The sequence below is a fragment of the Parageobacillus thermantarcticus genome, assembly GCF_900111865.1.
GTDB classification, from domain to species: Bacteria; Bacillota; Bacilli; order Bacillales; family Anoxybacillaceae; genus Parageobacillus; species Parageobacillus thermantarcticus.
This window is the reverse complement of the sequence record NZ_FOJS01000004.1, coordinates 14,679-72,349: the sequence shown is the minus strand read 5'-3', so window position 1 is coordinate 72,349 and position 57,671 is coordinate 14,679. Positions and strand designations below refer to the sequence as shown.

Genomic DNA, 57,671 nt, shown 5'->3' with positions numbered 1-57,671 from the left:
AAATGTGCGGCGTTGTATAATTTTCCGTTTTTGCGGATGACATGGGTGCCGCCAATTAAGTACATGCCTGTTTGTTTCGCCAATGAAGTGAATAGCTCATAATACGGTTCTGTATAATTCGGCAAGTCATCGATGGTTGCGCCTTTCCCTGAATCGGTCGGAATCGATAATAGCTGGGTTGTCATAAATTCAGGAAATAAGACGAATTCCGCTTCGAACTCTTGCGCGGTTTTGACGTAATGGGTTACTTGGTCAGCAAACTGCTGGAATGAATCAATGGTATGGAGATGGTATTGAACGGCAGATACTCTCAATCGCTTCACACATCCTTCTTTCATAATCGTTTTGCCCTTATATTATCATGTTTATTGCATGATGCAAAGAAAATAGGCAGGACATGTCTCCTGCCTTATTGTTGATGATAGCGGCGGTATGCGGCATGGTTTGTCGGTCCGACGTATTCGTTAAGCGGGAAGGAATGGCGGATTGCTTCCGTAATGAACGCTTTCGCTGTTGCGATCGCTTCTTTTACTGGTTTTCCTTTCGCAAGTTCCGCGGTGATCGCAGCCGAGAACGTGCAACCTGCACCATGCGTATACGTTGTGTCAATGCGGTCGGATTCCAACAGTTCGAACGTTTTCCCGTCGTATAAGACGTCAACCGCTTTTTCATGCGGAATTTTGCGGCCGCCTTTTACGATCACATATTTTGCGCCAAGCTCATAGATTCTTCCCGCCGCTTCTTTCATGTCTTCTACCGTTTCGATCCGGCTCAGCCCGCTTAATTGCGCAGCTTCGAATAAGTTTGGCGTCACCACTGTCGCTTTCGGCACGAGCACTTCGCGGTAGCATACGGTATTTTCTGGATGAAGCGGTTCGTCGGCCCCTTTGCATACCATCACTGGGTCGATGACGACGTTAGTCAATTGATGTTTTTCAATCGTTTTTGCGGCAAGTTCGATGATATCTGTCGTTGGAAGCATGCCTGTTTTCATGGCATGCACCCCGACGCCGACGATAATCGTTTCAAGCTGCGCTTCGATCGTGGCGAGATCGACCGGAAATACTTGATGGAACCAGCTGTTATGCGGATCCATCGCCACGATGGTGGTAATGGCTGTCATACCATATACGCCAAGTTCTTGAAATGTTTTTAAGTCTGCTTGAAGGCCGGCGCCGCCGCTGCTGTCGGAACCGGCGATCGTTAATGCTTTATAAACCGTCATAAACAATTCCTCCTTAAAGTAAGATAAAATTATGTATGTATTATTTCATCATAGCACAAATGAACTGGATAAGGTAGCAAGTAAATATTTGCTAAGTTGATCATCGATGTGACACGCAAAAACGCAATACCGGTACTGCGCATCGTACGCAGTACCGGTATTCGCTCAGTTCGATGTCAATTGTTTTCCTAACGCTTCTTCGACAGGGACATAGTTGTATCCAAGGTCGCGCGCGACCGCTTCGTAAGTGATTTCGCCGTTTGCGATATTGACGCCGAGCTTTAGCGCTGGGTTGTCCAAAATCGCTTGCTGAACGCCTTTGTTGGCGATTTGCAGGGCATATGGAATCGTTACGTTCGTTAACGCGAGCGTCGACGTTCTTGGCACTGCCCCAGGCATGTTGGCGACCGCGTAGTGGACGACGCCGTGTTTGACATATGTCGGGTTGTCGTGCGTCGTGACGCGGTCGCTTGTTTCGACGATGCCGCCTTGGTCAATCGCGACATCGACGATGACGGAACCTGGTTTCATCGCTTTAACCATTTCTTCTGTCACAAGTTTTGGCGCTTTGGCGCCAGGAATTAACACGGCGCCGATCACAAGATCCGACTCTGCGACCGCTTGAGCGATGTTCATTGGATTTGACATCAACGTCGTAATTTGATGGCCGAAAATGTCGTCTAGTTCGCGCAGACGATCTGCATTTAAATCGATGATCGTTACGTCTGCGCCTAACCCGACTGCGACTTTTGCCGCGTTCGTTCCAACGGTGCCGCCGCCGATGATCGTCACTTTGCCGCGGCTCACTCCTGGAACGCCGCCGAGAAGAATTCCTTTTCCGCCTTTTGGCTTTTCTAAAAATTGCGCGCCGATTTGCGCCGCCATGCGTCCTGCTACTTCGCTCATCGGCGTAAGAAGCGGAAGCGTGCGGCCGACTTGCACGGTTTCATATGCGATCGCAGTCACGCCTTTTTCTTTAAGCGCGCGTGTCAATTCTGGTTCTGCGGCAAGGTGCAAGTAAGTGAATAAAATAAGTCCGGGCCGGAAATAACCGTATTCGCTTGGCAACGGTTCTTTTACTTTCATGATCATATCTGCTTTTTCCCATATGTCTTGTGCTTGCTCGATGATTTGCGCGCCAGCGTTCGCGTAATCTTCGTTTGTGAAACCGCTTCCAATCCCTGCGTCCTTTTCCACTAATACGGTATGACCTGCTTGAACGAACGACATCACGCCCGCTGGAGTGATGGCGACGCGGTTTTCGTTATTTTTTATTTCTTTTGGTACACCAATAATCATCGGTGCAATCCTCCCTTATATTGTAGCCTTAATTATAGTATAAACAGTTGTAACGCTTTTTTCTTTGTTAGGAAGAAAAAAAGAAACGCTATCATTTTGTGGATTTCCACAAATTAATGTAGCGCTTCGTATTTGGCAAGTTTAATATCGATATATAGTTTTACCTTTTGATTGATATCATGCAGGTCAATTTCGCCAATTTCGGCGATGCGTTTCAGCCGGTAAGCGAGCGTGTTTGGATGAATGTTTAGCGCTTTCGCTGTTTCATTGACGTTGCAGTCGCGGTCGAAAAAAATTTCAAACGTTTCGACTAGATCGGTATGGTGTTTTTCGTCATATAATTGCAATTTGCGCAAAGCCGAGTTGGCAAACTCCCCTTGTTGTTTTTTCTGCAATAATAGATCAAAAAATTGATAAATGCCCAACTGTTCATATCCATGAACAGAGTGGATTTGCGCGGGAAATTTTTCTTTCATTTTCAGCACCGTTAAAGCTTGTTTGTAGCTTTTTTCGATGCATGTATACGTTTCGTATATGCCACCGAAGCCGCTTTGGATGCTGCTGATGTGGAATCGCTCTTTCATTTTCGTCGCAAACGATTCGATAAAGCAGTTAAACTCTTGCAACGGCTGATTTGCTGTTTTCGGTGCTGCCAATAAAATGACGTCGCTCTGGTCTGTCGTATACAGAAGCAGTTGGATTTGCTGAGTTGTTTGCAGCAAATAAGAAATTTGCTTTTCAATTTCTCTCGTCATTTCGTTGGCGAAACGAAAAACGATGATGGAAAATAACGGAGCGGTCGGGATTTGCATCGCTTTGAAGCTTTCTTTAATTTCTTCCTCTGTCGCTATATGCCCCGTCAGCAGCTTCCAAAAAAATTCTTGTACTCGTTCTTCTTTTTTGTTTTTGCGCATATGCAGCTGCAATACTTTATTTTTCGCCGCTTTTGCCGCTTTTTTTAGCAATTCCATATCCTCTTTCGATAGCGCTCGGTCCGTTTCTAGCGCCCAAATGAATCCGATCACTTCGTCGTTTTTCCAAATTGAGACGGCGACGCGACTGCCGAGGCCGACTTCGGAGATGGAAGCGACGCGGACAGGGTCGCGGCTACTTAATAGAGCGGGGATTGCCCCTTGCTTCCATAAGCTGTTAATCACTTTTTCCGGCACGCGACGGCTGATAATTGTCGCGGTCCGCGCCGGGTCGGTATAGTCGTCGTGAGCGCTATAGGCGATAAGACGATGATTGGCGTCTTCAATCGTAATCGGGCATTGCAAAAGGTCGCTGATGCGGTCGGCGAATTCTTCGAGGCTGTCGAAATTGCCGCGGAAAGGGTCATCGTAATGCATCATATTTGTCCCTCATTTCGTCACATGAAATGGATGGGAAGGCGTAAGTAGTCGTTTGTTTTTATTGTAGCGGTTAACGAAAAATTTGTGAATGAAACGGTTTTTCGCGAAGGCAGCCGACAAAAGGCAGGAAATTCGTCAAAATTTATCGAATTATATGTGCAGACTAGTCGCTAAGATGGCGGCGGACGTTCGGTTCTAATTACTCTAAAGCTTTTTTGAGAGACGTGAAAATAGAAGGAGGATCGATATGAAGCAATTGGAAATAGCAGTTATTCCCGGGGACGGAATCGGCAAGGAAGTCGTGCCCGCCGCTTTAGACGTGCTGCGTACGATCGCCGAAGTGCACGGCGGCCTGCAATTTACGTTCGTCGAGTTTCCTTGGAGCTGCGATTACTATATGGAACATGGAAAAATGATGCCAGATGACGGCTTGCAAATTTTGCAAGGATTTGCTGCGATTTTTTTAGGGGCTGTCGGGAATCCAAAATTAGTGCCTGACCATATTTCGCTTTGGGGATTGCTGTTAAAAATTCGCCGCGAGTTTGAGCAGGTGATCAATATCCGCCCAGCGAAATTTTTCCGTGGGCTGCAATCGCCGCTGGCGAATCCGAACGATTTTGACTTCATTGTCGTCCGTGAAAACAGCGAAGGGGAATATAGCGAAATCGGCGGGCGGATTCATCGGGGCGACGACGAAATTGCCATCCAAAACGCCGTGTTTACCCGCAAAGGAACGGAGCGGGCGATGCGCTATGCGTTCGAATTGGCGAAAAAACGGAAACGGCATGTGACGAGCGCTACGAAATCAAACGGTATTTTTCATACGATGCCGTTTTGGGACGAGGTGTTTGCGCAAGTCAAGCAAGATTATCCAGAAGTTCAGACGGACTCGTATCACATCGATGCGCTCGCTGCGTTTTTTGTAACGAAACCGCATTTATTTGATGTCGTCGTCGCTAGTAATTTATTCGGCGACATTCTTACCGATTTGGGCGGAGCCATCATGGGCAGCATCGGCATTGCCCCGGCGGCGAACATCAATTTGAACGGAAAGTATCCGTCGATGTTTGAGCCTGTCCACGGTTCCGCTCCGGATATTTACGGGAAAGGCATCGCCAACCCGATCGGGCAAATTTGGACGGCAAAACTGATGCTTGATCATTTTGGCGAAGACGAATTAGGCAGCGTATTATTAAAAACGATCGAAGATGTGACGGCAGACGGCATAAAAACCCCTGACATCGGCGGAAAAGCGACGACCCGCGAAGTGACGGACGAGATTTGCCGCCGCTTAAGACAATTGGCGTAGCTGAGAATGTGAAATGATCATGAACTTTATGCGTTGTTCTTTGACAAATTCCTCATTTCCATTTACCCTAAATATGAAAAAGCGATAATGCGGGATTGTGACTGCGGATGCAGGCAAGACCTAAAACGTATGAAGGGAATGGCAGATGTGTTTCTGCCATACATGCCCTTTGTATGTTTTAGGTCTTTTTGCTTTTCGTCAAAAAACATAAAAGGAGAGGTGGTTATCAATGAATTACGAATATGTCGCAAAACAACTCATTACGTTGTTAGGCGGAAAAGAGAACCTCATCAGCGCCGCCCATTGTGCGACAAGGCTGCGCTTAGTATTAAAAGATGACAAGAAAGCGGATACAAAAGCGATCGAGAACATTGATGGGGTGAAAGGAGCGTTTTCCAGTTCGGGGCAATATCAAATTATTTTCGGTACTGGCGTTGTCAATAAAGTGTACGACGCATTTGTAAAAGAAGCGGGATTGCAACATGTAAGCACAGATATGCATCAAGAAGCAATCAAGCAAAAAATGAATCCGTTAGCGCGATTGGCGAAAACGTTATCAAACATTTTTGTTCCCATTATCCCTGCGATTGTCGCCAGCGGTCTGTTGATGGGGCTATTAGGAATGATGAAAGCGTTCAAATGGGTTGCACCTGACAGCCCATGGTATGTGTTGCTCGATATGTTTTCAAGCGCAGCGTTTATCATTTTACCGATCTTAATTGGTTTTAGCGCGGCAAAAGAGTTTGGCGGCACCCCGTTTTTAGGGGCGGTCATCGGCGGGATTATGACACATCCCGCGCTGTTGAATCCTTGGGGATTGGCAGAAGCTAAACCGGAGTATATGCATTTTCTCGGTTTTGATATTGCTATGGTTGGCTATCAAGGGACGGTCGTTCCGATTTTACTCGCTACTTATGCCATGTGTAAAATCGAGCGCGGGTTGCGGAAAGTCGTGCCTCACGCGGTCAGTTTGCTTGTTGTCCCATTTGTGACGGTCATTTCCACTGGATTTATTACGATTTTAGCCATCGGCCCATTAGGCAATTTGCTTGGTGATGGAATTACGACGGTGCTTAACTTTATTTACCATTACGGCGGGGCGCTTGCCGGACTTGTTTTTGGCGGCTTGTATTCGATGATTGTTATTACCGGTGTACATCATAGTTTTCATGCGATCGAAGCGAATTTATTGGCGAAACTTGGCGTCAACTATTTATTGCCGATTTGGTCGATGGCCAACGTCGCGCAAGGTGGGGCAGGGCTAGCTGTATTTGTGAAAGCGAAGCGCGCAAAAACAAAAGAGGTGGCTCTTCCATCCGCATTGTCAGCCTTCCTTGGAATCACTGAACCGGTAATTTTCGGGGTGAACTTAAAGTATCGTAAGCCGTTTATTGCCGCGGCCATCGGCGGCGCGTTAGGCGGGGCGTATGTTGTATTTACAAACGTTGTTGCGAACGCCTACGGATTAACGGGCATTCCGATGATTGCCATCGTCGCCCCGGAAGGCATGCAAAATTTAGTAAACTATTTAATCGGGTTTGCCATCGCGGTAGGCTCTGCGTTTATCGCAACATTATTGCTCGGATTTCGCGAAGAAGAATGAATCAGGCAAGATGCCTCTTGCCTGATTTGCTGCGATAGAGGTGAACAACAATGAAATCGGAAAAAGAACAACAACTGATCGAACAAGCATATGCCGAGATAGAAAAATATCGAGACATGGTAGAAAAAGACTACTATCGCCTTCATTATCATTTAATGCCGCCGGTCGGGCTGATGAACGACCCGAACGGATTGATTCATTGGAATGGGGTTTACCATGTGTTTTATCAATGGATGCCGTTTCACACTGGGCATGGCGCTAAATTTTGGGGACACTATACATCTTGTGACCTCGTTCATTGGAAACAAGAAAAAATCGCGCTTGCCCCAAGTGAATGGTTTGACAAAAACGGATGCTATTCCGGAAGCGCCATTGACAATGATGGTATATTGACATTATTTTATACAGGAAATGTGAAAGATGAATATGGCAACCGTCAGACGTACCAATGTATAGCTATATCGAAAAACGGCATTGATTTTGAGAAAAAAGGAGTTGTCGTAACGCTTCCTGACGGCTATACGGCACATTTCCGCGATCCGAAAGTTTGGAAAAAAGGCGAAAACTGGTATATGGTTGTCGGGGCTCAAAGCAAAAATTTGGATGGGCGTGCGGTGTTATTTCGCTCAAAAAATCTCTTTGATTGGGAATACCTCGGCGCGATTGCCGGAGGAAACTTGAATCAACTAGGTGATTTTGGCTATATGTGGGAATGTCCTGATTTATTTGAATTGGATGGACAAGAAGTGCTCCTTGTTTGTCCGCAAGGGTTGAAAGCAGAAGGAATGAAGTATCATAACGTGCATCAGTCTGGTTATTTTGTCGGGCGTCTTGATTACGAAACGGCCCAATTTTTTCACGGATCGTTTACCGAATTAGACCGCGGTTTTGAATTTTACGCTCCGCAAACGATGCTTGATGAAAAAGGAAGACGGATTTTAATCGCTTGGATGGGAGTTCCTGACCAAGATGAGGATAAGCATCCAACCGTTGCCCATCGCTGGATTCATGCGCTTACATTGCCGCGTCAGCTGAAGCTGAAAGATGGCAAACTATATCAGACGCCGGTGAAAGAATTGCAAATGCTGCGAAAGGATAAAATCGCATATTCCGGTGTCACAATCGCGAACGAAGAAATAATGTTAGAAGGAATTAGCGGGGATGTCATCGAACTTCATTTGGAGAATATTCGTCTATTAGGGGACATGGAGATTGCTATTCGTAACGCGGCACGCCTGATTTACAATAGCGGTGAACGTGTGTTGACATTAGAGCGCAAAAGTTTCGCCAACGGGCTGACCGAAAAAAGACAATGCCATTTGGAATATTTGCATTCGTTGCACATGTTTTTAGACACGTCCTCAATCGAAGTATTCGCGAATGATGGGGAAGAAGTGTTTACAGCACGGTTCTTCCCATATAAAAACAATCAAACGATTTCATTTGCCGCCAATGGGCAGCTTGTTTTTGACATCGAAAAATGGAGTTTGTAACGCCGCGTACGCCATAGGGCGCGGCGTTATTTTCTGCTAAAATAAGGGAGGACGATATGAAAAATGGGGGATCGAAATGAAATGGCAGACGCCGCAACAATTGAAACAATTGCTTTGTCGTTTAGTCGAATATCCAAGCATCAGCGGAACGAAAGCGGAAATATCGCTTGCGAAATTTATCGCAGAACAGCTGCGTTCCATTGATTATTTCCGGGAAAATAACGAGTTTGTGCGATTGCATCCGACAGGAGATGGGCGTTATTTTGTTACCGCGCTTGTGAAAAAAGCGGAACAAGTGCGCGATACCGTCATTCTTATCAGCCACTTTGATGTGGTCGATGTGCAAGATTACGGAGCGTGGAAGGACATTGCATTTTCGCCAGAGGAACTGACGAAACGGTTTTATGAGCAAAAACAGCAGCTTCCTTCTGACGTGCAAACTGATCTCGAAAGTGGAGAATGGCTGTTTGGCCGCGGCGTGATGGATATGAAATGCGGGATTGCTCTTCATATGGCGCTGATCGAGCAAGCGTGCCACGGAACGTTTGCGGGAAATTTACTTCTCCTTACCGTGCCGGATGAGGAAGCGAATTCGGCCGGGATGCGCGCGGCTGCGCCAGTGCTCGCAGAAATGGCAGAGAAATATGAGTTAACTTATCGGCTCGTCATCAATTCTGAACCGATGTTTGCGCGCTACCCGGGGGATAAAACGAATTACATTTACGCCGGCTCGATCGGGAAAGCGCTGCCGGGCTTTTATTGTTACGGAAAAGAAACGCACGTCGGCGAGCCGTTCGCGGGGTTAAATGCTAATTTCATGGTGGCGCAAATTGCAAATGAACTAGAGCTAAATACCGATTTTTGCGAAGAGTTTGCCGGGGAAGTCAGCCCACCGCCGACCAATTTATTGCAGATGGATTTAAAAGAAGAATATTCCGTGCAAATACCACATCGCGCTGTGGCGTTATTTAATTTATTTTTGCAGAAAAAACCGCTCGATGACGTGACGAACTCGTTAATTGCGGCCGCAAAACGGGCGGCGAAGTGCATCGAAGAACATTATGACGGCGAGGCGTCCCGTTTTGCGAAATTTGAAAAATCGGCGCCGAAACCAATGTCGATAAACGTATTTACTTTTGCGGAATTAAGAAAGAAAGCGGTCGACATGTTTGGACCGAAAAAAGTCGAACAGCTTGAGGCGAGCGTCTTATCGATGGAAGCGGCGAAAGATGACCGGGGGAAAACGATTGCGCTAGTCGATCGGCTCGCCATGCTTTGTAAAGATTTCGCACCGATGATTGTTCTGTTTTATGCGCCTCCGTATTACCCGGCTGTCAGCGCCGGCAGCGATCCGCTTGTTCAGCGCCTTGTTGCGAAGCTGCAAAAATACGCGCAAGAAAAACATGGCATTTCGCTTGTGCAGCAACATTATTTCCCTGGAATTTCCGACTTAAGCTACGTCGGCTTGCAACAATCTTTCGCTTCTTTACAAACGTTTATTGAAAATATGCCGATATGGAATCGCGGCTATCAGTTGCCGCTTAGCGCGCTGGAAAAATTAAATGTACCGATGCTCAACATCGGTCCGATCGGACGTGACGCCCATCAATGGACGGAGCGCCTTAACGTTCGCTTTGCGTTTGAGGAGCTAAAAGAGTGGCTGGAATATACAATTCATGAAGTATTTACGGAGTAAGGGAAGAACATAGTGGTGAGAGGATAGGCAGGTAAAGTGCCTATCTTTTTTATGGGTAAAATAGACATTTAATGAGAAAGAAATAGTTTATTTGTCATCAATAACGAGCAGATTGATGCGATAACGGAGAAGTTTTTATATCTTTGCATAAGATTATATCTTATATTAAGATATATTGTTAGATAGGAGGGGGAACGGATGCAAATTGATGACATTATCGAATTGATTAACGAACAATGGACTGATATTTATTACTTATTACACTATGTCCATGAAGATAATATTACACACCAAGCGGTACGTTTGTTACAGTACATTGAAAAAAACAAAGAAGCAACGATTGGAGATTTAGCAAAACATTTAGCTGTCTCTCATAATACTGCTTCAGAACATATAAAAAGACTAATAAAAAAAGGGTTGGTTACGAAAAGAAGAAGCAGTGTAGATGAGAGAAGAGTGCTAGTTGTATTAACCGAGGAGGGGAGACGAGTATTATATCGGCATACCCGATTAGACAAAGACAAACTAAAAGAAATTTTTAAACAAATGGATCAATCTGATATAGAACTCATACAAAAGGCATTTACCATTCTTAGTGAGGGAGCGAGAAAATGTTTGCGCTAGTCAAGGTCGTTGTTTCCGCTATTGTGATTGGTGGCGTAACAGAAGTGGCTCGGAGATACCCAGCCTTTGGAGGCATCATCGCGGCATTACCGTTAGTCAGCTTATTGAGTTTATTCTGGTTATATTTTCAAGGAGAAGAGATGGAAATTTTGAGTAAGTTTATTTATGGAGTGTTATGGGGATTCCCGGCAACTGCTTTTTTATTGCTCGTTATAGGTTTATGTTTAACCGCTTCTTTGCCATTCATTGGATCCACCGCGCTAGATCGTCGGTTGGGGAATGTTTCTTGTGATGCAAACCATTCTATTCAAAAATATATAAAATTCATATGGCAATACACAATCTTTGATTGCATCATTTCGCAAATCCTCCTATAATGATGGAAGAAGGTGTCTTTACACTTGTAAAATAGGAGGATTGACATGAGTCAACAAACGATTTCGCAGCGGAAGTTGTTGGGAGTCGCCGGGCTTGGCTGGATGTTTGACGCGATGGATGTTGGCATGTTGTCGTTTATTATCGCGGCATTGCAAAAAGATTGGAACTTAAGCGCCGAGCAAATGGGATGGATCGGCAGCGTCAACTCGATCGGTATGGCAGTCGGTGCGCTGCTATTCGGATTGTTGGCCGATCGCATCGGCAGAAAAAACGTGTTTATTATTACACTATTATTATTCTCGGTAGGAAGCGGCCTATCTGCCTTAACAACGACATTGGCAGCGTTTTTAGTTTTGCGCTTTCTCATAGGCATGGGATTGGGCGGCGAACTGCCGGTCGCTTCAACGCTTGTGTCGGAAAGCGTGCCGGCGCGAGAACGCGGGAAAGTCGTGGTGCTGCTGGAAAGTTTTTGGGCTTTCGGATGGTTGTTATCCGCATTCATCTCGTATTTCATTATTCCGACGTACGGCTGGCAGATGGCGCTATTGCTCGCGACGATTCCGGCGTTATACGCCCTGTATTTGCGGTGGGGGCTGCCTGATTCGCCAAGGTTTACAAGTGCGCATAAAGAAAAAACGGTGTGGGACAACATCGTCAAAGTTTGGTCATCTTCTTACCGGAAAGAAACGTTTATGCTTTGGGTGCTTTGGTTTTGCGTCGTATTTTCCTACTACGGCATGTTTTTATGGCTGCCAAGCGTGATGGTCATGAAAGGATTTAGCTTAATTAAAAGCTTTGAATATGTCCTTATAATGACGCTGGCGCAGTTGCCCGGCTATTTTAGCGCCGCGTGGCTCGTTGAACGGGCGGGGCGAAAATTTGTGCTCATCACGTATTTAATCGGTACGGCTGCGAGCGCCTATTTCTTTGGCAATGCCGATTCGCTCGCGCTGTTGATGGCTTCTGGAATTTTGCTGTCGTTTTTTAACCTTGGCGCATGGGGAGCGTTATACGCTTATACGCCGGAGCTTTACCCGACTTCGATCCGCGGCACGGGAGCCGGAATGGCGGCGGCGTTTGGGCGCATCGGCGGCGTTTTAGGCCCGCTTTTCGTCGGTTATTTTGTCGGCAATGGTCTCACCGTTACAACGATTTTTGCGATTTTTTGCGTTTCCATTTTCGTCGGCGTTATCGCGGTATGGGCGCTCGGAAAAGAGACGAAACAGCGGGAATTGGCATAAATATTTGACAAAAACGAAAAGGAGCTATACCTTTAGGATAATTGCTCCTTCTTTTTTTATGTATGCAAGAGAGGCGGTGAGTGAACCACTTGAATGCTTTTGTATCTGTTGTCATTCCGACATACAATCGGCCGTACCCGCTTGCCGAATTATTGGAATCGCTGAACAGGCAGACATACCGCCATTTTGAAGTCGTCGTTGTCAATGATGGAGGCGAACGCGTTGACGATGTTGTCGCGTTATATCCGGAACTCGATGTTCACCTTATTCACTGCCGCGACAATGTCGGACATGTCGAGGCGAGAAATATCGGCGTCAAAGCGGCAAAAGGGGAGCTTGTCATGCTTTGCGACGATGACGATTTGCTGCTTCCTTGCCATATGGAGCAAATGGTTGCGGAAATGAACAATGCCGATTTCGTTTATTCGGACGTCGAAATTTTTCATTATCGGACTGAAAACGGGCAGCGTATCCCGACAGACCGCTTTTTATTCGCTTATGAATATGACCGGGAAGCGATGCGGAAATTTTCGACATATGTTCCGTCGGGAAGTTTATATCGCAAATCGATTCATGACCATCTCGGCTATTTTGACCGAAATGTTCACCATTATTGGGATTGGGACTTTTTTTTGCGCGTATCCGGGTCGTTTCGCGTCAAGCGCGTCGCGACAGCGAGCGTGTTATACGCTTTTGCCGACGACGGGGACAATTTGTCGCGGCAGATGGACGACAAGCGGCGAATGTATTTAAACAGGCTAAGCGAGAAGCACGGGCTCGGAATTTTGCCGATGAAAAACTTTTGGCTGCTGCTTGACGAACCGGAAGTGAAAAAGCGAAGAGCAAAAAGCAAGATTGTTTGGGACGGGAAGCCGATCATATCGAGACTGTGGCGTTTGAAACACCATGTGTAAAAAATGTTTTCAAGCATTGACGAGCGTTTTTCAATTTTGCTATTATAGTTAGCAAAATAGGATATTGGCGTAACGATGATGGATCGATAGTAGTTAACCCTCTCTTCCGTAGCGAGCCGGGGACGGTGGAAGCCCGGTGAAGATGGTTAATGAAACGGCAGTCCGGAGTTGCTTTCCTGAAAAGTGGATGCGCTAGTCGCATCAACTAGGGTGGAACCGCGGGAGCCACGCTCTCGTCCCTAGGCGCAAGGCCTAGTGGCGAGAGCGTTTTTGTTTGTCTTAAAAACGGTAAAGGAGGAAGCAGTCATGTCAGTGACAATGGAGCAAATCGTTGCTCACGCCAAACATCGCGGCTTTGTGTTTCCAGGCTCGGAAATTTACGGCGGCTTGGCAAACACATGGGATTACGGCCCGCTCGGAACGGAATTAAAAAACAATATTAAGCGGGCATGGTGGAAAAAGTTCGTTCAAGAATCGCCTTATAACGTCGGCTTGGATGCGGCGATTTTAATGAATCCAAAAACGTGGGAAGCGTCCGGCCATTTAGGCAATTTTAATGATCCGATGATTGACTGTAAGCAATGTAAAGCGCGCCATCGCGCTGACAAGCTGATCGAAAGTGCGCTAGAAGAAAAGGGAATCGAAATGGTCGTCGATGGCCTTCCGTTTGAAAAAATGGAAGAACTGATTAAAGAGCATAACATCGCTTGCCCGGAATGCGGCAGCCATGATTTTACGAACGTTCGGCAATTTAACTTAATGTTTAAAACGTATCAAGGAGTAACGGAATCAAGCGCGAACGAAATTTATCTCCGTCCGGAAACGGCGCAAGGCATTTTCGTGAACTTTAAAAACGTCCAGCGTACGATGCGGAAAAAGCTGCCATTTGGCATCGCGCAGATCGGAAAAAGCTTCCGCAACGAAATTACGCCGGGAAACTTCACGTTCCGCACCCGCGAATTCGAACAAATGGAGCTGGAGTTTTTCTGCAAGCCCGGCGAGGAATTGAAATGGTTTGATTACTGGAAGCAGTTTTGCAAGCAATGGCTGTTGTCGTTGGGCATGAAGGAGGAAAACATCCGCCTCCGCGACCATACGAAAGAAGAATTGTCGCACTACAGCAACGCCACAACCGATATCGAATACAAATTCCCGTTTGGCTGGGGCGAGCTATGGGGCATTGCCTCACGCACAGATTACGATTTAAAACGACATATGGAATATTCTGGCGAAGATTTCCGATATATCGATCAAGAAACGAACGAACGTTACATCCCTTATTGCATTGAGCCATCCCTTGGCGCAGACCGCGTGACGCTGGCGTTCATGATTGACGCCTACGACGAAGAAGAGTTGGACGATGGCACGACGCGGACGGTGATGCGCCTGCATCCGGCGCTTGCTCCTTATAAAGCCGCCGTATTTCCGTTATCGAAAAAATTGGCGGAAAAAGCGCGCAACATTTTTGCCGATTTGTCGAAACATTTTATGGTCGATTACGACGAGTCCGGTTCGATCGGCAAACGTTATCGCCGCCAAGATGAAATCGGCACGCCGTTCTGTATTACGTACGATTTTGATTCCGAGCAAGACGGCATGGTGACGGTGCGTGACCGCGACACAATGGAACAAGTGCGAATTCCGATTTCTCAGTTAAAAAGCTTTTTAGAGGAAAAAATTCAATTTTAGCCATTGAAAAGAAGAGCGCCTTTGCTTGGATAAGGCGCTCTTTAATTTTGGTATGATGAAAAATCGGAAAACGACAGCAACATTTTCGGCGGCAGATGTTTTCTCTTTGTTTCCAACATGTTGTGCTTTTTCGCGATTTTCCGTAATAATAGAAATAGGTTGTATAGTTTATCGTTGTCTCGATTACCGTCACTGTTCCACCTCTTTAGGCAAGTTTACAAATAACATGTCCGTGTCTTACAATATTACGGAAAAAGGAGAAGCGAAATGCAGACATGGAAACGGCGAGCGAAGGAGCTAAAACGAGAATTGTTTGTTTTGTATTTAGCGTATAAAGACCCTCGGGTTTCTCGGTGGTTGCGGTTGTTTACGCTATGTGTCGTCGCTTATGCCTTCAGTCCGATTGATCTTGTTCCCGATTTTATCCCGATTTTAGGGTATCTCGATGATTTGATTCTTGTTCCTCTCGGCATTTATCTCGCTTTGAAATGGATGCCGAATGAGGTCATCGCTGAATATCGCGCCCAAGCGGCGGAATTGGCGAAGAAAGAAAAGCCAAAAAACTGGCTTGTCGGCGGGTTGATCATTTTTTTGTATGTGGCGCTGTTCGTTTGGCTGCTCCAGTTTCTCGCTGAACGGTTTATATGAAATTGGTTATGATACATTAATGATGAACAAACGAAAGGGAGTTTTGGCTATGGCGATTTTAAAAAACGACTGGGCTCCACTGCTCGAAGAAGAGTTTCGCAAGCCGTATTACATAAAGCTGCGTGAATTTTTGAAAGAAGAATACCGCACGAGAACGATTTACCCGGATATGTATGATATTTTTAACGCGCTTCATTATACGCCATATGCGCAAGTGAAAGTCGTTATTTTAGGGCAAGATCCGTATCACGGGCCGGGACAGGCGCACGGATTGAGCTTTTCCGTCAAACCGGGAGTTCCGTTGCCGCCGTCACTAGTCAATATTTTTAAAGAGCTTCATGACGATTTAGGCTGCTACATTCCAAACAACGGCTATTTAGTAAAGTGGGCAAAGCAGGGAGTGCTATTGTTAAACACGGTATTAACCGTAAGACGCGGGCAAGCAAATTCACATAAAGGAAAAGGATGGGAAATTTTTACTAACCGCGTGATTGAGCTTGTGAATGAAAAACAAGATCCCGTTGTCTTTCTTTTATGGGGGCGGAACGCGCAAGAAAAAAAAGAGCTCATTACCAATCCGCACCATTATGTTATTGAAGCGCCGCATCCAAGCCCGTTTTCCGCTGCGCGCGGCTTTTTTGGCCACCGCCCTTTTTCGCGCACAAATGCCTTTTTGCAAAAAGTGGGGCGCGAGCCGATTGATTGGCAGATCGAAAATATTTAATGGTGGAAGCTTTTCTGTCGGAGCCAGAAAACGCTGCGCGCGGCAAGCCTCATCTTGTTCCCTTCCCTTTTTTCTAAAGTGTGAATATGAAATAGAAGAAAGCGAACGGGAAAATGACGGAGCCAAACGTTCATCGCAATTTTATGTAGAATAGGAGTGAAAGTGTTGAATATACCGATTGCTGCCATTTTAACGAAAATGGAAGAACAGCTACGGCAAGCAAAAGTCGCTGCCAGCCCGCAACGTTTGCGCGAGCACGTCGCCGCCGTTCGCGCTTTGTGTGATTTAGTGCTGGAAAAAGAAGAAGAAAAGGAAACGACGGTCACTTCTGTCGCGGCCACGGCGCCGCTTTCCATTCCACAAGGGAAAAGCGAGCGAATCGACATCGGAGATGATGCGAACGGACCATCGTTATTCGATTTTTAAGTGTGATTTTTTCTTTCATCATCGATAGGCAAAATCCAGAGACATCAGCATGCTGGATTGATCGTCGACGGCCCTTCTAAAACAGAGGGGGTTTTTCTTTTATGCGGAAATACGTTATCATAGTGATGGAAAATTGTTCATGAGGGGACGGAGGTAAATGAAAACGTTTGTGCTTCTTGGAGCGATTAACGCGTTTTTATCTGTTGCGCTTGGGGCGTTTGGAGCGCATGGGCTGGAAGGAAAAATTCCGGATCGTTATTTTGAAATATGGAAAACGGGCGTACAATATCAAATGTTCCACGCGCTCGGTTTGTTTGTCGTCGGATTGATGCTCGGCAAGTTTCCGAATATAAACTTGTTGACGGCAGCCGGCTGGATTATGTTTATTGGCATTGTATTGTTTTCTGGGAGCTTATATGTTTTAAGCTTGACGCAAATCAAACCGCTCGGGGCGATCACGCCGTTTGGCGGCGTTGCGTTTTTGATTGCGTGGATACTGATCGGATACGCGGCGGCGAAAGCGTTGTAATGGGGCAGGCAAGCGTCTGCCCCGTGCTGTTTTCCAGTAAAAGGGGTGCCACGTGGTGCAACATTGTTTGCGTGCGAGGGATTTTTTGGAAGCTTTATCGCGGAGAATAGGTGCTTAATCCCGCGGTCGCGCCGGCGAACGGATATTCGTAGGCAATTTCCCCCTCAAACACGATATAATCAAGGTAGATCATTGGCAGTAAATAGCGCATTCCCGTTTGCGGGTCGCTTAAAATCAAATGGTCGCGTCCCGCCGCTTCGATGACGCCGCGGAATACTTTCGCGTTCCATTCTCGATTGTTTTCAAACGTCATATATACGGTAACCATTCTTCCTTTGTTGAGGCGCAAAATGTTTTCAATGTACGATTGTTCAATCGGAAGCATGCCGGGGATGGACGGCTGGCTTGCCGTTGTCGGCGTTTGCGTTGCGAAAGAAGGAACTTGAGAACTAAATGCAGGAGCTGGCGCCATCATTGGTTGCTGGTAGTATGGATAAGCGGTCGGATAGTATGCTTGTGGATACATGTATCCATATAGATACGGATAATAAGGTTGTTGACGTTCGTCCTCCAAAGAGTTAAACGTATTTTCGTACGAGTTAGCGGACATAAGGAAGAACCTCCTTCATCAAATTTAATATACTCTTGGGCAATCGCTTGGTGTCGGCGCATAAAAACAATGCGATTTATAACGGCCGGCGTTCCATTGGCCAAACCATTGTGGCGGACAATCCGCCCCCTCTGGAGGTTTAAAAAACCAGAGCGCGTAGGTGGCGGGATGGTATCGCCAGCCGCGAATCACTTGACGGGCTAATTGAATGTCGATGTCTCTTGCTCTTTGGTAGAAATAGCCTTTTTGCACCGCCTCAAACCCGCCCGGGCTTTGAAACACCATTTGGCGGATCGTGCGCAGCCCCCGAAAGTCAAGGCAATTGGCGATGACGCGGTTTACGCCGACGTTTCCGACCATTAACATGCCAAGTCTTCCGTCGCCTTCTGCTTCTGCCCGCATCAGCCTCGCCAACAATTTTACGTCTTCATCTGTGCATGCCACAACAGCCATATTGTCACCTCAACTGTCTTTGTTCTCAACAATATTAGGCTATTGATACAAGTGAAAAATGGTGACAATGGACAATAAATTTTTGAATGCGAATTTCTGATTTTATATTTATGGGAGAAAAAAGCGGGATATGACAAAAAAACGAGGTTTGTCCAAAAAACAGGAGCGCAAAGACAAAAAATTCCCGCTTCTTTTGGAAAAGAAGCGGGAGAATAGATTAAACGTGGAAAAATAACGGCACTTTTTCCACCGTTAAACGGTTTCCGACAAAGAATGATCCAAATTCCCCATAGCGGGCGCTCACTTCGTCAAAACGCATTTCGTAAACGAGCTTTTTAAATTGCAATGCATCGTCGGAGAACAATGTTACGCCCCATTCAAAATCATCCAAGCCGACGGAGCCGGTGATAATTTGCGTCACTTTGCCGGCGTATTTCCGACCTGTCATGCCGTGGGCGCGCATTAAATTGCGGCGTTCTTCCATTGAAAGCATGTACCAGTTGTCATTGCCTTGGCGGCGCTTGTCCATCGGATAGAAGCAAATGTGCTTCGTTTTCGGCAAAATTGGGTAGAGACGGCGGCGCACTTCCGGAATTTGATAAGGGTCCTCATTTCCGGAGGCTAAGTAGTTGCTTAACTCGACGACGGAAACGTAAGAATAGGCTGGTACTAAACATTCGGCCAGTTTTGTTTTGTTTAGCGCCGTTTCGATTTCATTCAATTCTTCGATCGTCGGCCGCAAAATCATAAACATAATGTCGGCTTTTTGCCCGACGATCGTATAAACCGCGTGGCTGCCTTCTTGTTTGTCTTCCGTTTCCTGCCATTTTTCGATTAATGATAAAAACTCGCGAATGGCTGCTTCACGCTCATCGCTCGTTAACGTTTTCCAAGCGCTCCAATCGACCGAGCGGAAATCGTGAAGGCAATACCAGCCATCGAGTGTTTGTGCCGCTTCACTCATTTTCCTCACTCCTTATATGTAATTTACAGTTTTACTATACCATAGTTTAACCGAGAAACGCTCGAATGTCGCATATAAAAGGCAGTAAACTGAATTGTTTTAATAAAGCGACTTTTTATTGTAAGTGCTTAACTTGGTTGCGTTTCTACATAATAAGAGTATCCTAGTATATAGGGCATTTCATACATTGAGGAGGATTCGTTCGTGAATAGCGATTTATTTTCTGCTTTAAAAGAAAAAGTGGTGGGAAAACAACGGAAAATCGTGTTTCCGGAAGGGCTTGATGAGCGTATTTTAACAGCGGTGAGCCGTCTGGCGAACGAGCAAATCGTCGCGCCGATTGTCATCGGCAACGAAGAAGCGGTAAAGCAAAAAGCGAGCGAGCTTGGATTGACGCTTCCGAATGTTGAAATCATTGACCCGCATCAGTACGGGGAAATGGACGAGCTTGTTGCCGCATTTGTCGAACGCCGCAAAGGAAAAGTGACGGAAGAAACGGCGCGAAAGCTGCTTCTTGACGAAAATTATTTTGGCACGATGCTCGTGTATATGGATAAGGCGCATGGGCTTGTCAGCGGCGCGGCGCATTCAACGGCCGATACGGTGAGACCTGCGTTGCAAATTATTAAAACGAAACAAGGCGTCCGCAAAACGTCGGGCGTGTTCATTATGGTGCGCGGTGATGAGAAGTACGTATTTGCCGATTGCGCGATCAACATTGCCCCGGACAGCCAAGATTTGGCGGAAATTGCTGTCGAGAGCGCCAACACGGCAAAAATGTTCGACATCGAACCGCGCGTGGCGATGTTGAGCTTTTCGACAAAAGGATCGGCACAATCGCCGGAAACGGAAAAAGTTGTCGAAGCGGTGCGGCTTGCAAAAGAAATGGCGCCGGACTTAGTGTTGGACGGCGAGTTTCAGTTCGACGCGGCGTTCGTTCCGTCCGTCGCGAAAAAGAAAGCGCCGGATTCCGTTATTCAAGGAGACGCGAACGTATTTATTTTCCCAAGCTTAGAAGCGGGAAATATCGGCTATAAAATCGCTCAGCGCCTCGGCAATTTTGAAGCGGTTGGTCCGATTTTGCAAGGGCTCAATAAGCCTGTGAACGATCTGTCGCGCGGCTGCAATGCGGAAGATGTGTACAAGCTGACGCTTATTACCGCGGCGCAATCGCTACAATAATTCGGGAAAGGGTGACGAAGAGTCACCTTTTTTCTGTTTATGGTATAATTTTTGCAAATGATTTCGTTAAGGAGAAAAGCCATGGTTCACGAATTATTGCAGCAGGCGAAATGGCGCATTATTGACCAGTCGCATTTCGGCCCGATGTTTGACGCAAAACAGTCGTTTGCGATCGATGATACACTTTGTACATCGGTAGGAAAAGGGATGTCCGATCCGGTCGTTCGCACATGGGTTCATTACAATACAGTTGTGTTAGGGATTCAAGATACGAAGCTTCCCCATTTGCGTGACGCCGTGTCATTTTTAAAAACGCAAAAATACAACGTTATCGTCCGTAATTCGGGGGGGCTTGCCGTCGTGCTGGACGATGGAGTGCTTAATATATCGCTCATTTTTCCAGAAACGACGAAAGCGATTGATATTAATCAAGGATATGAAGCGATGTGGCAGCTGATACAGGCGATGTTTTCGGATTACAGCAAGGCGATTGAAGCAAGAGAAATCGTTGGTTCGTACTGTCCGGGAAGCTACGATTTAAGCATTGCCGGAAAAAAATTCGCCGGCATTTCGCAGCGGCGCGTGCGCGGTGGCGTTGCGGTGCAAATTTATTTATGCATCAACGGCAGCGGCTCGGCGCGCGCGGAGTTGATCCAACGATTTTACGAACTTGGGTTAAAAGGAGAGACGACGAAGTTTGCATACCCAACGATTGTTCCGAGCACGATGGCATCGCTTTCTGAATTGCTTAACGAAGAGTTAACGATATCGTCAGCCTTACTTTTATTGTTTCGCGCGCTGCAATCGTTTGGCGGCGAACTTTATTCGTCCGCTTTGACGGCAGAGGAGTTATCGTTATACGAATATTATTGGGAGCGGATCGTCAACCGGAATGAGAAGTCGTTGATAACGCAATAAACGGCTGCCTCGTTAAAAACGGGCAGCCGTTAGTTATTCTGCGATTTTTTCCAAATTTCCGTTTTGGTCCATTCGGAATTTAAGCGCTTGTCGCTCTTCTTCCTCTTGCAAGACAAGCTTGCGGGCTCTATTGATAATTCTTACCAATGTTTCATAATCTTCTTGAATCGTCGAAGAGTTTTCTTCCAATTTGGCAATTTTCTTTGCCAATTCTTCATTTTTCGCGCGCATTTCTTCATTTTCTTTTCGTAAACGCTCGTTTTCTTTTACTAATGATTCGTGATCACGATGAACTTTTTTGAATGTTTGTAAAAAGGAGATCACGTGATCGAGCGTTATGGACGACGTCTCATTGGAAGAAGGTACAACCGCTGGCAATTGGACGATTTCTCCTATTTCTTCCAAAGAAGGAACAGGTGGATTGTACAAGCGCTTTTTGCGTGCCGCTTGCTGCTTTCCGAGAAGCCGTTGCCGTTCTTTCCGCTGCCGCTTGGCTAGTTGCAGCGCTTGTTCATAGCGCCGGCGGACGACGGCATTCCAGCGGAATCCGCAGGCGGCGGACGTTCGGTTTAATTTATCGCCGACTTCTTCAAACGCGTTCAGCTGCGTGCTTCCTTCCCGCACGTGCCGCAGCACCGTTTCTGCTAATAGTAAATCATCTTCTTCTGTCCATGCATCTTGACGTTGTTTCATCATTCTCAACTCCCTTTTTCTTATTTGCTAGTAGAAGCATGGACAAAAATAGGAAGTTTTATACTATTTTTTAGTTTCCATGAATAAAAAGTTGCAAGAGTTGCTGATTAACTCCGAGATTTTGTCTAAAAAGAAGCGGCAGAAAGCAGTTTGATTTTCCTAATCGAAATTCGCTGGAGCGAGAGCGAATTTTTACACAATAATCACGGATTGACAAGGGGTGCTTCCTATGTAGAGGAAAACTTGTTAAATTTTTTTGTGTGAAACATAGATGAGGGAAACGAGAGTGAGTAAGCAAACTTGCATTGCCAGTAAAGAAGCGTTAGAATACACGTTAGTGCATAAATCTGCCGAGCGAAGAGAAAGGGTGACGAGAGATGGCGAATGAATTTCGCGTCTGCGCCGATTGCAAAGCGCCGAATTTAAAAACGTTGATTCCGCGTTTAAAAAAGCTTGACCCAAACGCGACGATTAAAATCGGTTGCCAGTCGTACTGCGGTCCCGGCCGCAAAAAAACGTTTGCGTTTGTCAATAACCGTCCAGTCTCCGCGCTGACGGAAGATGAGCTGATCGAAAAAATTGCCGAAAAATTGAAGAAAAGCTAAAAAATCGCCTTCATAATTTTTAGGAAGAAGGTGATTTTTTGTTTCTATATTTAGGAAATAATGATAGATAAATGAGGAAAAATCGAGTATTTTTTTATCGCCGAAAACGGCTTATAATAGATTCAGTCAGAAATGGAAGAGGGGATAACATGGCATATCCCGGCGGGCAGCTGAGCGAGGAAAAAGTATTTAAAGATCCTGTTCATCGATATATACACGTTCGCGACAAAGTCATTTGGGATTTAATCGGAACGAAAGAGTTTCAGCGATTGCGCCGCATTAAACAGCTCGGCACGACATATTTGACGTTCCACGGCGCCGAGCATAGCCGCTTCAACCATTCCCTTGGCGTCTATGAAATTATTCGCCGCATTATTGACGATGTGTTCGTCGGCCGCGAACATTGGGACCATAGCGAACGGCTTCTTTGTTTATGCGCGGCGTTGTTGCACGATTTAGGACACGGGCCGTTTTCTCATTCGTTTGAAAAAGTGTTTCGGATTGATCATGAAGATTTCACCCAGGCGATTATTTTAGGGGATACGGAAGTGAACGCCGTGCTTCGCCGCGTGAGCGACGATTTTCCGAAAAAAGTGGCGGAAGTCATTGCGAAAACGTATCCGAATAAGCTTGTCGTCAGCTTAATTTCGAGCCAAATTGACGCCGACCGAATGGACTATTTGTTAAGGGACGCGTATTATACCGGCGTCAGTTATGGCAATTTTGACATGGAGCGGATTTTGCGCGTCATGCGCCCGCGCGAAGACCAAGTCGTCATCAAGAGGAGCGGCATGCATGCGGTGGAAGACTATATTATGAGCCGCTATCAAATGTATTGGCAAGTTTATTTCCATCCAGTGACGCGCAGCGCCGAAGTCATTTTAACGAAAATTTTGCATCGCGCAAAAAAGCTGTATGAAGAAGGATACAACTTTCAAACGAAGCCGATCCACTTTTATTCGTTCTTTGCCGGAAAAGTGGATTTGCAAGATTATTTAAAGCTTGATGAAGCGGTCATATTGTTTTATTTCCAGCAGTGGCAAGACGAGCGTGATGAGATTTTAAGCGACCTTTGCCGCCGTTTTGTGAATCGCCATTTATTCAAATATGTCGAATTTAATCCAACGAATGAACAGATGACAAAGCTGATCGAACTGACAAGCTTGTTTAAAAAAGCGGGCATTGATCCGGAATATTATTTAGTTGTCGATTCTTCGTCCGATTTGCCGTACGATTTTTACCGTCCGGGCGAAGAAGGGGAGCGGCTGCCGATTTATTTGCTGATGCCGAACGGAGAGCTTCGCGAGCTGTCGCGGGAATCGGTGCTTGTCGATGCGATTTCCGGAAAACGGAGAACCGACCATAAACTATATTTTCCAGCTGATTTTATTTACGACTTTTCGACGAAGCGAACAACAAAGAAAAAAATTATCGAAATTTTAGAGGGTTAGGAGATGACGGGGAGTGTTCACTGAACATGCAAAGGTGATGAAGGCGTTGGCGGCAGCTGGGGAAATCGTCGGCCGCAAAAAGCTGCAAAAAATGATTTATATCGCGAAAAAATTGCAATTTCCGTTTTACGAGAAATTTGACTTTCATTTTTATGGGCCGTACTCCGAAGAGTTAACGTGCCGTGTGGAGGAACTTTGTAATTTAGGATTTTTGCATGAAGTAAAAGAAAAAAAAGGCGGCTATTTCCAATACCGCTACACGCTGACGGAAGCGGGAGAGCAGTTTTTAAACCATTATGATATCAAGATGCCCCATCTACAAGAATGCATGCAAGATATGAACGAGCAAAACTCGCGATTTTTAGAGCTCGTCTCGACGGTGCTTTATTTTGAGCATTTGACGAAAGAAGAAGTGAAAGAAAAAGTGTTTTTATTAAAAAGCAAGCAGCGGTATACAGAAGAAGAAATTGAGCAGGCATATATGTACATAGAGAAATTGCGCGCCAAAGTAAAAAACGAAGTCCACGCATGACGGGACTTCGTTTTTTATGCCTGTTAATGCGGCAAAAAGGCAAGTTGATAGAAGAAAAGGACGGCGAAAATGTAAACGAGCGGATGCACTTCGCGCCATTTGCCGCGCGTGATTTTTAACAGCGGGTAAGAAATGAAGCCGAGCGCGATTCCTGTTGCGATGCTTGAAGTGAGCGGCATGCTTAAAATAATCAGGAACGCCGGGAACGCTTCATCTAATTGATCCCATTGAATGCGGGCGATGCTGCCCATCATTAAGCTGCCGACGATAATAAGCGCCGGCGCGGTAATCGCGGCGATGCCGGAGACAGCGCTGACAAGCGGTCCGAAAAAGGCGGATAAGGCAAATAATATCGCGACCGTCAGCGCGGTAATTCCGGTGCGCCCTCCGGCAGCGACACCTGAGGAAGATTCGATGTAAGCGGACGTTGGGCTAGTGCCGAACATCGCGCCGATCGTCGTTGCGACGGAATCGGCAAGCAACGCTTCGCGGGCGCGCGGCATCGTTTTTCCTTTCATCAGCCCGGCTTGCTGGGCGACGCCGATCATCGTTCCCGTCGTGTCGAAAATCGTCACAAGCAAAAAGGAAAACACAACGGCATACAATCCGTAATGGATGACATCGCCGATCGCAGTAAACGGATTGGCGACGACTAGCCCTTCCGGCAGTGATGGCATGGAAACGAAGCCTTTATCAAATTTTAATTGGCCGGTGAAATAAGCAATCACTCCGGTGATGACCATCCCGAAAAAGAGCGCGCCGTTGACGCCGAGCGACATAAGCACGAGCGTCACCGCCAAGCCGATGAGCGTCAACACCGCCGATGGCGAATGCAAATCACCCAATGCGACTAAGTTTTGCGGATGCGCTTGAATAATCCCGGTTAAACGAAGGCCAATAAAAGCGATAAACAAGCCGATTCCCGCAGTAATGCCGTGTTTTAAATTTTCCGGAATCGCTTCGATCAGCTTGCTGCGAAACGGCGTCAGCGACAAAATGACAAAAAGGATTCCGGCAACGAACACGGCCGAGAATGCGACTTCATACGAAATATTGCCGTGCGATCCGACGACGGAGTAGGCAAAATACGCGTTTAATCCCATCCCCGGCGCGATCGCGATCGGATAGTTCGCAAATAACGCCATCCATAGCGTTCCGATGATCGTCGCGATAATCGTTGCGGTGAACACTTGGGAAAACGGAACACCGGCATCCGACAATACGACAGGGTTTACGACGATGATGTACACCATCGTTAAAAACGTCGTACATCCGGCGATGATTTCTGTTTTTACGTTCGTGTTATGTTTCGCCAAATCGAACATCGTTTACCTCCAAAATACGAACATTTTGAATTACACATATAATAATATTCGTTTTTTAGAAAATTTGCAATGAAAAAAGCAAGGAACGATAAAAAGTTCCTTGCTTGCGCACTTATTATTCGTCGCTTAAACGTTTTCCGGCGATCGCGTAATGGTTTTTCGACATTTCTTCAATAAACACGACAATTTTGTCTTTCGAGGCGCCTGTTGTTTCGGCGACCGCTTCTGTCACTTTTTCAACAAGCGCCTTTTTCTGCTCGTCCGTGCGTCCCTCGAGCATTTTGATTGTAACGTAAGGCATGGGTTGTCCTCCTTTTGCGCGTCGTTTGTCGCGTTTATTATATCATGAAAAAGGGAACTCCCGTCCACTTTTTCCGTATAATCATGTATACTAATTAATAAACGATTAATGGAAAAAAGGAGCTAAAAAGAGTGGAACATTTATTGCCTTATTCGTTTCAAGAGATTCCATATGTGTTCATGGCGCTCGCGATTGCTTTTTCGGTTCATGAATTTGCCCATGCGTACGTCGCTTATAAGTTCGGCGACCCGACGGCAAAAAACGAGGGAAGGCTGACATTAGCCCCGCTTGCCCATCTCGATTTGCTTGGCACATTGCTTATTTTTCTTGCCGGGTTCGGCTGGGCAAAGCCCGTTCCGGTGAATCGGCTTAACTTTGCCAATCCGCGCCTTGCCGGGATTCTTGTGTCGGCTGCGGGGCCTTTCAGCAATCTTCTTCTTGCCGCGCTCGGATTTCTTGTGTGGTATAGCATGGTTCGTTTCGGCGTGATGGCGGCGATTCCCGATTGGTTTGCCGCGGGGTTCGATTTGTTCTTTCAAATTTTTATTAGCTTAAATGCGGTGTTGTTTATCTTTAACTTGCTTCCATTTCCGCCGCTCGACGGTTACCGGATTATCGAGGATTTGGCGCCACAAGGCGTTCGCGCAAAAATGACGCAGTGGGAAAGTTATGGGGCGCTCCTTTTTCTGATTCTTGTGTTGACGCCGCTTGACCGTTATACGATACAGCCGCTTTTCAATGTGGCGATTCCGTTTGTCTTGGAAAACTTGCAATCCTTTTTTTCTGCATTATTCTTTTAAATCATGAAGGGGGCGTTTAGATGGAGAAAAAAAAGAAAAATATCGGATTTAATATCATTAAAGATGACCCGACGGACGGCCACGGCGGGTTTGGCGCGGGAGTGTTAAGTTTGGAAAATGTTTCACCGGTCATTATTGATGTCGAAGCGGGGGAAGCGTTCGTCGATATGGGAGCGATGCATGCCCGGAGCGTCGTGGAACGGGGAATTAAATTTACGCCGAATCGCGAGGAAGTGCCAAACGGAAAGCCGTATTGGATCGTATGGGTGACGATTGAGCGAAAAGAAGAAGGTCCGTATTATGCCGGGGTAACGGCGTGCGAAATGACAGTCGACCGGGAGGCGCGCCGCGGCTATAAGCTGCTTCCAGAGCATGTGAATCGTTTAGATAAGTCACTGAAGCATCGTATTATCGTCGATCATATGGACGAAAAATCAAAACGGGTGCTTGCCGACTTTTTAAAACAACACGATATCGAAATGTGGAATCGTTCGAGCGAGGAATTGAGAAAAGGATTGGAAGGCGGAGAATAAAAAGGAGAGAAAACCACTGCTTTCATTAATTTCCATATATGTGACGTTTTTGTGAACGTCATATGGCGAGTACTTGTCGTTTCGTAGGAAACAAGGTAAACTAAAGCTGCATGTATAACACAATAAAACTAGGACAAGGAACCCCCCAAGCGAGACCGCTTGGGGGGTTCCTTTTAAAACCAAGGAAACCATTTTTCAAACCAATTTTTCTTTTCTTCCGTATCCTTTGATTTTTTGCGATGCAAATGGTCGGTGCAGTAGTCGGTCGGTTCTGTGCCGGCGATATAATAAGTGAGGCGTTTTACCGGGCATGATTTTGTCGCGAGCTTGCCGTTGTCCGGGTCGACATAGACGCCGACGACCCCTTTTGTTGGTTTCCATTTTTTCTTTGGCTTTCCTCGTAAACTTTCTTCCATAAACTGCACCCAAATTTGTTTTGCATATTGTTTCTCCGCGATTTTATCCATCGTTTCCCCGCGGTCGTAGCCGGTCCATACCCCGGCAACTAGCTGCGGGGCAAACCCGATCATCCAGCTATCCGTTTCGGTCGTTCCTGATTTTCCCGCATACGGGCGTGTGATCTGTTTGCGAATCGATTGCCCGGTGACGGTCGTGTAGTCGTTTAACTTCGGGTCGAACATGCCCGTCATCAGCTGGGCCGTTACGTATGCGGCGTCCGGATCGAGCGCCTGCTTGCTTGATCGTTTATATTCGTAAATCGTTTCTCCTTTATGATTGACGACTTTTTTTATAAAAACCGGCTCGACTTTTTTGCCGTTGTTGGCAAATGCGCTGTAAGCTTTCACCATGTCGATCACTTTCACCGGCGACGTACCGAGCGCCAGGGAAGGCACCGCTTTTAATTTGCTTGTAATGCCAAGTTTTTTCGCCGTTTCGACAAGTTTGTCCTCGCCGATAAATAAGTGCGTTTTGACGGCGAATACGTTATCCGACAAGGCGATTGCCTGAGCGAGCGTAATCTCCTCATTCGCATAGTAATCATTATAGTTATGCGGGGTATATGTGGACTTGCCGTTATCAAACGTAAACGTCGTCAGTTCGCTTCGCATTTGCGTCGATGGCGTGAATCCTTGCTGAATGGCCGCATAATAAAGAAACGGTTTAAATGTCGAGCCCGGCTGCCGCTCCGCTTGCACGGCGCGGTTAAACGGGCTTTTATCATAATTTCGGCCGCCGACGAGCGCTTTTACTTCTCCCGAACGCGGATCCATCGCGACAAGCGCAACTTGAATGTTCGAACGAGGGTCAATGATGTCATCAATTTTTCGTTCGGCAATTTCTTGCATTTTTGGATCAAGCGACGTATACACGCGCAATCCGCCCGTTTCGATCATGCGTTCATCTAGCCCTAATTGATTGCGCAGCGCATATTTCACCACATCTTGAAAATAAGGGGCGATTTTTTTCTTTTTTGCCTCGTGATGGCGGAAATAAACAAGCGGTGTTTGATACGCTTGTTCCGCTTCTTTTTCGCTGATGTATCCGGCTTTGGCCATCGACGAAAGCACCGTTTTTTGCCGCGCTTTCGCCCGCTTTTCGTCAATAAATGGCGAATAATAATACGGGCCTTTCGGGATTCCGGCCAGCATCGCCGCTTCGCTTAATGTCAGCTTTTTTGCCGGCTTTCCGAAATAATAATGGGAGGCCGCTTCGATTCCGTAAGCGCCATGGCCGTAGTAAATGGTGTTTAAGTATCCTTCTAAAATTTGCTTTTTGCTGTAATTCGCTTCGAGGCGAATCGTATATAACGCTTCTTGCAATTTTCGCGTCCATGTTTTATCGTGGTTTAAAAATAAATTGCGCGCGTATTGCTGGGTAATGGTGCTTGCTCCTTGCACTTTCGCCATCGCCTTTATATTCGCGACAACGGCGCCGATAATCCGCTTTATATCAAAGCCGTGATGTTCATAAAATTTCCGGTCTTCTACAGCGATCGTTGCCTGTATGATATAGGGGGATATATCATCAATGTCCACCCAGTAGCGCGTTTGCCCGTTATCGCTTTCGCCGATTTTCGAGCCGTCATCCGCGTAAAAAATCGTCGTTTGCGGAACGGCTAGAGGCGGGGCCCCTTTTAGTTTGGCGAACGCGATTAAACCGGCAAGCATAACGGCGAAAAAGATTGCTAGGATCAAACTGATGAAGACGAACGCCCGAATGTATTTCCACGTTCCGCGAAACCGGCTGCTTGGCATGATTTCCAACGTCCATCACCTCATGATCGTATTTGTATTAGTATGAAAAAATTTTTTCTATTTTAAACATTTTTCTATCAAGTTTCACTTGCATTTTTGCTAGATTGCTCTATACTTTTTCATGTTTGGTTTTTTCTTCGCTAGGGAAAGATGAAAGTAGCGTTTGTATATAGCTGAAACGTGTAAAGAAAGGGTGTTGAACATGGAATTATGGTTTACAGAAAAGCAAACAGAGCACTTTGGCATTACAGCGAGAATTAAACGCACTTTACATACAGAGCAAACCCCGTTTCAAAAGCTGGACATGGTCGAGACAGTGGAATTCGGCAATATGCTTATTTTAGACGGAATGGTCATGACAACGCAAAAAGATGAATTCGTGTACCACGAAATGGTTGCGCACGTTCCGCTTTTCACCCATCCGAATCCGGAAAACGTGCTTGTCGTTGGCGGCGGTGACGGCGGTGTTATTCGCGAAGTGTTGAAACACCCGAGCGTAAAAAAAGCGACATTAGTAGAAATTGACGGAAAAGTCATTGAATGTTCGAAAAAATATCTTCCGGAAATCGCCGGCAAGTTAGATGACCCGCGTGTAGAAGTAAAAGTCGACGACGGCTTTATGCACATCGCAAAAAGCGAAAACGAATATGACGTCATTATGGTCGATTCGACAGAACCGGTCGGTCCGGCCGTCAACTTATTTACGAAAGGCTTTTATGCCGGCATCGCCAAAGCGCTGAAAGAAGATGGCATTTTCGTTGCGCAAACGGACAACCCTTGGTTTAAAGCGGATTTAATCCGCAACGTCTACCGCGACGTGCGCGAAATTTTCCCGATCACGCGCCTATATACGGCAAACATCCCGACATATCCAAGCGGGTTATGGACGTTTACGATCGGTTCGAAAAAATACGATCCGCTTGAAGTGAGCGACGAACGTTTCCATGACATCGATACGAAATATTACACGAAAGAGCTTCATAAAGCTTGTTTTGTTCTGCCGAAATTTGTCGCTGATTTATTGAAATAGGGGAGGGCGCGAAAATGCGATTTGATGAGGCGTATTCGGGCAATGTCTTTATTAAAAGCCATCCGGATTTTGCGGAAAGCGAAGCGGTCATTTACGGGATGCCGATGGACTGGACGGTAAGCTACCGGCCTGGTTCCCGCTTCGGCCCGACGCGCATTCGCGAAGTGTCGATCGGATTGGAAGAATATAGTCCGTATTTGGATCGCGAACTTGGGGAAGTAAAATATTTTGATGCGGGCGATATTCCACTTCCGTTCGGGAACGCGCAGCGCAGCTTGGACATGATCGAAGATTTCGTGGATAAAATTTTAGCGGCCGATAAATTCCCGCTCGGCATCGGCGGCGAGCATCTCGTTTCGTGGCCGGTCATTAAAGCGGTGTATAAAAAATATCCTGATTTAGCGGTCATCCATATGGACGCCCATACCGATTTGCGCGAACAATACGAAGGAGAGCCGCTTTCCCATGCGACGCCGATTCGCAAAGTCGCGGAGCTCGTGGGTCCGACAAACGTATTTTCGTTCGGCATTCGTTCAGGCACGAAAGAAGAGTTTCAATGGGCGAAAGATAACGGGATGTACATCGCGAAGTTTGAAGTGCTCGAGCCGTTAAAAGAAGTGCTTCCGAAGCTTGCCGGCCGCCCTGTCTATGTCACGATTGATATCGACGTTCTTGACCCTGCCTGCGCGCCGGGAACGGGCACGGTGGACGCCGGCGGCATTACGTCGAAAGAATTGTTGGCGGCGATTCATGAAATCGCCAAATCGAACGTCCGCGTCGTCGGAGCCGATTTGGTGGAAGTAGCTCCGATCTATGACCATTCGGAACAAACCGCCAACACGGCAAGCAAGCTCATTCGCGAAATGATTCTCGGTTGGGTGCAAAAACGCAACGCGTAAGCTGGCGCAGCAAAAAGCGTTCCTTCTGGATGGCGAGATTGTTTCGTATCCACTGGTTGCAGCGAAAATTTTTTACGGTGATTGCGTTTATGATGAACGTGTTGCAAAGCAGAATAACGCACTGGAGGCGGCTTCTTTCAAAAGGGAGCCGCTTTTTCTTGTTTGCTGGCAACCGATGTTGAAGCCTCTTGAACATTAGGAAATGATTCCATTATACTTAATAAAGTTATTACTCTTGTTTTTGATCGTAAGGGTGTGTCCTTGATGGAAAAGCAAACCGGAATCCCTATTCGCCTTAAGCAAATTACCGATATTCGCGACGGAGTTCGCAAAGAAACGGTCGCTTTAGAAACAGAAGGATTTTGCTACGTAAAAGAAAATGCCGTCTATTTGCAATTTACCGAACAGCAAGAGCTAGGCCAAATCAACACGGTTGTGAAAATAACGGATCGCGAAGTTGTCGTGATGCGGTCCGGAGCGGTTCGGATGCGCCATGTCTTTCGCAAAACCGAAGAGACAACCGGGCAGTACGATACTCCGTTCGGACAGTGGACGATGAAAACGAAAACGGACAATATCGAATTTCGCTATAATGAAAAAAGAAAACAAGGGCACCTGTTTTTATCGTATCAATTGGAAATGCAAAACGAACAGGCAGGACGCCATGCGATGACGATTATGTTTAAGGAGGCACGATTATGAATATTGTCGAACAAATGAAGGAACGCATGAAAGAGGAAATTAAACGCGCTGTCGTAAGCGCAGGGCTTGCCAAGGAGGAAGAAGTGCCGGACGTCATTTTAGAAGTGCCGAGAGAAAAAGCGCATGGGGATTATTCGACAAATATGGCGATGCAGTTGGCGCGCATTGCCAAAAAACCTCCGCGCACGATTGCTGAAGAAATCGTCAAGCATTTCGATCAAACAAAAGTGGCGGTGGAAAAAATCGACATTGCCGGTCCGGGTTTTATTAATTTTTATATGGATAACCGTTATCTTGCGGAACTCATTCCGATGATTATTCAAGCAGGCGCATCTTACGGTGAAACAAATGTCGGAAAAGGGCAAAAAGTCCAAGTGGAGTTTGTTTCCGCGAATCCGACCGGGGACTTGCATTTAGGGCATGCGCGCGGCGCGGCGGTCGGCGATTCTTTATGCAACATTCTAGAAAAAGCCGGGTTTGACGTAACGAGAGAATATTATATTAACGATGCCGGAAACCAAATTTACAATTTGGCAAAATCGGTGGAAGCCCGCTATTTCCAAGCGCTTGGGATCGATAAAGAAATGCCGGAAGACGGCTATTACGGCGACGATATTGTCGAAATCGGGAAAAAGCTCGCCGAGGAGCATGGCGATAAGTATGTAAATATGGATGAACAAGAACGTCTCGCTTTCTTCCGCGAGTATGGACTCCGTTACGAATTAGAAAAAATTAAAAAAGATTTGGCAGACTTCCGCGTGACGTTTGACGTTTGGTATTCGGAGACATCTTTATATACGAGCGGGAAAATTAATGAAGTGCTCAACATATTGCGCGAACGCGGACATATTTACGAAAAGGACGGCGCGACATGGTTCCGTTCGACAACGTTTGGCGACGACAAAGACCGCGTCTTGATTAAACAAGACGGCACGTATACGTATTTGTTGCCGGATATCGCCTATCATCAAGACAAGCTGCGCCGCGGTTTTACAAAAATCATTAACATTTGGGGCGCGGACCACCACGGTTATATTCCGCGCATGAAGGCGGCGATTGAGGCGCTTGGCTACGATCCTGACGCGCTCGAAGTCGAAATCATTCAGTTGGTTAATTTGTATCAAAACGGCGAGAGAGTAAAAATGAGCAAACGGACCGGAAAAGCGGTGACGATGCGCGAATTGATGGAAGAAGTCGGCATTGACGCGACGCGTTACTTCTTTGCGATGCGCTCAAGCGACACTCATTTAGACTTTGATATGGATCTTGCCACGTCGCAGTCGAACGAAAACCCGGTGTACTACGTGCAATACGCCCATGCGCGCGTCTGTAGCATCCTTCGCCAAGGGGAAGAACTTCAGTTATCGTACGAAGGCGATTTGCAGCTTGATTATGTCCAAACGGAAAAAGAAATCGAGCTATTGAAAAAACTAGGCGAATTTCCAAGCGCTGTTTCGGAGGCGGCGCTCAAGCGGATGCCGCACCGCATTACCGGCTATGTTTTTGAGTTAGCGTCAGCGCTGCACAGCTTTTACAACGCCGAAAAAGTATTGGATCCGGAAAACGTTGAAAAAAGCCGCGCGCGGCTGGCGTTGATGAAAGCCGTCCAAATCACGTTGCAAAACGCTTTAGCACTCATTGGGGTATCCGCTCCAGAAAAAATGTAGAAGACGAAAGACCGGTTTTGCGGCCGCGACCATGGTGAAGCGTCGCAAGCTAATGGCTTGGATCTAAAATTGGACCAGCGTGAAAGGCAGGAGACGTTTTTGGGCAACAATGATACAATAGATGCGGGATAGAGGGGGATTTTTTCGAGTGCCCCCTCTTTCTTATGGGCATAATGACAATAAAACAAACACGGAGGAAAACGAAATGAAAGAAGTGGTTTTATCATTAGTAACAGGCATCGTAGTCGGCTTTTTATTTACGCTGTTTCGTTTGCCAATTCCCGCTCCACCAGCTTTAGCGGGCATCGCCGGCATCGTTGGGGTATACTTAGGAATGAAAGTGTTTGAATGGGTAAGTTATTTTTGGAAATAACACATGTTGAGGGCAGTGCTCTCAACATGTGTTTTTAGAATCAAACGCTACAGCCATGCGGAAAGGATGGACGATAGCGATTCTTTGCCGCGCTGCCATAATGTCCGCTTTTGCCAAAAGTCGAGCGTCATCTGTTCCGAGCGGGCGAGATCGCGCTGGATCGCTTTTTTTACTTGCTGAACGAAGGCGCGATCATAAACGTAACAATTCATTTCGCTATTTAAAAACATGCTTCGTTTATCAAAGTTCGCTGTACCGATATCACAACATTTGTCGTCAATCACCATCGTTTTGGCGTGATAAAACCCTTGATAAAACCGATAAATATGCGCTCCGGACTTTAAAAGACGGTAAAAATACGGATACGCGGCTTCTTTAACGAACGGGTGATCGGCTTTTAGCGGCACGAGAATTGTTACCTTTACTCCGCGGGAGAGCGCTTCAAGCAGCGCGTTCATTACGGCGCGGCTAGGGATAAAATACGGGCTGCCGATGACGATTTCTTTGCTTGCTTGGCGGATGAAATGAATGAATTGTTGTTCTAACGAATGGCCGTTCGTGGCAACAAGTTGGTGAGCAACCGTTCCTTTCTGGAGAGGAGGAAAATATTGGTGTTCGACGATGGACGTTTTCGTCGCTTCTTCCCAATCGCGGCAAAACTGTGTTTGTAAATCATAAACCCCTTCTCCGACTATTTTTAAATGGTAATCGCGCCACTGACCGAAATTTGGATCTTGACTGACATATTCTTTTCCGATGTTGAAGCCGCCGATATACCCAACCTTTCCATCAATAACGGTAATTTTTCGGTGATTGCGCCGGTTTAGCTGGTAAAAGAAAAACGGGAAACGCGGCTTATATGCATACGCAAATTCTACACCGCTTTCTTTTAAGGAGCGAATCAGCTTTTTTGGCAGCCCGAAGCTGCCGACCCAATCAACGAGAAGGCGAACGCGGACACCTTCCTCTGCTTTTTGTTTTAACAATTGGAAAAATTGCTGGCTAATTTTATCCGTCTTGACGATGTAAAACAAAATATGGATATGATGTGTTGCTTTGTGGATTTCGGCAAAATAATCGGTGAATAGTTGCGTTCCGTCGATGAAAAAAGAAAAATCGCTTTGCCGCTCTTGATACACGATTTTTGCTTTTTTCTTTTTGTAAAAGCGTTCTCCGAGCTTGTCATCGAAATAAATGAACGCTAATATAATAACAATAGCGAAAAATACGGTCATTTCGTCCCCTCCTGAATTACATCGTTATTTATTAATGTTGCCCGTTGTCGTAAAAAATAGCAGGCAACTTGCGAAAAACGTTATTGACTGAATGTTCATTCATTATGTAAAATAAACGCAAGGTTATAATTCTGAAAATTTATTTTGTTATTAATATTTTTTGGGGCGGCATCTCATCGATTCAAAGGGGGAAGGAGAGAGCGATATGAATCCGCTGCTAGTCATTAATTTTCTTGCGTTTTTGTTTGTAACCGCTTACGCTGTCTATCTTTTTGCTTATCTAGTCAAAACGCGCGCCGCTTACATCAAACTCGGCAAAAAAGTGGAGTTTGATGGAAAAGTAAAAGAGCGCCTGCAAAAAATTTGGGTGAACGTCTTTGGGCAGAAAAAGCTGTTAAAGGATAAAAAAAGCGGGATCATCCATGTCGTGTTTTTCTACGGGTTTATCCTCGTCCAATTCGGGGCGATCGACTTTATTATTAAAGGCCTCGTTCCGGGAGCCCATCTCCCGTTAGGTCCGCTTTATCCGGGCTTTACGTTTTTCCAAGAGATCGTTACTTTGCTTATCTTGATTGCCGTTTTCGCTGCGTTTTATCGCCGTTATATTGAAAAGCTCGTCCGTTTAAAGCGGGATTTTAAAGCAGGTCTAGTGCTGATTTTTATCGGCGGATTAATGATTTCCGTCTTATTCGGAAACGGGATGAGCATGATTTGGCACGGTGAGGAAGCCTCGTGGAGCGAACCGGTCGCGTCATTCATCGCCGGCGCGTTCCGCTCGGTCGGCGAGACGGGCGCTGCGGTATTGTTCTTTATCGCATGGTGGGTACACTTATTGATTTTGTTGACGTTTTTAGTATATGTGCCGCAATCGAAGCATGCGCATTTAATTGCTGCGCCGATTAATGTCTTTTTCAGCCGCTTGTCCCGGCCGAAGCTATCGAAAATCGATTTTGAAGATGAAACGCAAGAATCGTTTGGCGTCGGCAAAATTGAAGATTTCTCGCAAAAACAGCTCATTGATTTATACGCTTGTGTCGAATGCGGACGATGCACAAGCATGTGCCCGGCGACGGGAACAGGGAAAATGCTGTCGCCGATGGATTTAATTTTAAAATTGCGCGACCATCTTACGGAAAAAGGTGCCGCGATCACTTCCCGCGCCCCTTGGGTGCCGACGTTCGCTTTCAAACATACGAGAGGCAACCAATTGGCGCTTGCCGCCCAAGGCGTGCAAGAGCAAGCAGCGGCGGTGGAAATGCCAAGCTTAATCGGCGATGTGATCACAGAAGAAGAAATTTGGGCGTGCACGACATGCCGCAACTGCGAAGACCAATGTCCGGTGATGAACGAACATGTCGACAAAATTATCGACCTTCGCCGCTATCTTGTCCTTACCGAAGGAAAAATGAATCCAGATGCGCAGCGGGCGATGACCAACATCGAACGCCAAGGAAATCCGTGGGGGTTGAACCGGAAAGAAAAAGAAAACTGGCGCGCACTTCGCGATGATGTGCAGATTCCGACCGTCAAAGAACTGAAAAAAGCCGGCGAGGAATTTGAATATTTATTTTGGGTCGGCTCGATGGGCTCATTTGACAACCGCAGCCAAAAAATCGCGTTGGCGTTTGCGAAATTATTGAACGAGGCGGGCGTGAAATTCGCGATTTTAGGAAATAAAGAGAAAAATTCCGGCGACACGCCGCGCCGTTTAGGAAACGAGTTTTTATTTCAAGAATTAGCAAGCAACAATATTGCAGAATTTGAAAAAGCGGGCGTGAAAAAGATTGTCACGATCGACCCGCACGCGTATAACACGTTTAAAAACGAATACCCTGATTTTGGATTTAAAGCTGAAGTATACCATCATACGGAACTGCTCGCGAAACTGATCGAGGAAGGAAGATTAGTGCCGAAATACGAAGTCAAAGAAAGAGTCACGTTCCATGATTCCTGCTATTTAGGACGCTACAACGACGTGTATGACGCGCCGCGCAAAATTTTGCAGGCGATTCCGGGCGTCGAGCTCGTCGAAATGGAGCGCAACCGCGAACGAGGTATGTGCTGCGGCGCAGGCGGCGGCTTAATGTGGATGGAAGAGACGACCGGCAACCGCATCAACGTGGCCCGCACCGAGCAGGCGCTTGCCGTCAACCCGACGGTCATCAGTTCCGGCTGTCCGTACTGTTTGACGATGCTCACGGACGGCACAAAAGCGAAAGAGGTGGAAGATCGCGTCTCTACTTACGATGTTGCGGAATTGCTCGCCAAATCCGTATTTGGTGAGGAAAAAGATGCCGCTTCATAAAAATTTTGAATATACAATTCTAATTTTTAAAAATATTAGTATAATAGATAGAGAAGGTGTGCCTTCATTCGTGCACCTTCCTTTCACCATCGCATTGAGCGAGCGTTCAGTCTGTATTTTTGTAACCGCTTTCTTATATGAATAGGGAAAACAAAGGGGAGAGGTTTATGGGAAAAACGGTGATTTTAAGCGGGGTTCGCACGCCGTTTGGAAAATTCGGCGGTGCGTTAAAGCCGCTTGCAGCCGCGCAGCTCGGCGGAATTGCGGTGAAAGAAGCGCTTCATCGCGCCGGCGTTAGCGGCGAGCAAGTCGATCAAGTCATTTTAGGAACGGTGCTGCAAGGAGGACAAGGCCAGCTTCCATCCCGCCAAGCGATGCGCTATGCCGGCATTCCGTGGGAAGTGCGGACGGAAACGATTAATAAAGTGTGCGCTTCCGGAATGCGGAGCGTCACCCTTGGCGATCAAATCATTCGCCTTGGAGATGCCGAAGTCGTCGTCGCGGGCGGAATGGAATCGATGAGCAATGCGCCATATATTTTGCCAAATGCGCGTTGGGGATTGCGAATGGGCGATTCTGCCGTAAAAGATTTAATGGTATATGATGGTTTAACATGCAGTTTCACCGGCGTTCATATGGGGGTGTACGGCGGCGAAACGGCGAAAGAATTAGGAATTTCCCGCGAAGAACAAGATGAATGGGCGTACCGCAGCCATCAGCGGGCGATCGCCGCGATGGAAGCCGGATTATTGGCCGAGGAAATCGTGCCGGTGGAAGTGCCGCAGCATAAAGGGGAGCCGCTGTTGGTCGAGCATGACGAAGCGCCGCGGAAGGATACGTCTCTTGAAAAGCTGGCGAAGCTGCCTCCTGTATTTGACCCAGAAGGGACGATAACAGCGGGAAACGCGCCCGGGGTCAACGATGGAGCCGCTGCGCTCGTGTTAATGAGCGAAGAAAGAGCGGCGCGCGAAGGAAGAAAACCGCTCGCGACAATTTTGGCCCATACATCGATTGCCGTTGCCGCAAAAGACTTTCCGAAAACGCCGGGGTTGGTGATCAACGAGCTGCTTCGCAAAACGGGGAAAACGGTCGATGACATCGACTTATTTGAAATTAACGAAGCGTTTGCCGCCGTCGCGCTCGCTAGCATCAAAATCGCCGGCATCGATCCGGAAAAAGTAAACGTCAATGGCGGCGCGGTCGCGTTAGGTCATCCGATCGGCGCGAGCGGCGCGCGCATTATCATTACGTTAATTCATGAATTAAAACGCCGCGGCGGCGGCATTGGGATCGCGGCGATCTGCAGCGGCGGCGGCCAAGGCGATGCCGTTATGGTGCAGGTAGATGCATAATTTCGTTTCGGCTTATGCAAACACAAGAAATCGTTTGCTTATCTTCGTCATTATGATTTGGCGGCAAAAATTTCATAAAGATCAAAGGGGATGTGGATGATGGACGTCAAGACAATCATGGTCGTCGGTGCCGGGCAGATGGGGTCCGGCATCGCCCAAGTATGCGCGATGGCGGGATATGACGTTTTCTTGCATGACATCAGCCAAGCGCAAATCGATAAAGGGCTTGCCAATATCGAAAAATTATTATCCCGTCAAGTAGAAAAAGGAAAAATGACCGATGCGGAAAAAGCGGCGACGTTGTCGCGCCTTACTCCTTCAACCGATTTGCAAAATGCCGCGAAAGCCGATTTAGTCATTGAAGCAGTGGTCGAAAACATGGACGTCAAAACGAATTTGTTTGCCCAGCTGGATGAAATCGCTCCGCCGCACACGATTTTGGCGACAAATACGTCTTCGCTGCCAATTACGGAAATCGCAGCGGCGACGAAGCGGGCGGAAAAAGTGATCGGGATGCACTTTATGAATCCGGTTCCGGTCATGAAGCTCGTTGAAATTATCCGCGGGTTGGCGACCGCCGACGAAGTATATGAAACGATTGAAGCCATCGCTCGCAAGTTAAACAAAGTTCCTGTTGAAGTCAATGACTTTCCGGGCTTTATCTCCAACCGCATCTTGATGCCGATGATCAACGAAGCGATTTACGCGTTATATGAAGGGGTGGCGACGAAAGAAGCGATCGACGAAGTAATGAAGCTCGGCATGAACCATCCGATGGGGCCGCTGACATTAGCTGACTTTATCGGATTGGATACGTGCCTGTACATTATGGAAACGCTTCACGAAGGATTTGGTGACGATAAATACCGTCCATGCCCATTGTTGCGGAAATATGTGAAAGCGGGTTGGCTCGGCCGCAAAACAGGAAGAGGCTTTTACACGTACGAGTAAGCGCAAAGAAGGTGGCATGCATGCAATTGCATTTTACCGAAGAGCAAGAAATGATGCGGAACGTAGTGCGCGAGTTCGCACGAACGGAAATCGCTCCGTTTGTCGAACGCATGGAGCGAGGCGAATTTCCCCGTCCGATTTTAAGCAAAATGGCCGAACTTGGACTGATGGGGATTACCGTTCCGGAGGAGTACGGCGGCGCGGGAATGGACTTTGTTTCTTACATTATCGCCATCCATGAAATTTCGAAAGTAAGCGCGACGGTCGGCGTCATTTTGTCGGTGCATACGTCGGTCGGTACGAACCCAATTTTGTACTTCGGCACAGAAGAACAAAAGAAAAAATACGTCCCGAAATTAGCCAGCGGCGAATATTTAGGGGCGTTTTGCCTCACTGAACCGGGCGCCGGGTCGGATGCGAAAAGTTTAAAAACGAAGGCGGTCCGCCAAGGAGATTGTTACATTTTAAACGGTTCGAAAATATTTATCACCAACGGCGGCGAGGCGGATACGTACATCGTCTTTGCCCGCACCGATCCAAATGAAAAAGGAAGCCGCGGCATTTCCGCGTTTATCGTTGAAAAGGACACGCCGGGATTAATCATCGGTAAAGATGAGAAAAAAATGGGGCTGCACGGGTCGCGGACCGTGCAAATCATGTTTGAAGACGCGAAAGTGCCGGCGGAAAACTTGCTTGGCGAAGAAGGACAAGGGTTTAAAATCGCGATGGCCAACCTTGATAGCGGGCGCATCGGCATCGCTGCGCAGGCGCTTGGCATTGCTGAAGCGGCGTTGGAGCATGCGACCGCTTACGCGAAAGAACGCATTCAGTTCGGCAAACCGATCGCCGAACAGCAAGGAGTCGCCTTTAAGCTTGCCGATATGGCGACGGCGGTTGAAGCGACGAAACTGCTCGTCTATCGCGCCGCGTTTTTGCGGGCGCAAGGCCTGCCATGCGGCAAAGCGGCGGCGATGGCAAAACTGTTCGCTTCCAAGACAGCGATGGAAAACGCCATTGAAGCGGTGCAAATTTTCGGCGGCAACGGCTATACGAAAGACTATCCGGTCGAGCGGTTGTTTCGCGATGCGAAAGTATGTGAAATTTACGAAGGAACAAGCGAAATTCAACGCCTAGTCATTAGCAAATATTTATATCAATAAATGGGGGATAGGGACATGAACTTTCAATTGAGCGAAGAACATGAAATGATACGGAAAATGGTGCGCGAGTTTGCCGAAAAAGAAGTGGCGCCGACTGCGGCTGAACGGGATGAACAAGAACGGTTCGACCGCGAAATTTTTAATAAAATGGCTGAGTTAGGTCTTACCGGTATTCCGTGGCCGGAAGAGTACGGCGGCATCGGCAGCGATTATTTGGCGTATGTCATCGCCATAGAGGAGCTATCGAAAGTATGCGCGTCTACTGGAGTGACGCTTTCCGCGCACATTTCGCTCGCAAGCTGGCCGATCTACAAATTCGGCACGGAAGAGCAAAAGCAAAAATATTTGCGCGCCCTTGCGACGGGAGAAAAACTTGGCGCGTATGGCCTTTCTGAGCCGGGCGCCGGTTCGGACGTCGCCTCGATGAAAACGAGGGCGGTGCGCGACGGCGACTACTACGTCCTAAACGGCTCGAAAGTATGGATCACCAACGGCGGCGAAGCGGAAATTTACGTTGTCTTTGCCGTAACCGATCCAGAAAAGCGCCATAAAGGCATCAGCGCGTTTATCGTCGAAAAAGGCACGCCGGGCTTTTCGTTTGGGAAGAAAGAGAAAAAACTTGGCATTCGTTCCTCGCCGACAACCGAACTTATTTTTGAAGATTGCCGCATTCCGAAAGAAAACTTGCTCGGCCAGGAAGGGGAAGGATTTAAAATCGCGATGATGACGCTTGACGGTGGACGAAATGGAATCGCGGCACAGGCGGTCGGCATCGCGCAAGGAGCGCTGGACGCAGCGATTGAATACGCGAAACAGCGGGTGCAATTTGGCAAGCCGATCGCCGAGCAGCAAGGAGTCGCTTTTAAACTCGCCGATATGGCGACCGCCATCGAAGCAGCGCGCCTGCTGACATATCAAGCGGCATGGCTCGAGACGAACGGCTTGCCGTACGGCAAAGCGTCGGCGATGGCGAAGCTGTTTGCCGGCGATACAGCGATGAAAGTAACGGTCGATGCCGTGCAAATTTTTGGCGGCAACGGCTATACAAAAGATTATCCGGTCGAACGATTTATGCGCGACGCAAAAATTACGCAAATTTACGAAGGGACGCAAGAAATTCAGCGGCTCGTTATTTCGCGAATGCTGACAAGATAGGCATTTCGGGACATTGCAGGTGATTCATTATGAAAAAACGGGAAGTGATCGCATCCGTCAAAGACGAGAAGCTTGTCAAAAAAAGGCGCAACCAAATGATTAAAGGGGCGATTTCGCTTTTCAAACAAAAAGGCTTCCACCAGACGACGACAAGGGAAATCGCGAAAGCTTCCGGATTCAGTATCGGGACGCTGTATGAATACATCCGCAAAAAAGAAGATATCCTTTATCTCGTTTGCGACCGCATTTATGATGAAGTGCGCGAACGGATGGAAAAAGATATCGAAACCCACCACGGCACGATCGAAAGCTTTAAGTTAGCGATCGCCCGCTATTTTAAAGTTATCGACGATTTGCAAGATGAAGTGCTCGTCATGTATCAGGAAGTGAAATCGCTCAGCAAAGAATCGTTGCCATACGTGCTCAACAAGGAAATCCAAATGGTTGCAATGTTTGAAAATATTTTGCAGACATGTGTGGATAACGGCGTATTTCAGCTGACGGAAGAAGAAATCAAGCTGTTCGCCCATGACATTTTCGTGCTGGGACAAATGTGGGCGTTCCGCCGCTGGGCGATAAAAAAATTATATACGCTTGATGAATATATCGAATTGCAGACGGAATTGCTGCTAAAGGGGATTATGAAGAAACGGTCACGATGATGAAAGAGGGAGAAACTTACACAGCTGGAAGAGCGTTTTCTGTTCTGAAGAAACGGTCATCATGACAAAAGGGGGAGGAAAAGATGGCGCACATTTACCGCCCGAAACATCACGTGCGGTTTGTGACGGCGTCAAGCTTGTTTGACGGCCATGACGCGTCGATCAACATCATGCGCCGCATTTTGCAGGCAAGCGGCGCAGAAGTGATTCATCTAGGGCATAACCGTTCTGTCGATGAAATTGTCAATGCCGCCATTCAAGAAGATGTCCAAGGCATTGCCGTATCTTCCTATCAAGGCGGTCATATGGAATTTTTTAAATATATGTACGACCTGCTTCAAGAACGCGGCGCCTCCCACATCCGCATTTTCGGCGGCGGGGGCGGCGTCATTATTCCGCGAGAAATCAAGGAACTGCACGAATATGGAATCGCTCGCATCTTTTCTCCGGAAGACGGCCGCAAGCTTGGGCTGCAAGGCATGATTAACGTTATGCTCGAACAATGCGACTTTCCGACTGTAACGGAAATTACCGATGAATTGGAGCGGTTGCCAAAAGGGGATGTTCAAGCGGTAGCCCGCTTGATCACGCTATGCGAAAACCGCGTCGATGTTGCTCATGAAGCGGCTGCGGCGATGGAGGAGGTGCTTGAAAAAGTACAAGAGATGACAAAACCGGCGCCGGTTATTGGAATTACCGGCACGGGCGGGGCCGGAAAAAGCTCGCTGACTGATGAGTTAGTGCGCCGCTTCTTAAACGAAATTCCGGATATTAAAATCGCGATTTTATCGGTGGACCCGACGAAACAAAAAACAGGCGGCGCGCTTTTAGGTGACCGCATTCGCATGAATTCGATCAACACGCCGCGCGTTTATATGCGCAGCTTGGCGACGCGAAATTCTCGTTCCGAATTGTCGCTTGCGATTAAAGATGCGATCTCGGTCGTCAAAGCGGCGGGCTTTGATTTAATCATCGTCGAAACAAGCGGGATCGGCCAAGGCGATGCGGCGATTGCCGAAATATGCGATATTTCGATGTACGTGATGACAAGTGAATTCGGGGCGCCGACGCAGCTGGAAAAAATCGATATGATTGATTACGCGGATTTAGTCGTCATCAACAAATTTGAACGAAGCGGTTCTGAGGACGCGAAGCGCCAAGTGCAAAAACAATATCAACGCAGCCATCAATTGTTTGATAAAGACCTTTCAGAAATGCCGGTATATGGCACGATTGCAAGCCAATTTAACGATCCGGGGACAAATACGCTATTCGTCGCGTTGGTAGATCTTATCAACAAAAGAGCAGGAACCAATTGGAAAACAAACTTAAAAACGGTATCGAATGTCGAAAAACATAACGTCATTATCCCGAACGAACGCCGCCACTATTTGCGCGAAATCGCCGAAACGGTTCGCAACTATCATCAACGTGTTGAGCGGCAATCGGAGATTGCACGCCGCTTGTTCCAAATCGAAGGAGCGATCGAAGCGGCAAAAGAAAGCGGCGAAAGCGAAAAAGTGGTCGCGGCGCTCGAGGCGCTCAAGCAACATTATGAAAATGAATTAACGCCGGAATCAAAACGAATTCTTGATTCTTGGGAAGATTTGAAGGCAAAATACTCCGCAAAACAATTCGTCACCAAAATTCGCGATAAAGAGATCGTAACAAAATTAACGACAAAAAGCTTATCTGGGCTCGATATTCCGAAAGTGGCGCTGCCGAAATTCAAAGACTACGGCGAAATTTTGCGCTGGGTGTATAAAGAAAACGTTCCGGGTTCATTCCCATATACGGCAGGCGTATTCCCGTTTAAACGGCAAGGAGAAGATCCAAAACGGCAATTTGCCGGCGAAGGAACGCCGGAACGGACGAACCGTCGTTTTCATTATTTATGTAAAGAAGATAAAGCGAAGCGCCTAAGCACCGCGTTTGACTCGGTGACGCTTTACGGTGAAGATCCGGATTACCGTCCAGACATTTTCGGAAAAATCGGGGAAAGCGGCGTCAGCGTCTGCACGCTCGACGATATGAAAAAATTATATAAAGGTTTTGACTTATGCGATCCGCTTACATCTGTATCGATGACGATCAACGGTCCGGCGCCGATTATTTTAGCGATGTTTATGAACACGGCGATCGACCAGCAAGTCGAAAAACGGGAAAAAGAGCTGGGCCGCCCGCTGACGAAAGAAGAATACGAAGAAGTGAAAGCATATACGCTGCAGACGGTGCGCGGTACGGTGCAAGCTGACATTTTAAAAGAAGACCAAGGGCAAAACACGTGCATTTTCTCCACGGAATTCGCGTTAAAAATGATGGGGGACATTCAAGAATACTTTATTAAGCATAAAGTGCGCAACTATTATTCTGTCTCGATATCGGGATATCATATCGCCGAAGCGGGGGCAAATCCGATTACACAGCTGGCGTTTACGCTTGCTAACGGTTTTACGTACGTCGAATATTATTTAAGCCGCGGCATGAAAATCGATGATTTCGCGCCGAACCTTTCGTTCTTTTTCAGCAATGGCTTGGATCCGGAATATTCGGTCATCGGCCGCGTGGCGCGGCGCATTTGGGCGATTGTCATGCGCGAGAAATACGGGGCAAACGAGAGAAGCCAAAAATTAAAGTATCATATTCAAACATCAGGCCGTTCGCTGCACGCTCAAGAAATTGATTTTAACGATATCCGCACGACGCTGCAGGCGCTAATGGCGATTTATGATAACTGTAACTCACTGCATACGAACGCCTACGATGAAGCGATCACTACACCGACCGAAGAGTCGGTCCGTCGAGCGATGGCGATTCAGCTGATCATTACGAAAGAATTTGGTTTGGCGAAAAACGAAAATCCGCTTCAAGGTTCTTTCATTATTGAAGAGTTGACCGATTTAGTCGAAGAAGCGGTGTTGCGGGAATTTGAGCGCCTCAACGACCGCGGCGGCGTGCTCGGCGCGATGGAAATGCAATATCAGCGCGGGAAAATTCAAGACGAATCGCTGTATTATGAAACGAAAAAACATAGCGGTGAGCTTCCAATTATCGGAGTAAACACATTCCTTAACCCGAATCCACCATCTGAAGAAGAGCTGAACAACATGCAGCTGGCGCGCGCGACATATGAAGAAAAAGAATGGCAAATCAAAAACTTGCGCGAATTCCAAGAGAGAAATAAAGATAAAGTTGGCGAAGCGCTAGAGCGCCTGAAACAAGTCGCGATTAGCGGAGGCAATATTTTTGAAGAGTTAATGGAAACCGTCAAAGTCGCTAGCCTCGGACAAATTACGCGCGCTCTCTATGAAGTTGGCGGTCAATATCGCCGTAACATGTAGGTTGGAAAAGGAAATCGCTTGCCGATTTCCTTTTTTCATGGCATATAAAGATATGTGTTATGATATGTATTGCTTTTCTTGACGAAAGGTTTGTTTGCCGGCGAATTTAGATTAAGTCCGAAATTTTGTGTAAAAAGAAACGGCAAAAAGCAGTTTGATTTTCCCAAGACTTAAATTCGCTAGACCAAGAGCAAAATTTTACACAATAATTAGGACTTGACCAACATTTTATACAGAAATCCGCATTTTTTTCCGTAAAGATCTAGCATAAACAACAAGAATTTGTTTATAATGAATGGTATGTATTCATCGCATTCATTTGTCAGTTTATTACATAGAAGGGGAGTGCCGAATTTGAGTTTGCAGCAATACTCTCAAGAGGAATTGCGAGAAATGTCGTTTGTCGAACTCGCTAGTCTCGTTTTATCCGAAAAAAAGGAAGCGTTATCGTTCCAACAGCTTGTTAACGAAGTTGCTGCGCTGATCGGTTTGTCTGAGCAAGAAATTAAAAAGCGTCTTGCTCAATATTATACAGATTTAAATATTGATGGTCGCTTTATTTGCGTCGGGGAGAATGTATGGGGATTGCGCGTTTGGTATCCGTTCGATCAAACGGAAGACGAAACGGTGACGATCACCAAACCGAAGAAGAAGAAAAAAGCGATCGATGATTATGATGACTACGATGACATCGATGATGAAGATATCGATTACGATGATCTTGACGAATACGACGAAGATGAGCTTGATCTCGATGAAGACGAACTTCTTGAAGATGACGAATTTGACCTTGGCGATGAAGCGTTTGATGATGAACTTCTTGGTGACGACGAATTTGACTTAGGGGACGACGAACTGGATGAAGATTTAGATATTGATGATCCAGAAGAAGAGGAATAATATTCTCTTGACTTTATTCATAGAACTATGTAAAATTTTATCTGGGCTCTTGAAAACAGACGATGTAAATATATCGCTCCCTTACATATGCGTAAGTGGAGCGTTTTTTATTTTTGTATTTGGCAAACACTTAAACTGTTAGGGGGGAACGCAAGATGACAAAATATATTTTTGTTACTGGCGGTGTCGTATCATCGTTAGGAAAAGGAATTACGGCGGCGTCGCTGGGGCGGCTGTTAAAAAATCGCGGCTTAAACGTAACGATCCAAAAGTTTGATCCATATATTAATGTTGACCCAGGAACGATGAGCCCATATCAGCACGGAGAGGTGTTTGTTACCGACGATGGCGCGGAAACGGACCTTGATTTAGGTCACTATGAACGCTTTATTGATATTAACTTAAATAAATACAGCAATGTTACGACGGGAAAAATTTATTCTGCTGTTTTGAAAAAAGAGCGCCGCGGCGATTATTTAGGAGGAACGGTGCAAGTTATTCCGCACATTACGAACGAAATTAAAGAACGAGTATTTCGAGCAGGCCGAGAAACAAACGCGGATGTCGTCATTACGGAAATTGGCGGGACGGTCGGTGACATTGAGTCGCTGCCGTTTTTAGAAGCGATTCGCCAAATAAAAAGCGATGTTGGCCGCGACAACGTCATGTACATTCATTGCACGCTCGTTCCGTATATTAAAGCGGCTGGCGAAATGAAAACAAAACCGACGCAGCATAGCGTGAAAGAACTGCGTAGCCTTGGCATTCAACCAAACGTCATCGTCGTTCGCACCGAAATGCCAATATCCCAAGATATGAAAGAAAAAATCGCGCTATTTTGCGACATTGATCCGAAAGCGGTCATTGAAGCGCGCGATGCCGATACGTTATACGCCGTTCCGCTTATGCTGCAAGAGCAAAAATTGGACCAAATCGTTTGCGAACATTTGAAGCTCGATTGTAAAGAAGCGGATATGACGGAATGGAAGGAGCTTGTCGAGAAAGTGCGCAATCTTTCTCAAAAAACAAAAATTGCGCTCGTCGGAAAATACGTGGAATTGCAAGATGCGTACATTTCCGTAGTAGAAGCGCTGCGTCATGCCGGATATGTGTTTGACACCGACATTGATATTAAATGGGTGAACTCCGAGCACGTCAATAAGGAGAACGTTGCCGAACTATTAGGCGACGCGGACGGTATTCTCGTGCCGGGCGGGTTTGGCGACCGCGGTATCGAAGGGAAAATTGAGGCGATTCGTTACGCGCGCGAGCAGAAAGTTCCATTCCTCGGAATTTGTCTCGGAATGCAACTTGCTTCGATTGAGTTTGCCCGCAATGTCGTCGGATTAAAAGAAGCTCATTCCGCGGAATTTGACCCGAATACGCCGCATCCGATCATCGATTTGCTTCCAGAGCAAAAAGATGTCGAAGATTTAGGTGGCACGCTGCGTCTCGGTCTATATCCTTGCAAGCTTCAAGAAGGAACGCTTGCCTATGAAGCGTATCAAGATGAAGTGATTTATGAACGCCATCGCCACCGTTACGAGTTTAACAATCATTATCGCCAAATCATGGAACAGCACGGCTTCGTCTTTTCTGGTACAAGCCCGGACGGCCGCCTTGTCGAAATTATTGAATTAAAAGACCACCCATGGTTCGTCGCCGCCCAATTTCATCCGGAATTTACATCGCGGCCGACAAGACCGCAGCCGTTGTTCCGCGAATTTATTAAAGCGTCATTAAAACAATGATAAGATTTACAAGAGAAAAGGACTATCTTCCGCAACGGTTAGATAGTCCTTTTTTACTACTCGTATTCTTCCAAAATGTCGTAAATGGTCAGCAACAGACAATAATAGGCAAACGAGGCGGTGATCACCGTCGGCATGCCGATGCGGCTGCCGTCGTCTTTTGGAATGATCGGTTTTAGCAATTTGCTGTCAATATGGACATCGACAACGTCGACGAGCGATGGCTGCTCGTCTTTAACGACAGCGGAAATAGCAGCAATTTCAAGCCCTTGTTCTTTTAACCGTTCGGCAAGGCGGATGGCGTCTTGATCGTTGGAAAATCGCGCAATTAATAAAATGCGATCCGTTTCATCGATGTCATTGCGAAGATGGCCATTTTCCATTAAGCGAACCGCTTTCGGCAATTTATCATGCCCATAGAGAGCCTCGATTACCACTGCTTCCATTTCGTGAAATCCATGAAGCAAAATGCGACCGTCCCCGACAATCGCCTGCGCGAGAAGACGTGCACCGTCCTCGAGCGCCATTTCTTCTTCTTCCGCTATTTTTTTCAAATAGCCGATCATTTGCGTCGCAAAAATTTTCACTGTTTCTCCTCCTTCCGTTGCTTATTATAATAAACTGGTTTACCAATTGGAATTTATCCAAATGCAAAAAAAATGGCAGGAAAATAACCGAATGATGCGAAACTAATAACATGGAATAAAAACAAAGGATTGAGGTGTCTATAGATGGGCAACAAAATTTTAATTGTCGATGATCAATACGGCATTCGCATTTTGTTACACGAAGTGTTTCAAAAAGAAGGATATACGACATATCAAGCCGCTAACGGCATGCAAGCGCTGGAAATTGTCCGAAAACATCGCCCTGATTTAGTGTTGCTAGACATGAAAATTCCGGGAATGGATGGAATTGAAATATTAAAACGGTTAAAAGAAATCGATCGAGACATTAAAGTCATTATTATGACTGCTTACGGGGAGCTTGACATGATTCAGGAAACAAAAGAATTAGGCGCGATGATGCATTTTGCAAAACCGTTCGATATCGATGATTTGCGTGCGGCAGTGAAAAAGCTTTTGATTTCGTAGGAAAGTTGTCACGTTTTCCTTGAGTTACAATGTTGCTGTTTTGTTTGTAAGTTGGTATGCTTATAACGTAAGAGTATTTACGCCTTTCATACATATATCGTGCCGGAATGAAGCATAGCTATTTTTAGGAAAGGCGATGACGTTGAAGCATAAGGAGGATTTTACCATGCCTTTAGTATCCATGACGGAAATGCTTAACAAAGCGTTGCGGGAAAAATACGCTGTCGGTCAATTTAACATTAACAACTTAGAATGGACACAGGCGATTTTAGCGGCGGCGGAAGAAGAAAAATCACCTGTCATTCTCGGGGTGTCCGAAGGCGCGGCGCGCTATATGAGCGGCTTTAAAACGGTAGTTAACATGGTCAAAGGATTAATGGAAGATATGAATATTACCGTTCCGGTAGCGATCCATCTTGATCATGGCTCCAGCTTTGAAAAATGTAAAGAAGCGATCGATGCCGGATTTACTTCTGTCATGATTGACGCTTCCCATCATCCGTTCGAGGAAAACGTGAAAATCACCTCGCAAGTAGTGGAGTACGCTCATGCGCGCGGCGTATCGGTAGAGGCGGAATTGGGCACGGTCGGTGGCCAAGAAGATGATGTTATCGGTAAAGGCATTATTTATGCGGATCCGAAAGAATGTGAAGAATTAGTCAAACGGACAGGGATTGACTGTTTAGCGCCTGCGTTAGGTTCTGTGCACGGTCCATACAAAGGGGAACCAAAACTGGGATTTGCGGAAATGGAGCAAATTCGCGACTTGACTGGTGTTCCGCTCGTGCTTCATGGCGGTACAGGCATCCCGACGGAACAAATCCAGCGCGCTATTTCCCTCGGTACATCAAAAATTAACGTCAATACGGAAAACCAAATCGCGTTTACAAAAGTCGTCCGCGAATTGTTGGCGAAAGACGAAAAAGTATACGATCCTCGCAAAATTATCGGTCCTGGCCGCGATGCGATTAAGGCGACGGTGATCGGCAAAATCCGCGAGTTTGGTTCTTCAGGAAAAGCAGCCCAATAACATTTCTTTCATTGGGAAAGGGAAACGTTTGACGAAACGATGCACGTGATGATGCTATCGCGTGTTCCCTTTCCCACCTCATCAACGCTAAGGGGGTATCGCGATGAAATTTTTTATTGATACGGCCAATTTAGAGGAAATTAAAAAAGCGAACGAACTTGGCATTTTAGCCGGTGTGACGACAAATCCAAGCCTTGTTGCGAAAGAAAACGTCCCGTTCCATGATCGTCTTCGCGAAATTACGTCGATTGTTTCCGGATCGGTTAGCGCTGAAGTCATTTCCACCGATGCAGAAGGAATGATTGAAGAAGGCGAAGAACTGGCGAAAATCGCTCCGAACATTACGATTAAAGTGCCGATGACGCCAGAAGGACTTAAAGCGGTGAAAGTATTTACTGAAAAAGGAATTAAAACGAACGTTACATTAGTGTTTACGGCCAACCAAGCGCTATTAGCGGCACGCGCCGGAGCGACGTACGTATCTCCATTTCTTGGCCGCCTCGACGATATCGGTCATAACGGCTTTGAACTCATTTCTACGATCGCCAATATTTTTAATATTCACGGAATTGATACAGAGATTATCGCCGCTTCGATCCGTCATCCGCTCCATGTGACAGAAGCCGCGCTAAGAGGGGCGCATATCGCTACTGTTCCATACAAAGTATTAATGCAGTTGTTTAACCATCCGTTGACGGATCAAGGAATCGAAAAGTTTTTGGCAGACTGGAATCGGCAAAAATAACAGTCAACTTCGCTAAAGAAGGGAGACTATAATGGAAAAAATCAAAATTATCGGCGGCGATCCGTTGCGGGGAACGATAAAGGTAAGCGGTGCGAAAAACAGCGCTGTTGCCCTTATCCCCGCGACCATTCTTGCTGATTCACCAGTTACGATTGAAGGATTGCCGGACATTTCCGACGTGCGGATTTTAGGCGATTTAATTGAGGAGATTGGCGGAACGTTTCATTTCGATGGCAAAAAAGCGGTCATCGACCCGACAAATATGGTGCCAATGCCGATGCCGAACGGAAAAGTAAAAAAATTGCGCGCTTCGTATTATTTAATGGGGGCGATGCTCGGCCGCTTTAAAAAAGCGGTCGTCGGGCTGCCGGGAGGATGCCACCTAGGCCCGCGCCCAATCGACCAGCATATTAAAGGTTTTGAGGCGCTAGGAGCGAAAGTAACGAACGAGCAAGGCGCCATTTATTTGCGCGCAGAAGAATTGCGGGGAGCCCGCATTTTTTTGGATGTCGTAAGCGTGGGAGCGACGATTAACATCATGCTGGCAGCGGTGCGCGCCAAAGGTCGGACGATTATTGAAAACGCTGCAAAAGAGCCGGAAATTATTGACGTGGCGACATTGCTTTCCAATATGGGGGCAAACATTAAAGGTGCCGGAACCGATGTCATTCGCATCGATGGTGTCGAAAAATTATCGGGATGCCGCCATTCGATTATTCCGGACCGCATTGAAGCTGGTACATATATGATTGCCGCAGCGGCGATGGGAAAAGAAGTGGTCATTGATAACGTTATTCCTCAGCACGTCGAATCATTGACAGCGAAATTGCGCGAAATGGGCGTTCATGTGGAAACGAGCGATGATCAAATCCTTGTTTCCAGCGTTCCGGATTTAAAAGCAGTAGATGTGAAAACGCTTGTTTATCCTGGATTTCCAACTGATTTACAGCAACCGTTTACTTCTCTTTTAACAAAAGCGCACGGAACAAGCGTCGTTACCGATACGATTTACAGCGCCCGTTTTAAGCATATCGATGAACTTCGCAGGATGAACGCGAGCATAAAGGTGGAAGGATGTTCCGCCATTGTTACCGGTCCGGTCCAACTGCAAGGTGCAAAAGTAAAAGCGAGCGATTTACGCGCAGGCGCAGCGCTTGTTATTGCCGGTTTAATGGCAGAAGGGCTTACGGAAATTGCGGGAGTCGAGCACATTGACCGCGGATACAGCAACCTTGTTGACAAGTTGGCAGGAATAGGCGCGACGATTTGGCGAGAAAAAATGACGGACGAAGAAATTGAACAAGTCAAAAATGCGTAGTCAACGAAGGGGAGGGGGAGAAGTTCCATGGAAAGAAGTTTATCAATGGAATTAGTTCGCGTCACGGAAGCAGCCGCTCTTGCCGCCGCCAGATGGATGGGGCGGGGCAAAAAGAACGAAGCAGACGATGCGGCAACAACAGCGATGCGCAATGTTTTTGACACGATTCCGATGAAAGGAACGGTCGTCATCGGCGAAGGAGAAATGGACGAAGCGCCGATGTTATATATTGGAGAAAAACTTGGCAACGGTTATGGACCTCGCGTGGATGTTGCGGTAGACCCGCTGGAAGGCACGAATATCGTCGCTTCTGGCGGTTGGAACGCATTGGCAGTCGTCGCCGTGGCCGATCACGGCAATTTGCTTCACGCTCCTGACATGTACATGGACAAAATCGCTGTCGGTCCTGAAGCCGTTGGAATGATTGATATTGAAGCACCGGTGATCGATAATTTGAAAGCGGTCGCCAAAGCGAAAAATAAAGATATTGAAGATGTCGTTGCCGTCGTATTAAACAGACCGCGTCATGAACGGCTCATCGCTGAACTGAGAGAAGCAGGAGCGCGCATCAAGCTGATCAATGACGGCGATGTTGCCGCCGCGATTAATACCGCATTCGACCATACAGGTGTCGATATTTTGTTCGGTTCTGGCGGGGCGCCGGAAGGAGTATTGGCCGCGGTGGCGCTCAAATGTTTAGGCGGAGAAATTCAAGGAAAATTGTTGCCACAAAACGATGAAGAATTAGAACGATGCAAAAAAATGGGGATTGATGTAACGAAAGTACTTCGCATGGAAGATTTGGTGAAAGGCGACGACGCTATTTTCGCGGCAACCGGTGTGACAGACGGGGAATTGCTGCGCGGCGTCCAATTTAAAGGATCGTATGGCAAAACGCACTCCGTCGTGATGCGCGCAAAATCAGGAACCGTCCGCTTTATCGAGGGGCGCCACAGCTTGAAGAAAAAACCGAATTTAGTCATTAAATAAAAGCGAGACTAGCGGGGCGCGAAAGGGAAAACCTGTCGCCCTCGCTTATTTTTATCAGTGAATTGAAAAAACTATTGATTAAAAAACGGCAAAAAGGGTAAAATAGTCATGCTGCATGTGCATAAAATAAGCTCTGCCATTCTACTTCTTTTTCTTTATTTTCAGCCTTCATCGCCTTCTTTTCATCCCGTCCGCTTCATTTTTTCAATTAAATGTTCAAAGGCAATATGGGAGAAAATGAAAAATTGCAAAAGTGTGGTGTCGAAATGGAGTTAACACTGTCTACGTTAGAAAATATGAAACTGAAAGAGCTATATGAGCTCGCTCGCCAATATAAAATTTCCTATTACAGTAAACTCACGAAAAAAGAGCTTATTTTTGCCATCTTGAAAGCGCGTGCGGAACAAGACGGATTGCTGTTTATGGAGGGCGTGCTCGAAATCATTCAATCGGAAGGATTCGGCTTTTTACGCCCGATCAATTATTCCCCGAGTTCTGAAGATATTTATATTTCTGCGTCGCAAATTCGCCGCTTCGATTTGCGAAATGGGGATAAAGTGTCTGGAAAAGTCCGCCCTCCAAAAGAAAACGAACGTTATTTCGGATTGCTTCATGTCGAAGCGGTCAATGGCGAAGACCCGGAAATCGCGAAGGAACGGGTACACTTTCCAGCGTTAACGCCGTTATACCCAAATCGACAAATGAAATTGGAAACAACCCCGGACAAGCTGTCAACGAGAATCATCGACTTGATTGCTCCAGTCGGATTCGGGCAACGCGGGCTGATTGTAGCTCCTCCGAAAGCTGGAAAAACGATGTTATTAAAAGAAATCGCCAACAGCATCACGACAAACCATCCTGAAGTGGAACTTATTGTTCTCCTCATTGACGAACGGCCAGAGGAAGTAACCGACATCGAGCGGTCGGTGAATGGGGATGTCGTCAGTTCGACGTTTGACGAAGTGCCGGAAAATCATATTAAAGTTGCGGAACTAGTGCTAGAAAGAGCGATGCGTCTTGTCGAACATAAACGAGATGTCGTCATTTTGATGGACAGCATCACTCGTTTAGCCCGTGCTTATAACTTGGTCATCCCGCCAAGCGGCCGTACGCTTTCAGGAGGAATTGATCCGGCTGCATTCCATCGTCCGAAACGGTTTTTCGGGGCAGCGCGCAATATTGAAGAAGGCGGCAGCCTCACGATTTTAGCTACTGCTCTTGTCGATACCGGTTCGCGTATGGATGACGTCATATACGAGGAATTTAAAGGAACCGGAAACATGGAACTCCACCTTGACCGGTCGCTGGCGGAGCGACGCATTTTCCCGGCGATCGATATCCGTCGTTCAGGCACGCGCAAAGAAGAATTGCTCATTCCGAAAGAGCATCTGGAAAAATTATGGGCGATTCGCAAAACGATGTCTGATTCCCCTGATTTTATCGAACGATTTTTAAGCAAGCTTCGTCAAACAAAATCGAACGAAGAATTTTTCGCCATGTTGGATGAAGAATGGAAAAATAACGGAATTTTGCGGATTTGACAGAAGATTCGCAAGCCATTCGTACAGGAGCTAGGACGATAGAGAACAAATCGGCAAAAATCACCGGTTGCAAAAGAAAAACAAAGTTGCTATAATTTTAACATGTGTGTTTTGGTAAACGCCAATATATGATAAAAATAAATAATGATATATAAACTCTGTTTCGAAATGATACAGGGCGGAAGGAGATGAAAACAATGAAACCAGGAATTCATCCAGAGTACAAAAAAGTTATCGTGCGTTGCGCATGCGGAAACGAATTCGAAAGCGGTTCTGTAAAAGATGAATTGCGCGTGGAAGTCTGCTCCGAATGCCACCCATTTTATACAGGACGTCAAAAATTTGTTTCTGCTACTGGACGTGTCGATAAATTCAACAAAAAATACGGCTTGAAATAAAAAAAGCGGAAGACGCAAATTCGTCTAAAGGCAGCCGATGTGTCCATAGGTGGACACATCCCGGCGTCTCCGCGACAGGCGCCAATCACGTCCTAGTGAACCACATGGAAAAACAGGCAAGCGGCTGATTACTTGCCTGTTTTTTTATGGGCAAACAAGGCACAATAAACATACATACGCCGGCAGACGAGAACGAAGGGAGAGGCGTTTCATGTACGTTATGAAGCAGTCCGGCTGGCTCGAAGTCATTTGCGGAAGCATGTTTTCCGGAAAGTCAGAAGAATTGATCCGCCGCGTTCGTCGCGCGACGTTTGCAAAACAAGAAGTGAAAGTATTCAAACCGACCATTGATAACCGCTATAGCGAAGAAGCGGTTGTTTCTCACAACGGAAATTCGGTGATCGCCATTCCTGTTTCTTCACCGCAAGAAATTTTTGAACATATTTCCGAGAAAACGGATGTCATCGCCATTGATGAAGTGCAATTTTTTTCCGATGATATTATCGAAGTTGTTCAAACGTTGGCAGACCGCGGTTATCGAGTGGTCGTTGCAGGATTGGATCAAGATTTTCGCGGCGAACCGTTTGGGCCTGTGCCAACATTAATGGCGATTGCCGAATCGGTAACAAAGCTACAAGCGGTTTGCACGGTATGCGGTTCCCCGGCAAGCAGAACGCAGCGTCTCATTAACGGCGTTCCGGCGTCATATTACGATCCTGTTATTTTAGTGGGAGCGAGCGAATCGTATGAGCCGCGCTGCCGCCACCATCACGAAGTTCCTGATAAGCCAACGAAAAATGGACAAACTAACAATCATCTCGCCCGCTGACCAGCAGTTCCCGCCGTTTGTTTTTAGAAATTCGGGAAACGTCTAGCGGCAGGGGGACGGCAAACGGTGAAATTATCACCGTTACGTTGTTTGCTTGTTCAATAAATCCAAGCTGTTTCTTTTTTACTATCCACAAAGTGAAAGGGCTGGAACTCAACTGTTTTTGAGGCCGGTCCTTTTTGTCTTTGCTTACATGTGCCTTCTTCATATGTCTAGATCCCCATCCATATGACTGCAATGTGTCTTTATTCCCAAAGAAAAATAAGTTTACATTTCTTTGTGCCAATTTTTTCATATGGTAAAGATACAAACAAAAATAGCTTGCAAGGGTCCATCCTGCAAGCTTGTTTGATCTTTATAGGCAAAATACAAACAGGCCGATATATTTTTACCGATGATCGGCTGCAACTCTGTTTCAATCCCTCATAGATAAGATATAAACAAGAAAGCTCGTTTTACATTGGAATGGGATGCAGTGGAGTTTCAATTCCTCATAGGTAAGATACAAAC

The 57,671-nt window shown here is 46.6% G+C and carries 55 protein-coding genes and 1 pseudogene (1 of these 56 only partly in view); 42 read left to right on the top strand and 14 right to left on the bottom strand.

The genetic code is table 11. The annotated features are described in order from the left end of the window. The 4 genes from BM278_RS04450 to BM278_RS04435 all read right to left on the bottom strand — a co-directional run. Nucleotides 1–338, bottom strand: the 5' portion of a protein-coding gene (locus BM278_RS04450; RefSeq protein ID WP_090948147.1) for a carbon-nitrogen hydrolase family protein. 538 nt of this gene lie to the left of the window's left edge; only the first 338 of its 876 coding nucleotides appear in the window; it begins with the start codon at nt 336–338; its stop codon lies off the left edge, out of view. A 71-nt stretch (nt 339–409) separates the two neighbouring features. Beyond that, nucleotides 410–1,225 (bottom strand): pyridoxine/pyridoxal/pyridoxamine kinase, encoded by an 816-nt coding sequence (gene pdxK / locus BM278_RS04445; protein WP_090948146.1) that lies wholly within the window; start codon nt 1,223–1,225, stop codon nt 410–412. 165 nt (nt 1,226–1,390) lie between these two features. Next, entirely contained in the window at nt 1,391–2,524 is a 1,134-nt protein-coding gene (gene ald, locus BM278_RS04440; RefSeq protein ID WP_090948145.1) for an alanine dehydrogenase, read from the bottom strand. Nucleotides 2,525–2,637: 113 nt separating this feature from the next. Next, nucleotides 2,638–3,876, bottom strand: coding sequence for a PucR family transcriptional regulator (locus BM278_RS04435; protein WP_090948144.1), 1,239 nt, complete (start codon nt 3,874–3,876; stop codon nt 2,638–2,640). A gap of 241 nt (nt 3,877–4,117) precedes the next feature. Between BM278_RS04435 and BM278_RS04430 the strand changes: the two genes are divergently transcribed. The 13 genes and pseudogenes from BM278_RS04430 (at nt 4,118) to BM278_RS04370 (ending at nt 17,150) form a co-directional block, all read left to right on the top strand. Then, nucleotides 4,118–5,185, top strand: a complete 1,068-nt coding sequence (locus BM278_RS04430) for a tartrate dehydrogenase (RefSeq protein WP_167359575.1) — start codon at nt 4,118–4,120, stop codon at nt 5,183–5,185. A 229-nt stretch (nt 5,186–5,414) separates the two neighbouring features. Beyond that, nucleotides 5,415–6,788, top strand: coding sequence for a sucrose-specific PTS transporter subunit IIBC (locus BM278_RS04425; RefSeq protein ID WP_090948142.1), 1,374 nt, complete (start codon nt 5,415–5,417; stop codon nt 6,786–6,788). A 50-nt stretch (nt 6,789–6,838) separates the two neighbouring features. Continuing rightward, nucleotides 6,839–8,281, top strand: a complete 1,443-nt coding sequence (locus BM278_RS04420) for a glycoside hydrolase family 32 protein (protein ID WP_090948141.1) — start codon at nt 6,839–6,841, stop codon at nt 8,279–8,281. A 76-nt stretch (nt 8,282–8,357) separates the two neighbouring features. Next, on the top strand, nt 8,358–9,977 hold the full coding sequence (locus BM278_RS04415) for a M20/M25/M40 family metallo-hydrolase (RefSeq protein ID WP_090948140.1): 1,620 nt from the start codon (nt 8,358–8,360) through the stop codon (nt 9,975–9,977). Nucleotides 9,978–10,175: 198 nt separating this feature from the next. Then, on the top strand, nt 10,176–10,601 hold the full coding sequence (locus BM278_RS04410) for a MarR family winged helix-turn-helix transcriptional regulator (RefSeq protein ID WP_090948139.1): 426 nt from the start codon (nt 10,176–10,178) through the stop codon (nt 10,599–10,601). After that, nucleotides 10,589–10,922, top strand: a pseudogene (locus tag BM278_RS04405) (DUF3147 family protein). The gene BM278_RS04410 and the pseudogene BM278_RS04405 overlap by 13 nt, the downstream one beginning before the upstream one ends. 101 nt (nt 10,923–11,023) lie before the next feature. Beyond that, the gene (locus tag BM278_RS04400; RefSeq protein WP_090948138.1) at nt 11,024–12,220 is read left to right on the top strand and encodes an MFS transporter; all 1,197 of its coding nucleotides are present in this window, start codon (nt 11,024–11,026) and stop codon (nt 12,218–12,220) included. An 89-nt stretch (nt 12,221–12,309) separates the two neighbouring features. Then, entirely contained in the window at nt 12,310–13,134 is an 825-nt protein-coding gene (locus BM278_RS04395; protein WP_167359574.1) for a glycosyltransferase family 2 protein, read from the top strand. Between the two features lie 306 nt (nt 13,135–13,440). After that, the gene (locus tag BM278_RS04390) at nt 13,441–14,823 is read left to right on the top strand and encodes a glycine--tRNA ligase (RefSeq protein WP_090948136.1); all 1,383 of its coding nucleotides are present in this window, start codon (nt 13,441–13,443) and stop codon (nt 14,821–14,823) included. A 267-nt stretch (nt 14,824–15,090) separates the two neighbouring features. Further along, nucleotides 15,091–15,471, top strand: coding sequence for a YkvA family protein (locus tag BM278_RS04385; RefSeq protein ID WP_090948135.1), 381 nt, complete (start codon nt 15,091–15,093; stop codon nt 15,469–15,471). 49 nt (nt 15,472–15,520) lie between these two features. Continuing rightward, nucleotides 15,521–16,195 (top strand): uracil-DNA glycosylase, encoded by a 675-nt coding sequence (locus BM278_RS04380; protein WP_090948134.1) that lies wholly within the window; start codon nt 15,521–15,523, stop codon nt 16,193–16,195. Between the two features lie 162 nt (nt 16,196–16,357). Continuing rightward, nucleotides 16,358–16,621, top strand: coding sequence for a YwdI family protein (locus tag BM278_RS04375; protein ID WP_090948133.1), 264 nt, complete (start codon nt 16,358–16,360; stop codon nt 16,619–16,621). 157 nt (nt 16,622–16,778) lie between these two features. Then, nucleotides 16,779–17,150 (top strand): DUF423 domain-containing protein, encoded by a 372-nt coding sequence (locus tag BM278_RS04370; RefSeq protein ID WP_090948132.1) that lies wholly within the window; start codon nt 16,779–16,781, stop codon nt 17,148–17,150. A gap of 94 nt (nt 17,151–17,244) precedes the next feature. On the opposite strand, the gene gerQ is transcribed toward BM278_RS04370, so the two are convergent. From gerQ to hemQ, 3 genes are all read right to left on the bottom strand, one after another. Further along, a complete protein-coding gene (gene gerQ / locus BM278_RS04365) occupies nt 17,245–17,760 on the bottom strand; it encodes a spore coat protein GerQ (RefSeq protein WP_090948131.1) in 516 nt (171 codons plus the stop codon). A 24-nt stretch (nt 17,761–17,784) separates the two neighbouring features. Further along, nucleotides 17,785–18,213 carry a cell wall hydrolase gene (locus BM278_RS04360; RefSeq protein WP_090948130.1) on the bottom strand — a complete coding sequence of 143 codons (429 nt, stop codon included), beginning with the start codon at nt 18,211–18,213 and terminating at the stop codon, nt 17,785–17,787. Nucleotides 18,214–18,430: 217 nt separating this feature from the next. Beyond that, nucleotides 18,431–19,177, bottom strand: a complete 747-nt coding sequence (hemQ, locus tag BM278_RS04355) for a hydrogen peroxide-dependent heme synthase (RefSeq protein ID WP_090948129.1) — start codon at nt 19,175–19,177, stop codon at nt 18,431–18,433. A gap of 204 nt (nt 19,178–19,381) precedes the next feature. Between hemQ and pta the strand changes: the two genes are divergently transcribed. Both pta and lipL read left to right on the top strand, forming a co-directional pair. Beyond that, nucleotides 19,382–20,359 carry a phosphate acetyltransferase gene (pta, locus tag BM278_RS04350; RefSeq protein WP_090948128.1) on the top strand — a complete coding sequence of 326 codons (978 nt, stop codon included), beginning with the start codon at nt 19,382–19,384 and terminating at the stop codon, nt 20,357–20,359. An 81-nt stretch (nt 20,360–20,440) separates the two neighbouring features. Further along, complete coding sequence (gene lipL / locus BM278_RS04345; RefSeq protein WP_090948127.1) at nt 20,441–21,277, top strand: octanoyl-[GcvH]:protein N-octanoyltransferase; 837 nt, start codon at nt 20,441–20,443, stop codon at nt 21,275–21,277. A 33-nt stretch (nt 21,278–21,310) separates the two neighbouring features. On the opposite strand, the gene BM278_RS04340 is transcribed toward lipL, so the two are convergent. Further along, on the bottom strand, nt 21,311–21,970 hold the full coding sequence (locus BM278_RS04340; RefSeq protein ID WP_090948193.1) for an RsfA family transcriptional regulator: 660 nt from the start codon (nt 21,968–21,970) through the stop codon (nt 21,311–21,313). 377 nt (nt 21,971–22,347) lie between these two features. On the opposite strand from BM278_RS04340, the gene BM278_RS04335 reads away from it, so the two are divergent. The 3 genes from BM278_RS04335 (at nt 22,348) to BM278_RS04325 (ending at nt 24,558) form a co-directional block, all read left to right on the top strand. After that, complete coding sequence (locus tag BM278_RS04335; RefSeq protein WP_003253753.1) at nt 22,348–22,575, top strand: YuzB family protein; 228 nt, start codon at nt 22,348–22,350, stop codon at nt 22,573–22,575. Between the two features lie 149 nt (nt 22,576–22,724). Continuing rightward, entirely contained in the window at nt 22,725–24,026 is a 1,302-nt protein-coding gene (locus tag BM278_RS04330) for an HD domain-containing protein (protein ID WP_090948126.1), read from the top strand. A 13-nt stretch (nt 24,027–24,039) separates the two neighbouring features. Continuing rightward, entirely contained in the window at nt 24,040–24,558 is a 519-nt protein-coding gene (locus tag BM278_RS04325; protein ID WP_090948125.1) for a YwgA family protein, read from the top strand. 23 nt (nt 24,559–24,581) lie between these two features. Here BM278_RS04325 and BM278_RS04320 read toward each other — a convergent pair whose 3' ends face one another. Together BM278_RS04320 and BM278_RS04315 are read right to left on the bottom strand one after the other, a co-directional pair. Next, a complete protein-coding gene (locus tag BM278_RS04320) occupies nt 24,582–25,883 on the bottom strand; it encodes an NCS2 family permease (protein ID WP_090948124.1) in 1,302 nt (433 codons plus the stop codon). Nucleotides 25,884–25,998: 115 nt separating this feature from the next. Then, on the bottom strand, nt 25,999–26,184 hold the full coding sequence (locus tag BM278_RS04315; protein ID WP_064552831.1) for a 2-hydroxymuconate tautomerase: 186 nt from the start codon (nt 26,182–26,184) through the stop codon (nt 25,999–26,001). 131 nt (nt 26,185–26,315) lie between these two features. On the opposite strand from BM278_RS04315, the gene BM278_RS04310 reads away from it, so the two are divergent. Then, a complete protein-coding gene (locus BM278_RS04310; RefSeq protein WP_090948123.1) occupies nt 26,316–26,984 on the top strand; it encodes a site-2 protease family protein in 669 nt (222 codons plus the stop codon). Between the two features lie 20 nt (nt 26,985–27,004). Then, the gene (locus BM278_RS04305; protein WP_090948122.1) at nt 27,005–27,517 is read left to right on the top strand and encodes a YwhD family protein; all 513 of its coding nucleotides are present in this window, start codon (nt 27,005–27,007) and stop codon (nt 27,515–27,517) included. A 173-nt stretch (nt 27,518–27,690) separates the two neighbouring features. Here BM278_RS04305 and BM278_RS04300 read toward each other — a convergent pair whose 3' ends face one another. Continuing rightward, nucleotides 27,691–29,742, bottom strand: a complete 2,052-nt coding sequence (locus BM278_RS04300; protein WP_090948121.1) for a transglycosylase domain-containing protein — start codon at nt 29,740–29,742, stop codon at nt 27,691–27,693. A 193-nt stretch (nt 29,743–29,935) separates the two neighbouring features. On the opposite strand from BM278_RS04300, the gene speE reads away from it, so the two are divergent. The 5 genes from speE to BM278_RS04275 all read left to right on the top strand — a co-directional run bounded on the left by speE (nt 29,936) and on the right by BM278_RS04275 (nt 34,404). Then, nucleotides 29,936–30,763, top strand: a complete 828-nt coding sequence (gene speE / locus BM278_RS04295) for a polyamine aminopropyltransferase (RefSeq protein ID WP_090948120.1) — start codon at nt 29,936–29,938, stop codon at nt 30,761–30,763. 14 nt (nt 30,764–30,777) lie between these two features. Then, complete coding sequence (speB, locus tag BM278_RS04290) at nt 30,778–31,662, top strand: agmatinase (protein WP_090948119.1); 885 nt, start codon at nt 30,778–30,780, stop codon at nt 31,660–31,662. A 264-nt stretch (nt 31,663–31,926) separates the two neighbouring features. Then, nucleotides 31,927–32,364, top strand: coding sequence for a YwiB family protein (locus tag BM278_RS04285; protein WP_090948118.1), 438 nt, complete (start codon nt 31,927–31,929; stop codon nt 32,362–32,364). Next, nucleotides 32,361–34,031, top strand: a complete 1,671-nt coding sequence (argS, locus tag BM278_RS04280) for an arginine--tRNA ligase (RefSeq protein ID WP_090948117.1) — start codon at nt 32,361–32,363, stop codon at nt 34,029–34,031. Before BM278_RS04285 ends, argS begins: the two co-directional genes overlap by 4 nt. Nucleotides 34,032–34,236: 205 nt before the next feature. Beyond that, nucleotides 34,237–34,404 (top strand): XapX domain-containing protein, encoded by a 168-nt coding sequence (locus BM278_RS04275; RefSeq protein WP_090948192.1) that lies wholly within the window; start codon nt 34,237–34,239, stop codon nt 34,402–34,404. A gap of 47 nt (nt 34,405–34,451) precedes the next feature. On the opposite strand, the gene cls is transcribed toward BM278_RS04275, so the two are convergent. Next, entirely contained in the window at nt 34,452–35,639 is a 1,188-nt protein-coding gene (gene cls, locus BM278_RS04270; protein ID WP_090948116.1) for a cardiolipin synthase, read from the bottom strand. 205 nt (nt 35,640–35,844) lie between these two features. Between cls and BM278_RS04265 the strand changes: the two genes are divergently transcribed. From BM278_RS04265 to BM278_RS04225, 9 genes are all read left to right on the top strand, one after another. Then, a complete protein-coding gene (locus tag BM278_RS04265) occupies nt 35,845–37,944 on the top strand; it encodes a heterodisulfide reductase-related iron-sulfur binding cluster (RefSeq protein ID WP_090948115.1) in 2,100 nt (699 codons plus the stop codon). Between the two features lie 167 nt (nt 37,945–38,111). After that, nucleotides 38,112–39,296 (top strand): acetyl-CoA C-acetyltransferase, encoded by a 1,185-nt coding sequence (locus BM278_RS04260; protein ID WP_090948114.1) that lies wholly within the window; start codon nt 38,112–38,114, stop codon nt 39,294–39,296. 99 nt (nt 39,297–39,395) lie between these two features. After that, the gene (locus tag BM278_RS04255; protein WP_090948113.1) at nt 39,396–40,247 is read left to right on the top strand and encodes a 3-hydroxybutyryl-CoA dehydrogenase; all 852 of its coding nucleotides are present in this window, start codon (nt 39,396–39,398) and stop codon (nt 40,245–40,247) included. 20 nt (nt 40,248–40,267) lie between these two features. Beyond that, nucleotides 40,268–41,407 (top strand): acyl-CoA dehydrogenase, encoded by a 1,140-nt coding sequence (locus BM278_RS04250; RefSeq protein ID WP_090948112.1) that lies wholly within the window; start codon nt 40,268–40,270, stop codon nt 41,405–41,407. A gap of 15 nt (nt 41,408–41,422) precedes the next feature. Next, nucleotides 41,423–42,562: an acyl-CoA dehydrogenase gene (locus BM278_RS04245; RefSeq protein WP_090948111.1), complete on the top strand. Its 1,140-nt coding sequence runs from the start codon at nt 41,423–41,425 to the stop codon at nt 42,560–42,562. A gap of 29 nt (nt 42,563–42,591) precedes the next feature. Further along, nucleotides 42,592–43,224: a TetR/AcrR family transcriptional regulator gene (locus BM278_RS04240; protein ID WP_090948110.1), complete on the top strand. Its 633-nt coding sequence runs from the start codon at nt 42,592–42,594 to the stop codon at nt 43,222–43,224. 83 nt (nt 43,225–43,307) lie between these two features. After that, complete coding sequence (icmF, locus tag BM278_RS04235; protein ID WP_090948109.1) at nt 43,308–46,565, top strand: fused isobutyryl-CoA mutase/GTPase IcmF; 3,258 nt, start codon at nt 43,308–43,310, stop codon at nt 46,563–46,565. Nucleotides 46,566–46,919: 354 nt separating this feature from the next. Then, entirely contained in the window at nt 46,920–47,465 is a 546-nt protein-coding gene (rpoE, locus tag BM278_RS04230) for a DNA-directed RNA polymerase subunit delta (RefSeq protein ID WP_208601743.1), read from the top strand. 155 nt (nt 47,466–47,620) lie between these two features. Beyond that, nucleotides 47,621–49,216 carry a CTP synthase gene (locus BM278_RS04225; protein WP_090948107.1) on the top strand — a complete coding sequence of 532 codons (1,596 nt, stop codon included), beginning with the start codon at nt 47,621–47,623 and terminating at the stop codon, nt 49,214–49,216. Nucleotides 49,217–49,272: 56 nt separating this feature from the next. On the opposite strand, the gene BM278_RS04220 is transcribed toward BM278_RS04225, so the two are convergent. Continuing rightward, nucleotides 49,273–49,803: a DUF2529 domain-containing protein gene (locus BM278_RS04220; RefSeq protein ID WP_090948106.1), complete on the bottom strand. Its 531-nt coding sequence runs from the start codon at nt 49,801–49,803 to the stop codon at nt 49,273–49,275. A gap of 144 nt (nt 49,804–49,947) precedes the next feature. On the opposite strand from BM278_RS04220, the gene BM278_RS04215 reads away from it, so the two are divergent. The 8 genes from BM278_RS04215 (at nt 49,948) to BM278_RS04180 (ending at nt 57,161) form a co-directional block, all read left to right on the top strand. Continuing rightward, the gene (locus tag BM278_RS04215) at nt 49,948–50,310 is read left to right on the top strand and encodes a response regulator (protein WP_090948105.1); all 363 of its coding nucleotides are present in this window, start codon (nt 49,948–49,950) and stop codon (nt 50,308–50,310) included. A 166-nt stretch (nt 50,311–50,476) separates the two neighbouring features. After that, entirely contained in the window at nt 50,477–51,340 is an 864-nt protein-coding gene (locus tag BM278_RS04210) for a class II fructose-bisphosphate aldolase (RefSeq protein WP_090948104.1), read from the top strand. A 103-nt stretch (nt 51,341–51,443) separates the two neighbouring features. Further along, nucleotides 51,444–52,085, top strand: a complete 642-nt coding sequence (gene fsa / locus BM278_RS04205) for a fructose-6-phosphate aldolase (protein ID WP_064552812.1) — start codon at nt 51,444–51,446, stop codon at nt 52,083–52,085. Between the two features lie 31 nt (nt 52,086–52,116). Next, nucleotides 52,117–53,403 (top strand): UDP-N-acetylglucosamine 1-carboxyvinyltransferase, encoded by a 1,287-nt coding sequence (locus BM278_RS04200; RefSeq protein WP_090948103.1) that lies wholly within the window; start codon nt 52,117–52,119, stop codon nt 53,401–53,403. Between the two features lie 27 nt (nt 53,404–53,430). After that, a complete protein-coding gene (gene glpX, locus BM278_RS04195; RefSeq protein WP_090948102.1) occupies nt 53,431–54,393 on the top strand; it encodes a class II fructose-bisphosphatase in 963 nt (320 codons plus the stop codon). A gap of 266 nt (nt 54,394–54,659) precedes the next feature. Next, nucleotides 54,660–55,934 (top strand): transcription termination factor Rho, encoded by a 1,275-nt coding sequence (rho, locus tag BM278_RS04190; protein ID WP_090948191.1) that lies wholly within the window; start codon nt 54,660–54,662, stop codon nt 55,932–55,934. 197 nt (nt 55,935–56,131) lie between these two features. Beyond that, complete coding sequence (gene rpmE / locus BM278_RS04185; protein ID WP_090948101.1) at nt 56,132–56,332, top strand: 50S ribosomal protein L31; 201 nt, start codon at nt 56,132–56,134, stop codon at nt 56,330–56,332. A 211-nt stretch (nt 56,333–56,543) separates the two neighbouring features. Then, nucleotides 56,544–57,161 (top strand): thymidine kinase, encoded by a 618-nt coding sequence (locus BM278_RS04180; RefSeq protein WP_090948100.1) that lies wholly within the window; start codon nt 56,544–56,546, stop codon nt 57,159–57,161. Here the strand turns inward: BM278_RS04180 and BM278_RS04175 are convergent. Further along, a complete protein-coding gene (locus tag BM278_RS04175; RefSeq protein WP_090948099.1) occupies nt 57,139–57,369 on the bottom strand; it encodes a hypothetical protein in 231 nt (76 codons plus the stop codon). The genes BM278_RS04180 and BM278_RS04175 overlap by 23 nt on opposite strands. Nucleotides 57,370–57,671: the final 302 nt, after the last annotated feature.

What these genes read in the sequence shown, in the direction of transcription:
- pdxK (WP_090948146.1), bottom strand. Translation starts at nt 1,225, where the DNA reads ATGACGGTTTATAAAGCATTAACGATCGCCGGTTCCGACAGCAGCGGC.
- ald (WP_090948145.1), bottom strand. Translation starts at nt 2,524, where the DNA reads ATGATTATTGGTGTACCAAAAGAAATAAAAAATAACGAAAACCGCGTC.
- BM278_RS04435 (WP_090948144.1), bottom strand. Translation starts at nt 3,876, where the DNA reads ATGATGCATTACGATGACCCTTTCCGCGGCAATTTCGACAGCCTCGAA.
- BM278_RS04425 (WP_090948142.1), top strand. Translation starts at nt 5,415, where the DNA reads ATGAATTACGAATATGTCGCAAAACAACTCATTACGTTGTTAGGCGGA.
- BM278_RS04420 (WP_090948141.1), top strand. Translation starts at nt 6,839, where the DNA reads ATGAAATCGGAAAAAGAACAACAACTGATCGAACAAGCATATGCCGAG.
- BM278_RS04415 (WP_090948140.1), top strand. Translation starts at nt 8,358, where the DNA reads ATGAAATGGCAGACGCCGCAACAATTGAAACAATTGCTTTGTCGTTTA.
- BM278_RS04410 (WP_090948139.1), top strand. Translation starts at nt 10,176, where the DNA reads ATGCAAATTGATGACATTATCGAATTGATTAACGAACAATGGACTGAT.
- BM278_RS04400 (WP_090948138.1), top strand. Translation starts at nt 11,024, where the DNA reads ATGAGTCAACAAACGATTTCGCAGCGGAAGTTGTTGGGAGTCGCCGGG.
- BM278_RS04390 (WP_090948136.1), top strand. Translation starts at nt 13,441, where the DNA reads ATGTCAGTGACAATGGAGCAAATCGTTGCTCACGCCAAACATCGCGGC.
- BM278_RS04385 (WP_090948135.1), top strand. Translation starts at nt 15,091, where the DNA reads ATGCAGACATGGAAACGGCGAGCGAAGGAGCTAAAACGAGAATTGTTT.
- BM278_RS04380 (WP_090948134.1), top strand. Translation starts at nt 15,521, where the DNA reads ATGGCGATTTTAAAAAACGACTGGGCTCCACTGCTCGAAGAAGAGTTT.
- BM278_RS04370 (WP_090948132.1), top strand. Translation starts at nt 16,779, where the DNA reads ATGAAAACGTTTGTGCTTCTTGGAGCGATTAACGCGTTTTTATCTGTT.
- gerQ (WP_090948131.1), bottom strand. Translation starts at nt 17,760, where the DNA reads ATGTCCGCTAACTCGTACGAAAATACGTTTAACTCTTTGGAGGACGAA.
- BM278_RS04360 (WP_090948130.1), bottom strand. Translation starts at nt 18,213, where the DNA reads ATGGCTGTTGTGGCATGCACAGATGAAGACGTAAAATTGTTGGCGAGG.
- hemQ (WP_090948129.1), bottom strand. Translation starts at nt 19,177, where the DNA reads ATGAGTGAAGCGGCACAAACACTCGATGGCTGGTATTGCCTTCACGAT.
- lipL (WP_090948127.1), top strand. Translation starts at nt 20,441, where the DNA reads ATGGTTCACGAATTATTGCAGCAGGCGAAATGGCGCATTATTGACCAG.
- BM278_RS04340 (WP_090948193.1), bottom strand. Translation starts at nt 21,970, where the DNA reads ATGAAACAACGTCAAGATGCATGGACAGAAGAAGATGATTTACTATTA.
- BM278_RS04335 (WP_003253753.1), top strand. Translation starts at nt 22,348, where the DNA reads ATGGCGAATGAATTTCGCGTCTGCGCCGATTGCAAAGCGCCGAATTTA.
- BM278_RS04330 (WP_090948126.1), top strand. Translation starts at nt 22,725, where the DNA reads ATGGCATATCCCGGCGGGCAGCTGAGCGAGGAAAAAGTATTTAAAGAT.
- BM278_RS04320 (WP_090948124.1), bottom strand. Translation starts at nt 25,883, where the DNA reads ATGTTCGATTTGGCGAAACATAACACGAACGTAAAAACAGAAATCATC.
- BM278_RS04315 (WP_064552831.1), bottom strand. Translation starts at nt 26,184, where the DNA reads ATGCCTTACGTTACAATCAAAATGCTCGAGGGACGCACGGACGAGCAG.
- BM278_RS04305 (WP_090948122.1), top strand. Translation starts at nt 27,005, where the DNA reads ATGGAGAAAAAAAAGAAAAATATCGGATTTAATATCATTAAAGATGAC.
- speE (WP_090948120.1), top strand. Translation starts at nt 29,936, where the DNA reads ATGGAATTATGGTTTACAGAAAAGCAAACAGAGCACTTTGGCATTACA.
- speB (WP_090948119.1), top strand. Translation starts at nt 30,778, where the DNA reads ATGCGATTTGATGAGGCGTATTCGGGCAATGTCTTTATTAAAAGCCAT.
- BM278_RS04285 (WP_090948118.1), top strand. Translation starts at nt 31,927, where the DNA reads ATGGAAAAGCAAACCGGAATCCCTATTCGCCTTAAGCAAATTACCGAT.
- argS (WP_090948117.1), top strand. Translation starts at nt 32,361, where the DNA reads ATGAATATTGTCGAACAAATGAAGGAACGCATGAAAGAGGAAATTAAA.
- BM278_RS04275 (WP_090948192.1), top strand. Translation starts at nt 34,237, where the DNA reads ATGAAAGAAGTGGTTTTATCATTAGTAACAGGCATCGTAGTCGGCTTT.
- cls (WP_090948116.1), bottom strand. Translation starts at nt 35,639, where the DNA reads ATGACCGTATTTTTCGCTATTGTTATTATATTAGCGTTCATTTATTTC.
- BM278_RS04265 (WP_090948115.1), top strand. Translation starts at nt 35,845, where the DNA reads ATGAATCCGCTGCTAGTCATTAATTTTCTTGCGTTTTTGTTTGTAACC.
- BM278_RS04260 (WP_090948114.1), top strand. Translation starts at nt 38,112, where the DNA reads ATGGGAAAAACGGTGATTTTAAGCGGGGTTCGCACGCCGTTTGGAAAA.
- BM278_RS04255 (WP_090948113.1), top strand. Translation starts at nt 39,396, where the DNA reads ATGGACGTCAAGACAATCATGGTCGTCGGTGCCGGGCAGATGGGGTCC.
- BM278_RS04250 (WP_090948112.1), top strand. Translation starts at nt 40,268, where the DNA reads ATGCAATTGCATTTTACCGAAGAGCAAGAAATGATGCGGAACGTAGTG.
- BM278_RS04245 (WP_090948111.1), top strand. Translation starts at nt 41,423, where the DNA reads ATGAACTTTCAATTGAGCGAAGAACATGAAATGATACGGAAAATGGTG.
- BM278_RS04240 (WP_090948110.1), top strand. Translation starts at nt 42,592, where the DNA reads ATGAAAAAACGGGAAGTGATCGCATCCGTCAAAGACGAGAAGCTTGTC.
- icmF (WP_090948109.1), top strand. Translation starts at nt 43,308, where the DNA reads ATGGCGCACATTTACCGCCCGAAACATCACGTGCGGTTTGTGACGGCG.
- BM278_RS04225 (WP_090948107.1), top strand. Translation starts at nt 47,621, where the DNA reads ATGACAAAATATATTTTTGTTACTGGCGGTGTCGTATCATCGTTAGGA.
- BM278_RS04215 (WP_090948105.1), top strand. Translation starts at nt 49,948, where the DNA reads ATGGGCAACAAAATTTTAATTGTCGATGATCAATACGGCATTCGCATT.
- BM278_RS04210 (WP_090948104.1), top strand. Translation starts at nt 50,477, where the DNA reads ATGCCTTTAGTATCCATGACGGAAATGCTTAACAAAGCGTTGCGGGAA.
- fsa (WP_064552812.1), top strand. Translation starts at nt 51,444, where the DNA reads ATGAAATTTTTTATTGATACGGCCAATTTAGAGGAAATTAAAAAAGCG.
- BM278_RS04200 (WP_090948103.1), top strand. Translation starts at nt 52,117, where the DNA reads ATGGAAAAAATCAAAATTATCGGCGGCGATCCGTTGCGGGGAACGATA.
- glpX (WP_090948102.1), top strand. Translation starts at nt 53,431, where the DNA reads ATGGAAAGAAGTTTATCAATGGAATTAGTTCGCGTCACGGAAGCAGCC.
- rho (WP_090948191.1), top strand. Translation starts at nt 54,660, where the DNA reads ATGGAGTTAACACTGTCTACGTTAGAAAATATGAAACTGAAAGAGCTA.
- rpmE (WP_090948101.1), top strand. Translation starts at nt 56,132, where the DNA reads ATGAAACCAGGAATTCATCCAGAGTACAAAAAAGTTATCGTGCGTTGC.
- BM278_RS04180 (WP_090948100.1), top strand. Translation starts at nt 56,544, where the DNA reads ATGTACGTTATGAAGCAGTCCGGCTGGCTCGAAGTCATTTGCGGAAGC.
- BM278_RS04175 (WP_090948099.1), bottom strand. Translation starts at nt 57,369, where the DNA reads ATGAAGAAGGCACATGTAAGCAAAGACAAAAAGGACCGGCCTCAAAAA.